This window comes from Streptomyces sp. NPDC088350 (assembly GCF_044753545.1).
In the GTDB taxonomy this organism is placed as follows: Bacteria; Actinomycetota; Actinomycetes; order Streptomycetales; family Streptomycetaceae; genus Streptomyces.
On the sequence record NZ_JBIVNL010000001.1, the window covers coordinates 383,233 to 439,988 of the forward strand.

Sequence of the window (56,756 nt, forward strand, 5' to 3'; positions counted from 1 at the left end):
GTCGGTGTGAACGGCACGGGGGCGAACGCGGAGGCGACGGTCGACTTCGGGGAGCCGAAGCCGAAGCGGCTGCTGCTGCGGTACGCGCCGGTGGAGAAGCTGTAGGGCTTCTTTTGAGTGCTACGTCGGGTCGAGCCCGTGGCTGCGAAGCCACGGGAGCGGGTCGATCGCCGCGCCGCCCGCGGGCCGCACCTCGAAGTGCAGGTGCGGGCCGGTGGAGTTGCCGGAGTTCCCGGAGTACGCGATCGGGTCGCCGGCCTTCACCGTCGTCCCTGAGGGGACGCGGTAGCTGGAGAGGTGGCAGTACCAGGTCTGCGTGCCGTCCTTCTCCGTGAGGATCAGCATGTTGCCGTAGGCGCTGTTCCACTTCGTGCTGACGACGCCGTCCGTCGCGGCCATCACCGTCGTGCCGTACGAGACGGGGAAGTCGATGCCCGTGTGCACGGACATCCAGTTGACGCCGGCCTGGCCGAAGTAGGCGCTGAGGCCCCGCTGGGTCACCGGCAGCACGTACTTGGGGCGCAGCCGCTCCTTGCGGGCCGCCTCCGCCGCCGCCTTCTTCTTCTCGGCCTCCTGCTGGGCCTTGAGGTCGATACGTTCCTGCGTACGGCTGGCCCGGTCGGCGAAGTCGTCGGCACCGGCCGACAGGCTCTTGATCTGGGCGTCGAGCTTGTTGTTCGCGGTGGACGGCTTCACCGAGGTCGCGTCGGACGCGGAGGCCGTCGTGTCGCTGCCACCGGTCAGCGTGCCGATGGACGCGGCGGCGATCCCGGCGACACCCATCACACACGCGGACGGTACGGCGATGGTCATCAACGCGGAGCGCTTCGGGGGCGTACGGCGCCGGGACCGGCTCCCGTTGCGGGACGCGGCACGCGAGGCGGCGGCCGGGGCCGGGGTGAACTCCTCCTGGTCTTCCAGGAGTTCGGGGTGCGGCCGGGACCCGTCCGGTTCCGGCTCGGCCTCGTCGAGGGCGGGCATCTCGCCGGTGGTGGTCAACTCGCCGTCTTCCGGGGCGGGTTCGTCGTACGTACCCTCGCGCGTCACGTCGTACGACGCCTGCTCGAAGGTCGTGGTCGTCTCGGCGGGGCTGCCGTCGGCGTTCCACTGCGTGGCGTCGTAGGCGCCCGTGTCGAAGGCCTGCGTGCCCCATTGCCAGTGCTGGGTCTGGTCGGCGGGGGCGGAACCGGTGGACTGGTCCGGCTGGAGCCAGGCGTTCGCGTCCCTCCCCCAGAGGGGGGACCCCCAGCCGCTGATGTCGGGGGCGGCACTCTGCGGCGGGATGGCGGACAGCTGCTGGTAGTCGGCCGACCAGGCGGTGGTCTCGTAGGCGCCCGTGTCGTAGGCGGCGTGGTGCTGGGCCGCGTACGGGTCGTAGTTCAGGGTGTGTTGGGCACCCGTGGACCAGGCCGAGGAGTCGTAGGCGCCGGTGGCCTGCGAGGCGGTGGTGTGCGAGCCGTCGTGGCCGTGGCCCGGCATGTCGCCGAAGAGGGGGTCGGTGGCGAAGCTCGCGGTGGCCTGGCCGCCGTCCGGGCCCGGATGAAAACCCGTGGCGGTGTGGTCGCCGTACGTGGTGAAGTCGCCGTACTGGGCGTCCTGGCCGCCGTACGACGCGTAGTGCGCCGAGGTGGCATCGGAAGCCGGGGCCGGGGTGGTCATGGTCCCCGACGGGTGACGGTCGTTCACCAACTTCTCTTTCGCCTCGACAACAGGGGCTGGCAGAGCAGTGCGGTGACTGTACCCGGCAGTATGCGGGCGCGACAATCTTCGTCAGGTTTCGTGCCCGCCGGAAAAGGGCATTCGGCCGTGTTTCGGGGGACGGCGGGCACGGGTTTGGCCTTGCGTTCGAATAGCGTGCGATATCCAGGGGGCTGTGTGCCCACTGTCGGTGTCCGGTCAGGCCACAGTCAGACCGCCTGTGTGGGTGGTGGCGCGGGTCGCGGTGCGGGTGGCCGCCGGGGCTTCCGTCCACGGTGTGTCGAGGGCCTGGCGGATACCGGTCGCGACGGCGGGGTGGACCGGCAGGGCGAGGTGGCCGATGCCGCTGACCTGCACGTTCTGTGCGATCAGGTCGGGGTGGTCGACGCAGGCCGTCTCCAGCGGCTCCATCAGGTGGTCCAGATCGCTCCAGAAGCTGACGAAGCGCGTACGGCAGCCGGGCGCCGGGCGGGTCAGTTCCTCGATCACCGGCGAGTCGGGCCGCATCTGGCGGACGATCGGGTGGGCGTTGGCCAGCGGGGCGACGGCGGTGCCGGAGTGCGGGGTGCCGAGCGTCACGAGCGTGCGGACCCGCAGGTCGCCGCCGAGCCGCTGCACGTAATACCGCGCGATCAGCCCGCCGAGGCTGTGCCCGACGATGTCCACCTCCTTGCTGCCCGTGCGCTCGCAGATCTCCTCGATGTGCCGGCCCAGCAGCTCCGCCGCCGTGCGGATGTCGCAGGTCAGCGGCGAATAGTTGAGGGACTCGACCTGCCGGCGGCCGTGCTCGGCCAGGGAACGGCGCAGCAGCACGAAGACCGAGCGGTTGTCGATGAACCCGTGCAGCAGCACCACCGGGGGTTTCGCCTCGGTCGGCAGCGGCGCCGCGTCCTCCGGGGAGGGGGCCGGAGGAAGCGGCGCCCGGCGTTCCTGGGCCATGCCGGACGGATAGAGGAGAAGGTGACCCGCGAGGATCACGATCTCCAGGGCGGTCGCTTTGAGGAGGGTCATGGAGAGGCCCGCCAGCCTGCTGGGCAGCAGGCGCTGGCAGAGGGGGAGAAAGGGCAGCGCAGCCCTGGTGACCTTCATGGCCGACCTCCTGTCGGCACACGGAACGACAGCTCCGTCCCCCGTGTGCCCTCGTGGGAGGCCACGGCGAGGGTCACCGACGGTGCGCGAGGGGTACGCGCGGCGTGCCCTTCGTGCGTGTGCCGATGCGCCGCACCACCTCGTCGCGCGGCCTGCGGCGCGGTGGTGCGGCGACCTCGTTGCGGCTCCCGTTGCGCTTGTTCTCGCTGGAACGCTGCGCGGTGAACGTGTCCCATCGTGTGATTTCCCCCTCGGTATCCACCGCGAAACTGCCGGTTGCGGGATGCTGGAGATAACGTTCGTTCACTTCTCGCGCTGACGCGGGTACCGCGGTACCCGTCGGTAGGGATGGGCGCAGTCGCTTCATGGAGGCAGTGATGGGTGTGGCAGCCGGTCCGATCCGCGTGGTGGTGGCCAAGCCGGGGCTCGACGGCCATGATCGCGGGGCCAAGGTGATCGCGCGGGCGCTGCGCGACGCCGGTATGGAGGTCATCTACACCGGCCTCCACCAGACCCCCGAGCAGATCGTCGACACCGCGATCCAGGAGGACGCCGACGCGATCGGCCTCTCCATCCTCTCCGGCGCCCACAACACCCTCTTCGCCGCCGTGATCGACCTCCTCAAGCAGCGCGAGGCGGAGGACATCCTCGTCTTCGGCGGCGGGATCATCCCCGAGGCGGACATCGCCCCCCTGAAGGAGAAGGGCGTCGCGGCGATCTTCACCCCCGGGGCGACGACGCAGGCGATCGTGGACTGGGTGCGGGAGAACGTACGACAGCCTGCGGGGGCGTAGGTTCGCTTTCCCGCGGGGGTGATTGTCCAGCCCGTCCGGCGTTTGAGGACGAGGCCGTCCAGGCCGAAGGGGGGTTTGGGGGCACAGCCCCCAAGCTTTTACGGCGCCTCCAACTCCCGCAGCTTCTACACCGCCCCCAGCTCCTCCGCCATCGCCGCGCGCAACCGCAACGTCGTCACCAGCCGCTGAAACGCCTCCGCCCAATAACCCCCCGCCCCCGGCGCCGCGTCCTCCGACTCGTCCGGCACCGCCAGCAACCCGTCGAGCCGGCTCGCCTCGGCCGGGTCGAGACACCGCTCGGCCAGCCCCATCACCCCACTGAAACTCCATGGATAACTCCCCGCGTCCCGCGCGATGTTGAGCGCGTCCACGACAGCCCGCCCCAGCGGCGCGGCCCACGGCACCGCACACACCCCGAGCAGCTGAAACGCCTCGGACAGCCCCTGCGCCGCGATGAACCCGGCCACCCACTGGGCCCGTTCACCCCCGCCGAGCGTGCCCAGCAGCTTGGCGCCTTCGGCCAGGGACACCGCCCCCGGCCCGCCCGCCTCGGGCGCGGACGGCGTCCCGAGCAGTACCCGCGCCCACTCGGCGTTCCGCTGCCGCACCGCCGCCCGGCACCACGCGGCGTGCAACTCGCTCCGCCAGTCGTCCGCCACCGGAAGCGCCACGATCTCCCCGGGCGTACGCCCGCCCAGCCGCCGCTCCCAGGTCCCGAGCGGGGTCGCCTCCACCAACTGGCCGAACCACCACGAGCGTTCACCTCGTCCCGTCGGAGCCTTGGCGACCACCCCGTCCCGCTCCATGCCCGAGTCGCACTCGTGCGGCGCCTCGACGACCAGCCCCGGTTCCTCCCGCGTACGGTCGACGGCCACGCAGGCCGACGCCCGGACCGCCATCCGCGCGGCGAGCGCCGAGCCGGGCAGCGCCGACAGCAACTCCGCCGCCGTGGCACGGACGTTGCGGCTCCGGTCGGCCAACGCCTGTTCCAGGAACGGCTCGTCCTCGGCCGCGAGCCCCATCCGCAGCGAGTCGAGGAACATCAGCCGGTCCTCCGCCCGCTCCGTCCCCCAGGTCGTGACGAGCAACTCGCGCGCGGTGGAAGGTCGTTGCGCGCGTATCGCCGCGAGCAGGGCGACGCGCTCGGCGAACAGCCCCTCCTGCCACAGCTGTTGGACCTGGTCGGGGTCGTCGAGGTCCGGCAGGGCCGCGCCGCCGCCCGGTGTCGCGCGCAGGGCGAACCGCCAGTCCGGGTTCAGCCGGGCCAGCCACAGCGCGCGCGGGCCCGCGAACTCCAGCGCCGCCGGCCGCAGATCCGTACGCCCCCGGGCCGCGTCCAGCAGCGCGGGCAGCGTCTGGACGGGTGCGGCGAACCCGCGCGCGTTCGCCGCCGTGAGCCACTGGGGCAGCAACTCCATGAGATCCGGCGAGGTGCCCCTACGGCCCCCGCCGCCCGTACCGGGACGGTCGGCCAGCAGCATCGCCAGCCTGCGGGCCGCCGCGACGGGCAGCGCCGGACGCCCGTCCGGCGCGGCCGGCTCCGGACGCTCCGCCGCCCGCGCCGCACACAGCCCCGCCCGCCGCCGTACGGTCTCCACGGCCGCCGCGTCCAGCAGGGTCACGGGCGCGTCCTGGCCCGGCGCGCACCCAGGAGGCGTACGGCGGTCCGTGCCGAGCAGCGCCGTGGTGACGAGTTCCTCCCAGTCGCCCGCAGCGGGCGCCGGAGCGGAGGTGCTGTTCATACGGTGCCTTTCCGTCGGGTCGGTGAGGGGGCTCAGCACAGGGACACCGGCTCTCCCGCCCCCTCCGGCCACGCCGTGAGCGGGGTGAAGCCGCGGTGGCCCAGTTCGCCGAAGACCTTGACCGGGGCGCCGCCGGAGAGCGCGACGAGCCGCCACAGGCCGGAGCGGGAACGGGCGGCCGGGGTGAGGGGGAGCGCCAAGTCCGCCTCGGCGTCCGCGAGTTGCCAGGAGTCGCCGTCCGGGGTCGGTACGACCCGCTCCAGTGTCACCGGGACCGCGTCCAGCCACGGGTCGTGCCGCAGCGCCTCCCCGTAACGGGCGGCGGCCTGCGCCGTCGTCACCCCGCGCGGCCGGGCCGTCGTAGGGGAGGGCGGTGTGAACTGTTCGCCCAGGGCCGCCCGGAGCTGCCCCGCGCCCGGGAACGCGGACAGCTCAGCCTCCAGGGCCAGTCCCATGGGCAGCGCCAACTCGGGGGCGCGGCCCGCGGCGCCGTAGGCGAGGAGCAGGCTCGTGCGGCCGGATTCCGCGCCGTGCAGCCATATTCTTCGGGTCGTCAGTTTCGGGTCGGTCGTGTCGTACTGGGCGAGGACCAGCCAGTGGTCGCGCAGCGGTGGGCCGTCGGCCGAGCCGGGCAGGCCGACGCGGGAGCGGACTGTCGCCGCCAGGTCGTCGGGCAGGCGCTCGCGGCGCAGCCAGGCCCGGTCGAGGAGGTGGAGCAGCGCGCACTCCTCCAGCAGGCGTACGGGCCAGCCTGGTCCCGAGGACGGGATCGTCCCCAACTCCCTTGCGCGGGCGGCCAGTCCGGGGGCCTGCGCGTCGACCATGCGGGCCGCGGTCTCCTCCCACAGTCCGTACCCCGACTGCTCCGCCGAGGCCAGGCCGGTGCGCAGCAGGTCCGTCAGCCGCTGCTCCAACTCCGCCGCGCCCGCGGTGATCCGCTCGGCCCGGCGCTCCGCCCTGCGCCGCGCCGCCTCCGGATCAGCGGTGGCCGGGGAACCGGACGCGTCCGCCGCCCGTTTCTCCTCCGTCCGCTTCCGCCGTCCCGCCAGCCACTGCTCCGCCCAGTCCGGCGCCTGCCCCGACGGCACCGCACCGTCCCCGCCCGCCCACAACAGCAGCAGCCCCAGCGCGTGTTTGCACGGGAACTTCCGGCTCGGGCAACTGCACTTGTACGCCGGTCCCGCCGTGTCCGCGATGTCGACGACCGTCTGATACGGCTTGCTGCCACTGCCCTTGCACAGCCCCCACACCGTCCCCTCGTCAGAACTGCCCGCCTCGGACCACGGCCCCGCCGCCCCGAGCTTGCTTCCCGCCTTGCGTGACGCTGCGTCAGGCGCCAGTGCCAGCACCTGGTCAGCCGTCCAGCGCACCCCCTGCTGAGTCATGACATCGAAGGTAGATCCCGGCACTGACAATCGGTCCGCGAGCGGTCCGGCCGGTGGCTCCGCGAGCATGTTTCCGCAGGTCAGATCGGATTGTCAGTGGCGTGGTGCACGGTGGACACCAGATCCGAACCGGCCGAGCTGGAGGGGGCCTCAGCCATGACTGTGTCCGCAGAACCCACACCGTCCACGTCCGCGGTGGCGAGTGAGAAGCCGTCGAGCGAGGCGTTGCGGCCGCACGCCGAGGACGCCTTCGCCGACGAACTCGCCGCGCTGGCCGCGCAGGACGACCGCCCGCGCCCGGTCCGCTGGAAGATGTCGCCGTGGGCGGTCGCCACCTATCTGCTCGGCGGCACACTGCCGGACGGCACGGTGATCACACCGAAGTACGTCGGCCCGCGCCGCATCGTCGAGGTCGCCGTCACCACCCTCGCCACCGACCGCGCCCTGCTCCTGCTCGGCGTGCCCGGCACCGCCAAGACCTGGGTGTCCGAACACCTCGCGGCGGCGGTCAGCGGCGACTCCACCCTGCTCGTGCAGGGCACCGCCGGCACCCCCGAGGAGGCGATCCGCTACGGCTGGAACTACGCGCAGCTGCTCGCCAACGGCCCGAGCCGCGACGCCCTCGTGCCCAGTCCCGTCATGCGGGCCATGGCGGAGGGGATGACGGCGAGGGTCGAGGAGCTGACCCGGATCCCGGCCGACGTGCAGGACTCGCTGATCACGATCCTGTCCGAGAAGACGCTGCCGATACCGGAGTTGGGGCAGGAGGTGCAGGCCGTCCGCGGCTTCAACCTGATCGCCACGGCCAACGACCGCGACCGAGGGGTCAACGACCTCTCCAGCGCCCTGCGCCGCCGTTTCAACACGGTGGTGCTGCCGCTGCCGGAGAGCGCCGACGCCGAGGTCGAGATCGTCGCGCGCCGCGTCGACCAGATCGGCCGCTCCCTCGACCTGCCTGCGGTGCCCGAGGGCGTCGACGAGATCCGCCGGGTGGTGACCGTCTTCCGCGAGCTGCGCGACGGGATCACGGCGGACGGGCGGACGAAGCTGAAGTCGCCCAGCGGCACGCTGTCGACGGCCGAGGCGATCTCCGTCGTCACCAACGGCCTCGCCCTGGCAGCCCACTTCGGTGACGGACTGCTGCGGCCGAGCGATGTCGCCGCGGGCATCCTCGGCGCCGTCGTCCGCGACCCGGCGGCCGACCGGGTCATCTGGCAGGAGTACCTGGAGGCGGTCGTCCGCGAGCGCGACGGCTGGAAGGACTTCTACCGCGCCTGCCGGGAGGTGAGCGCGTGAGCGACCGCAGGGGGTTGGTCGATGACGACTCCAGTGCCTCTCGGGAGGTGAGGGCGTGAGCGACTGCGGTGGGTTGGTCGACGACGAGTCGACTTGGAGCTGGATCCGGAGGGGAGGGGGACGAAGTGGCGGGAACTGAGGGGAACGGGGGGCCGGGCGGCGGGCCGCTGCTGCTCGGGGTGCGGCATCACGGGCCCGGTTCGGCGCGGGCCGTGCGGGCGGCGTTGGCGGCGGCCCGGCCGCGGGTCGTACTGATCGAGGGGCCGCCGGAGGCCGACGCGCTGATCCCGCTCGCCGCCGACGAGGCCATGCGCCCGCCGGTCGCGCTCCTCGCCCACGCCGTGGACGAGCCCGGCCGCTCCGCGTTCTGGCCGTTGGCCGAGTTCTCCCCGGAATGGGTCGCGATCCGCTGGGCCCTGGAGCACGAGGTCCCGGCCCGCTTCATCGACCTCCCGGCCACGCACACCCTGGCATGGGGGAGGGACACGGAGGGCCAGGACGAGCCGGCGACTGCTGAGGAGCAGCAGCCGGTCCCTGATACTCCCTCCTCTCCGGACCTCCGCGTCGATCCCCTCGCCGTGCTCGCCGAGGCCGCCGGGTACGACGATCCCGAGCGCTGGTGGGAGGACGTCGTCGAGCACCGGGGTGCGGGGGAGCGGGACGCGTTCGCGCCGTTCACCGCGCTGGAGGAGGCGATGGGGGCGCTGCGCGAGACGTACGGGGTCGGCGGGCACGACCGGGATCTCGTGCGGGAGGCGTACATGCGACTCCAAGTGCGCGCGGCACAGCGGGAGTTCGAGGACGACGTGGCCGTGGTGTGCGGGGCCTGGCACGTGCCCGCGCTGCGGCAGCGGACCGCCGTCGCGGCGGACCGCGCGCTGCTGAAGGGGCTGCCCAAGGTCAAGGCCGATCTGACCTGGGTGCCGTGGACACATCGCCGGCTGTCCCGGGCCAGCGGGTACGGCGCGGGCATCGACTCGCCGGGCTGGTACGGCCATCTGTTCGGCGCGCGGGACCGGCCGATCGAGCGGTGGATGACCAAGGTCGCGGGACTGTTCCGGGAGGAGGACCGGATCGTCTCCCCGGCCCATGTCATCGAAGCCGTACGGCTGGCGGAGACGCTCGCGGTGATGCGGGGCCGCCCGTTGCCGGGGCTCGGGGAGACCACCGACGCCGTGCGCGCCGTGATGTGCGAGGGCTCGGACGTCCCGCTGTCGCTGGTGCAGGACCGGCTCGTGGTGGGCGATGTGCTGGGCGAGGTGCCGCCGGGTGCGCCCGCCGTGCCGTTGCAGCGCGACCTGGACCGGTCACAGCGCAGGCTGCGGCTCAAACCGGAGGCGCTGGAGCGGGAGTTGGAGCTCGACCTGCGCAAGGAGACCGACGCCGGACGCAGCACGCTTCTGCACCGGCTGCGGCTGCTCGGTGTCGAGTGGGGCGAGCCGGCCGTGTCGCGGGGGAGCACGGGGACGTTCCGGGAGACGTGGCGGCTGCGCTGGGAACCGGAGTTGGCGGTGCGGGTCGCCGAGGCCGGGGTCTGGGGCACCACCGTGCTCGCCGCGGCGACCGCCAAGGCGGAGGCGGACGCGACAGGGGCGCAGAGCCTCGCCGACGTCACCGCCCTCGCCGAGCGCTGCCTGCTGGCCGAACTGCCGGACGCGCTCCCGGTGGTGATGAAGGTCCTCGCCGACCGCGCGGCCCTCGACACGGACGTCGGCCATCTCGCCCAGGCACTGCCCGCGTTGGTCCGTTCGCTGCGCTACGGCGACGTACGCGGCACCGACACCCACGCGCTGACGGAGGTCGCCGCGGGCCTCGCCGAGCGCGTCTTCGTCGGCCTGCCCCCGGCCTGCGCGGCCCTCGACACGGATGCCGCGGAGGAGATGCGGCGGCATGTGGACGCGGTGCACGGGGCGGTGGCGCTGCTGGGTGGGGCCTCGGCGTCGGGAGGTGACGTGACTTCTGGAGCCGGTACCGCCTCCGATACCGATACCGATACCGATACCGATAGCGGAACCGGAACCGGAACCGGCCACAGTGCCCTCCGCAGCCGCAGCCGCTGGCGCGCAGTGCTTCGGGCTCTCTCCGTGCGGGACACGGTGGCGGGTGTCATCCGGGGGCGTGCCGTGCGACTCCTGCTGGACGAAGGGGAGTTGGGGGCGGACGAGGCGGCTCGGCTGATGGGGCTGGTGCTCTCGCCGGGGACACCGCCGGCGGACGCGGCCTCGTGGATCGAGGGCTTCGTCGGCGGTGGGGGCGGGCTGCTCCTCGTGCACGACGAGAGGCTGCTCGCGTTGGTGGACGAGTGGCTGACCGGGGTGCCGGCGGAGGCGTTCACCGACGTACTGCCGCTGCTGCGGCGCACGTTCTCGTCGTACGAGCCGGGGGTGCGCAGAACGCTCGGCGAGCTGGTGGGGCGTGGGCCGGGGAAGCGGGTGGGCGTCGCGGCGACGGGCGCCGGGATATCCGGGTTCGGGGCGGACTTGGACGCGGGGCGGGCGGACGCGGTGGTGCCGGTGCTGCGGCTGCTGTTGGGGCTGGACGACGTGGTGAACGGCGGCGACGTGGTGAACAACGGGGACAACGACCTTGTGGGGGTGGCGGGATGACGGGCAACAGCAGGCAGGGCACCAGAAGGCAGGGAATGAGGGGGCCGGGGGAGAGGGCTCAACTGGCGGTGGGTGCCGCTGAGGGTGGGGACCGGCCGGCGACGGCCGTGCGGGTCGTGCCGTTGTGGGAAGGGCTGAGCAAAGGGGTGCGCGGATGACGACCGGGGCGGTCGGTGTCGGCGGGGTCGCGGAGGCGGGGCAGGAGCGGTTGCGGCGGTGGCGGCTGGTGCTCGGGGGTGACGCGGCCGACGGCACCGGGTGCGAGCTGTCCGGGCGGGACGCCGCGATGGACGGGGCGCTCGCCGCGCTGTACGGGAGGGAGGACAAGGGGCGGGCGGGGAAGGACCGTTCGGCGGGGCTCGGGGCGTCGGCGCCGTCCGTCGCGCGCTGGCTCGGGGACATCCGGACGTACTTCCCGTCCTCCGTCGTCCAGGTCATGCAGCGCGACGCCATCGACCGGCTCGGGCTGTCCGCGCTGCTCCTCGAACCGGAGATGCTGGAGGCGGTCGAGGCCGACGTGCACCTCGTCGGCACGCTGCTCTCTCTCAACAAGGCGATGCCGGAGACCACGAAGGAGACGGCGCGGGCGGTGGTGCGCAAGGTGGTCGAGGACCTGGAGAAGCGGCTCGCCACCCGCACCCGGGCCACTCTCACCGGCGCTCTCGACCGCAGCGCCCGTATCAACCGGCCGCGCCACCACGACATCGACTGGAACCGCACGATCGCGGCCAACCTCAAGAACTACCTGCCCGAGTACCGGACGATCGTGCCGGAGCGGCTGATCGGATACGGGCGCGCGTCCCAGTCCGTGAAGAAGGAGGTCGTCCTCTGCATCGACCAGTCCGGGTCGATGGCGGCGTCCGTCGTCTACGCCTCCGTGTTCGGGGCGGTGCTGGCGTCCATGCGGTCGATCAACACCCGGCTCGTCGTCTTCGACACGGCGGTCGTCGACCTCACCGACCAGCTGGACGACCCGGTGGACGTGCTCTTCGGGACGCAGCTCGGTGGCGGTACGGACATCAACAGGGCGCTCGCGTACTGCCAGTCGCAGATCACCCGGCCCGCCGAGACGGTGGTCGTGCTGATCAGCGACCTCTACGAAGGGGGCATACGGAACGAGATGCTCAAGCGGGTCGCGGCGATGAAGGCGTCGGGGGTGCAGTTCGTGACGCTGCTCGCGCTGTCCGACGAGGGCGCACCCGCCTACGACCGCGAACACGCCGCCGCGCTCGCCGCGTTGGGGGCACCGGCGTTCGCCTGTACGCCCGACCTGTTCCCGGAGGTGATGGCGGCGGCGATCGAGAAGCGGCCGTTGCCGATACCGGACACCGCGTGACGAACGGGCATCGGTGGTGACGAACAGGCATGGGGCGCAGGGGGCTTGCGGGTCCTCATGAGGCCCGTGCGAGGATCGACGCCTCATGATCTGGCCAGCCGCCCCGCCCGGTGCCGCCCTGCGCGTGATGCGTACGGCGGTTGGGCGGCGTGCGCTTCAAGTGGCCCTGTTGGTGGGCGGGTTGTTCGCCCTCGCGTTCTTGTGCGGCGGACAGGCGCAGGCGGCGGAGGGGGTTCCGGGGCAGCGGCCGGGGATGTCGGTGGTGGCTTCGGTGGTGAAGCCGGTTCGGGTTCCGGTGCCGGCCCCGGTCTCGGACACCGCGGAGCGGGTCGTGCGGCCCGTCACCGACGCGGTGAAGAAGACGGTGACCGAGGTGTTGGCCAAGGCGCAGGTGCCACCGCTCTCGTCGTTGCCCGCTCTACCTACGCCGCCCTCCTTGCCCTCCTTGCCTTCCTTGCCCTCCCTGCCCTCGCTCCCGAGTGCGCCGACTCCGCCCAGCCAGTCGGCTCCTCCAGTGCGGACGCTTCCCGCGCACGCGGTGTCGGTGTCGGTCCGGTCGGCGCCGCGGCCCTCGGGCGCCGGGCATGGTGCGCGTGCGGGTTCCGCCGACGTGGCGGTAGGCGTCACGTACGCGCCCCACTCCGCCGTCGCCGATGCGGCTGTCGCCGTAACCCCCTCCGGCGCCGCACCTCGCACAGGGCCCGCACCCGCCCACCAGGCACCCAACGACGACCCCGACGGCGCGCCGCACACCCAGTCGGTCGTGGACAACGGCACCTCGCGGCACTGTGACGCGCACGCCGTGACGTCGGACCACCGGGTGCCCGTGCGGTTAGTGCCCGGTGTCGCCGCCCGTGCGGATGTCGCCGAGACGGGGGACAGGTACCGGGACGTTCCGGTTTTCCCGGGCTAGGCGGGCCCTTCCGGCAGTTGAGCTGCCTGGAATGTCGCCATGCTCCCCTTTTTTCGCGATGCCTGAGGAACCGACGCACGCATGAGCACACGTATGAACCAGAACACCGACATCACCCCGGCCGAACTCCGGCGACGTCTCGTCAATGCCGTGGTCTCCGTCCCCAGCGGGTCGAGGGTCAGGGCCGCCGCCGCCATTCAGGGTGCCCGGGCCGCACGCACTGTCCGCGCCCGGACCGGCGGTGCGGCGGAAGTGCGACGCACCGCCCGGCACTGGGGGTGACCGACTCCGTGAGGCAGTGACCCCGGACGGCCGAATGCCGTCGGTCCGTCCGGGGCGCGTCTCGCGGTAGGGGGTCCCGCCGGGCCAGCCCCAACCCGGCGGGACCCCGCCCGAACGACCCGCCCGAAACAACCCGCCGGAGTGACCACCCGTAAGCCCCGCTCGCGGCACTCCGTGTCACGAATCCCGGCATCATGTGACAGGTATCACCGCTCAGGTGTGACCCTCGATTTAGGGGCCCCCTGCAAGCAGCGATAACCTGCGAGACGGACATGCCGCGCGCTCGGTCACCGTGTGCGCCTCCCTTGTGACAGCGGACGTCACGTTGCCCTTCGCGGCACGCCCACGCATCCAACGAACCGCGATATCACTGAGGACGGAAGCGCGTGGACCTGTTCGAGTATCAGGCGAGGGACCTCTTCGCCAAGCACGATGTACCGGTGCTGGCCGGTGAAGTCATCGACACGCCTGAGGCGGCCCGCGCAGCCACCGAGCGGCTCGGTGGCAAGTCCGTCGTCAAGGCCCAGGTGAAGGTCGGCGGCCGTGGCAAGGCCGGTGGCGTGAAGCTCGCCGCCACCCCGGACGAGGCCGTCGCGCGTGCGACGGACATCCTCGGCATGGACATCAAGGGCCACACGGTCCACAAGGTGATGATCGCCGAGACCGCGCCCGAGATCGTGGAGGAGTACTACGTCTCCTTCCTCCTCGACCGCACCAACCGCACCTTCCTCGCCATGGCGTCCGTCCAGGGCGGCGTGGAGATCGAGGTCGTCGCGGAGGAGAACCCCGAGGCGCTCGCGAAGGTCCCGGTCAACGCCAACGAAGGCGTCTCCATCGAGAAGGCCCGCGAGATCGTCGCGCAGGCGAAGTTCCCGGCCGACGTGGCCGAGCAGGTCGCCGAGATCCTGGTGACGCTGTGGGACACCTTCGTCAAGGAGGACGCCCTCCTCGTCGAGGTCAACCCCCTCGCGAAGGTCGCCGACGGCCGTGTCATCGCCCTCGACGGCAAGGTCTCGCTGGACGAGAACGCCGAGTTCCGCCAGCCGGAGCACGAGGCGCTGATCGACCACGACTCCGCCAACCCGCTTGAGGCCGCCGCCAAGGCGAAGAACCTCAACTACGTCAAGCTCGACGGCGAGGTCGGCATCATCGGCAACGGCGCGGGTCTCGTCATGAGCACCCTGGACGTCGTCGCGTACGCCGGTGAGAACCACGGCGGCGTGAAGCCGGCCAACTTCCTCGACATCGGCGGCGGCGCGTCCGCGGCCGTGATGGCGAACGGCCTGGAGATCATCCTGGGCGACCCCGACGTCAAGTCGGTCTTCGTCAACGTCTTCGGCGGCATCACCGCGTGCGACGAGGTCGCCAACGGCATCGTGCAGGCGCTGCAGCTGCTCGCGGACAAGGGCGAGGAAGTCACCAAGCCCCTCGTCGTCCGCCTCGACGGCAACAACGCCGAGCTGGGTCGCAAGATCCTCTCCGACGCCAACCACCCGCTGGTCCAGCGCGTGGACACCATGGACGGCGCGGCCGACAAGGCCGCCGAGCTCGCGGCTGCGAAGTAAGGGACGAGGGACAAAACAGCCATGGCTATCTTCCTCACCAAGGACAGCAAGGTCATCGTCCAGGGCATGACCGGCTCCACGGGCATGAAGCACACCAAGCTCATGCTGGCGGACGGCACCAACATCGTCGGTGGCGTCAACCCCCGTAAGGCCGGCACGTCCGTCGACGTCGACGGCACCGAGATCCCGGTCTTCGGCACGGTCGCCGAGGCGATCGAGAAGACGGGCGCGAACGTATCCGTCCTCTTCGTACCGCCGGCCTTCTCCAAGGCCGCCGTCGTCGAGGCGATCGACGCCGAGATCCCGCTCGCGGTCGTCATCACCGAGGGCATCGCCGTCCACGACTCGGCCGCGTTCTACGCGTACGCGGTCGCGAAGGGCAACAAGACGCGCATCATCGGTCCGAACTGCCCGGGTCTGATCACCCCCGGTCAGTCGAACGCCGGCATCATCCCGGGCGACATCACCAAGCCGGGCCGTATCGGCCTGGTCTCGAAGTCCGGCACGCTGACGTACCAGATGATGTACGAGCTGCGTGACATCGGCTTCTCGTCCGCCGTCGGCATCGGTGGCGACCCGGTCATCGGCACCACGCACATCGACGCGCTCGCCGCGTTCGAGGCCGACCCCGACACCGACCTGATCGTCATGATCGGTGAGATCGGCGGCGACGCGGAGGAGCGGGCCGCGGACTTCATCGCGAAGAACGTGACGAAGCCGGTCGTCGGTTACGTCGCGGGCTTCACCGCGCCCGAGGGCAAGACCATGGGCCACGCCGGTGCCATCGTCTCCGGTTCCTCCGGCACGGCCGCGGCGAAGAAGGAGGCCCTTGAGGCCGCCGGCGTCAAGGTCGGCAAGACGCCGACCGAGACGGCGAAGCTGGCGCGGGAGATCCTCGCCGGCTGATCGATACCTAGCTGAACGTTGGTGGGCTCGCTCCGTGGGTTGGAGCGGGCCCACCGATGCGTTGTCGGTCGGGTGCGGGTGCGTTGTGGCTGGTCGCGCCCACGCGGCGGTAGCCGCAAATCCAACACAGCCCCGCGCCCCTAAAAACACCGGTCGCCCTGCGTTCTTAAGGGGCGGGGGAGAGCGCCTCCCTTAAAGACGTAGGCCAGCCCATGTCTTTCAGGGGCGCGGGGAACTGCGCGACCAGCCCCCACCGGGCCGCACCTAACGACTCAACGGAAGCAGTCTTTCGGGCCCAGCCGTCATCCCGGTCCGCAAGCGATCCCGGAGCCGCACCTCCTCCTCGGACAAAGAACCCTGCACCACCCGCGCCGGCACCCCCTCCACCCGTTCCCCCAACGGCACCGGCGGCTCGTAATGCGTCGGCGCAACCCTCACCGTGAACGTCGTCGCCCCGATGATCGCCACCGTGAACGCGATCGCCGCCCGGGTCCAGAACACCGTCCGGCGTTCACCCACGAAACGAACCACCGGCGGCTTGGCGGCGTGCAGCCGCCCGGTGGAGGCGAGTTCGGTCATCCGGCGGCGCAACTCGGCCGGGTCGGACAGGTCGGGCAACCGCGCGGCAAGCGCCTCGCGCGCGTGCAGCAGCCGGTTCGCCGCGGCCGGCGTGCTCGCCTCCGTCTCCGCCGCGGTCTCCGCGAGCCCGAGCCCGACCCCGTCGTAGAGGAGGAGCGTGCGGCGGTACGACGGCGGGAGTTTGAGGAGTGCCGTCAGCAGGGCGCGGTCGGCGGAGTCCGGGGGCGGGGGTTCCGGGTGGCGGTGTCTGGGGCGGAAGCGGTGCCAGGGGGAGAGGGCGTGTTCGTACGCCACCGCCCGCACCCAGCCGGCCGGGTCCCGGTCGACCGCCACCTCGGGCCAGCGCTGCCAGGCGACCTGGAAGGCCCGCTCGACGGACTCCCGCGCCAGTTCACGCCGCCCGGTCAGCAGATAGGCCTGCCGTACGAGGGCGGGTGCGCAGAACGCGTAGAGCGCGTCGAAGGCCTGAGCGGGCGTCAGGGGAACGCGAGGCGGTTCCGGTTCCTCGACAGGTAAAGGTACAGGTACCGGCTCGGGTGCGGGGGTGTCGACCACCTCGGCCGGTCGCTCCGGCTGAGGCTCCGTCACCGGGGCTTCCTGGTCCAGGCTGTTGAGCATTTTCGCGTACGCCTCCCTTTTCCGGCCACGTGGTGTCGTACGGCCGGTCTCCCACGCGCGCACCGTCTCGCGGCTGACGCCCATCCGCTCGGCGACCTGAGCCTGCGTCAGCGACGCCGTCTCGCGCAGGCGTCGGCGTTCCTTGGGGGGAGGGAGCGGGGTTGCGGGGTTCTGCGTCACCGGACGCCCCTTCGTACGAAAAAGTACATAAATGTATATTGAGCGACACTTCGGAGGATCGCCTGTTACGACGAGAAAGCGCGTGTCGTTGGGAGCATGGCGGTCGTGATGCCGATGACCCACCGCCGACCGTCGTTGTCGCCCCTGCTCACCCGGATGCGCGACCGATCCCCCGGACTGGCCGCCAGCCTCTTGGGTGGTGCGGTCGCGGCGGGGCTCGGGCTCGGGTCGTTCGCCGTGCTGGTGATGGTGCTGTGGATCAGTTCGCCGTACCCGGACAGCGGGCCCGGCGGCGCCCTGCACACGGCCGCCGTCCTGTGGCTCCTCGCGCACGGCGTCGAACTGGTCCGCTCCGACACGCTCTCCGGAGTCCCCGCCCCCGTGGGTGTCACCCCGCTGCTCCTGCTCGTCCTCCCGGTGTGGCTGCTGCACCGGGCGGCGCGGGACGCGGTGCTGGGCGGGGGAGACGGCGAGGACGACCCCGAGATCCCGCCGGTCCCGGGCCGCACCGCCTGGACCGGCGTCGCCCTCGGCTACCTCGGCGTCGGCACCGCCGCCGCGCTCTACGCCTCCGCCGGTGACCTCGCCCCCTCCTGGAGCTGGACGGCGGTCTGCCTCCCGCTGCTCGCCGCGGGCGCGGCCGGTTCCGGGGTGTGGACGGCGTACGGGCGCCCGCGTGAACCCGTGCTGAGTGTGCTGATCCTGCTGCCGGCCGGGCTACGACGGCTCGTCCTCGGCCCGGAGGCCCGCGAGTCCCGGGCCCGCATCGGCACCGCCGCACGTGCCGCCGGGCTCGGTACGGCCGTGCTCGTCGGGGGTGGTGCCGTGCTGCTCGGCGCGTCCCTGGTCTGGCACGGCGGCGCCGCCCGGACGTCCTTCCTCCAGCTGACGGAGGGGATGTCGGGCCGGTTCGCCGTCCTGCTGCTCTGCCTCGCGCTGATCCCCAACGCGGCGGTGTGGTCCGCCTCCTACGGCCTCGGTCCCGGCTTCGCCCTCGGCGTCAGCCACACCGTCGCCCCGCTCGCCTCGGCACCGGCGCCCCTCCTCCCGCCGTTCCCCCTGCTCGCGGCGGTCCCGGACGCGGGCACCGGAACCCCGCTGAACTGGCTCGCGGGGCTGGTCCCCCTGGCGGCCGGGGTGACGGCGGGCTGGTTCGTGGCGCGGGTCGCGGTGGGCCAACGGGGCGATGGCGGGGGCGAGTTGGCGGAGGAGAGGAAGCGGAGGGCGGTCGGTGCCGGACTCCGTCAACAGTCGACGCCGGCCCCCTGGGCGCCGGGCCGCACCGCCGCCACCGCGCTGCTCGCCGCCGCCCTGTGTGCCGTAGGGCTGGCTCTGCTCGCGGAGTTGTCCGGGGGGCCGCTCGGGGGTGCCGCGCTCGCGCGGTTCGGGCCGGTGTGGTGGCAGACCGGGGGCGCGGCGCTGGCCTGGCTCGCGGTGGTGGCGGTGCCCACGGCGCTGGGGCTGCGGGCGTGGCGGCTGCGGACACCTCGGGTGCCGTCACCGGCGACCGGGACGCCGACTATCGGCACGCCGATTACCGGCACGCCGATTACCGGCACGCCGATTACCGGCACGCCGATTACCGGAACGCCGACCATCGGGAAGCCGCGGGAAGACGTGGTCGCGGGGGCGCCGGTGCCGGAGACTCCTACGGCACGCCGGTTCCGGATGTCGTTCGCGGTCGGCCGGGGCTGGTTCTCCCGCAGGCCGAAGGCGGCGCGGCAGCCCGTCGTCCCGGTCCCGTCGCCCGTCGCCCAGCCGTACATCGCCTACGACCACGACTCGACGTTCGACCCGTACGACTTCCCGCCCGTCGACGTGACGGCGGAGCCCGCGCCGACCCCCTGGTACGACAACGCCTCCCGCGAGGCCCGCTGGGCGGCCTTGAGGGAGGCGTCCACGCCGCCGGAACCAGAGGAATCTCCCGAACCACAGGAATCCCCGGACCCGCCGGAGGTCAAGTGACCCATGAGGCGCGTCAGTTGGCGGTACCCAGCAACCCCCGCAGATCCTTCGGCAGCAGCTGGTTGCAGGACTGCTTGGCCTCGTTGGTGAGGGCGTCGTTGGCGCAGGTGTAGTAGTCGCTGTAGGCCAGCTGCGCGGCGAACATCGCGGCGACCAGGGCGATGGCCAGGGACGCGGTGACCAGGCCGCTCACCGCCGCCGTCGTCTGGGGGCGGGCCTGGGCGTCGGGCACGGCCGGGGTGTTCGGGTCGGCGGGGCGGGACTTGGCGCGCAGGGCGCTGCCGCCCCAGTAGATGGCGAGCGCGCCGAGCAGCAGGGCCACGTACGGCCAGCTGAAGAGGGCGAAGAAGAAGGCCCACATGCCGCTCAGCAAGGAGTAGCGGGCGCGGCGCTGGGCCGGGTCCGTCGGGTCCCAGCGCATGCCGCCCTGGCCGGGACCACCGCCGCCGGGGCCCTCGGGACCGCCCTGTCCGCCAGGGCCGCCGGGCCGCTCGCCGAAGTTGCCGGGGGAACGCCCCGGCTGCTGGTCGCTCCAGTGACTGCCCCACGGCGAACGACCGCCGTCACCCTGCGGGGCGTCGCCGCCTTCGCCGCCCTCCGGGCGTCGCGGCTGCCACGGCCGGTCCGGCGTGCCCTCCGGCGGCGGCGCGAACGGATTGTCGTCCTGCCCCGCACCGCCCTTTCCCTCCGAGGGCGCGTCGGGCGGCGACGAGGGCCGCTCCCGGAGCAGCACGGTGCGGCGCTCTCCTCCCTGCACCGGCTGCGGGGGGAACGTGAGGAGTCGCAGACTGCGGTCCGGCATCAAATGAGCGTCTTCCCCTTGGTGGATACGTTCGATGGATACGTTCGATGGACAGGTTCGATGGACAGGTTCGATGAATACGTCTCTCCGACATGAGCCGTCACTCCGTGAACGCCTCGCACGACAACGGCGTTCCCGAACCCGCTCTCCCCAGACGCTACCTTCCGGCCACGCCCCCGTCCCGTGGGGGCTGTCCGGTGTGCCGGTATCGTTGCTGACGGTCGGCCGCTTCGTAGACTTCCCCGTATCCCGGGGCGCGAAGCATTCGTATGAACGCACGAGTGGACGCACGAGTCGGCCGTAGAACGAGAAGTCGCTCCCCCGAGAAAGGGCCCCGCCGTGGCCGCCAAGCCCGTGGCCAAGCGCCTCGTCGTGCTGGTCTCCGGATCCGGTACGAATCTGCAGGCGCTCCTCGACGCCATCGAGACCGTCGGCAGCGAGGCGTACGGAGCCGAGATCGTGGCCGTCGGCGCGGACCGCGAGGGCATCGAGGGCCTGGCCCGCGCCGAGCGTGCCGGGCTGCCCACCTACGTGTGCAAGGTGAGGGACTTCGCGACCCGCGAGGAGTGGGACGCGGCCCTGGCTGCGGCGACCGCCGCGTACGAGCCCGACCTGATCGTGTCGGCCGGGTTCATGAAGATCGTGGGCAAGGAGTTCCTCGCCCTCTTCGGCGGCCGGGTCGTGAACACGCACCCCGCCCTGCTGCCCAGTTTTCCGGGAGCCCACGGCGTACGGGACGCGCTCGCGTACGGCGCCAGGGTCACCGGCTGCACCGTCCACTTCGTCGACGACGGCGTCGACACCGGACCGATCATCGCTCAGGGCGTGGTGGAGATCCGGGACGAGGACGACGAGAGCGCTCTGCACGAGCGCATCAAGGAAGTCGAGCGAACGCTGCTCGTCGATGTCGTGGGGCGGCTGGCCCGCAACGGCTATCGCATCGAGGGACGAAAGGTAGTTATCCAGTGACCGCCGAGAGCAACAAGCGAGCCATCCGTCGCGCGCTGGTCAGCGTCTACGACAAGACCGGCCTGGAGGAGCTGGCGCGCGGCCTGCACGAGGCCGGCGTGGAGCTGGTCTCCACCGGGTCCACGGCCGCGAGGATCGCCGCCGCCGGTGTCCCCGTCACCAAGGTCGAGGAGCTGACCGGCTTCCCCGAGTGCCTGGACGGCCGGGTCAAGACCCTGCACCCCAAGGTCCACGCGGGCATCCTCGCCGACCTGCGCCTGGAGAGCCACCGTCAGCAGCTCGACGAGCTGGGCGTGGCCCCCTTCGACCTGGTGGTCGTCAACCTCTACCCGTTCCGGGAGACCGTCGCCTCCGGCGCGTCCCCCGACGAGTGCGTCGAGCAGATCGACATCGGCGGCCCGTCGATGGTCCGCGCCGCCGCCAAGAACCACCCGTCGGTCGCCGTGGTCACCAGCCCGGCGCGCTACGCCGACGTCCTGAACGCCGTGCAGACCGGCGGTTTCGACCTCCACACCCGCAAGCGGCTCGCGGCGGAGGCGTTCCAGCACACGGCGTCGTACGACGTGGCGGTGGCGAGCTGGTTCGCGAGCGAGTACGCGCCCGTGGACGACTCCCAGTTCCCCGACTTCCTCGGCGGCACCTGGGAGCGGGAGAACACCCTTCGCTACGGCGAGAACCCGCACCAGCCGGCCGCGCTCTACGTGGACGGCAGCGGCGGTGGCCTGGCCCAGGCCGAGCAGTTGCACGGCAAGGAGATGTCGTACAACAACTACACGGACACGGATGCCGCGCGCCGGGCCGCGTACGACTACGCCGAGCCCTGTGTCGCGATCATCAAGCACGCCAACCCCTGTGGTATCGCGGTCGGTTCGGATGTCGCCGAGGCGCACCGCAAGGCGCACGCGTGCGACCCGCTGTCGGCGTTCGGCGGGGTGATCGCGGTCAACCGGCCGGTGTCCAAGGAGCTGGCCGAGCAGGTCGCCGAGATCTTCACCGAGGTCATCGTCGCGCCGGACTACGAGGAGGGCGCGCTGGAGATCCTCGCCAAGAAGAAGAACATCCGCGTGCTGAAGACCCCGGGTGGCCCGTCGAACGCGGTCGAGCTGAAGCCCATCGACGGTGGCGTGCTGCTCCAGGTCACCGACCGTCTCCAGGCCGACGGCGACGACCCGGCCAACTGGACGCTGGCGACGGGCGAGGCGCTGTCCGCGTCCGACCTGGCCGACCTCGCCTTCGCCTGGAAGGCCTGCCGCGCGGTGAAGTCCAACGCGATCCTGCTCGCCAAGGACGGCGCCTCGGTCGGCGTCGGCATGGGCCAGGTCAACCGGGTGGACTCCGCGAAGCTGGCCGTCGAGCGGGCGGGCGAGGAGCGGGCCCAGGGTTCGTTCGCGGCCTCGGACGCGTTCTTCCCGTTCCCCGACGGCCTGGAGATCCTCACCGAGGCGGGCGTCAAGGCCGTGGTGCAGCCGGGCGGTTCACTCCGTGACGAACTCGTCGTGGAGGCCGCGAAGAAGGCGGGCGTCACGATGTACTTCACGGGGACGCGGCACTTCTTCCACTGAGGTCAGCGGGAATCGAAGCGGGAGTTGGAGCAGGGGCCGGGGCAGGCTCGGACGGCGGTGGCAGTTCGCACCACACCGTCTTGCCCTCCGGCCCCTGTTCCACGCCCCAGCGCACGGCGAGCGCGTCGAGCAGCAGCAGCCCCCGGCCGTTCTCGTCGTCCGGCCCGGCCGCGCGCACGACGAGCCAGGCGTACGGCTCCGGGTCGGTGACGGCGATGCGCGTACGGCCGCCCTCGCAGGTCACCCGCAGGGTCACCGGGGTGCCCTCGCCGAGGTGCCGGATCACGTTGGTCAGTAACTCGCTGACACAGAGCTGGACTTCGGGACACGGGACGCCGAGGTGTTCCCGTACGGCACGGCGGGCCTCCGGTACGGCCTTGGGGACGGCGAGGAGTTCCAGGGCGAGCACAGTCATCGGCCGGCCGCCTTGCGGAGGGCGGCGGTGAGGGCGCGGGCGGTGTCGAGGTTGCAGTTGCCGAGTTCGACGAGGGGGGCGGCGTAGGTCTGGACGAGCGAGGGCAGGTCGACGCCGAGGGACGGCAGGGTGATCCCGTTCGCCGCCAACGCCGCCTGGAGTTCGGCCACTTCGCTGTTGGCCTCGTGGGAGTGGGGACTGATCATTGCCGTGAGCCTTTCGCTGTGTGTTGCCCTGTGCTCTCTGTGACGAATCACTCACACGGTGACGTGAAATCTCGTACCGTGACAGGGGTTTGGGTTGCACCCGGGAACTGGCAAAAGGCGGTGGTGAGTTGTGCCCCCACGCAAGGACACCGACGCGTCGGCGAATGTCCCTTCCTTTTACGGCGCGGAGTTGCGCTTCAAGAGGGAAGCGGCGGGCCTCACGCTCGAACAGTTGGCGGAGGGAAGTTTTTTTGGCATCCCGTTTCTGAGCCTCATCGAGCGGGGTGAGCGACGGATGCCGTTGGATCTCGCCAGGCACGTCGACAAACGGCTCGGTACGGACGGCTTTTTCGAGCGGCGTTGTGAAGACGCGCGGAAGGCGAAGCAGTCGGGGCATGCGGAGTACTTCGCGGATGTGGTCGAGCTGGAGAAGCACGCGGAGTCGATCGAGGACTGGGCGCCGGCGCTGCTTCCAGGGTTGTTGCAGACGGAGGCGTATGCCCTGAAGGTTGTCAGGACCGGTAGTCCGTGGCTCCCGCCCGAGATCGTCGACAAGCAGGTCACGGCTCGCATGGCGCGCGCGAAGCTCTGGGGGCGGGAGGAACGCCCGGCGTTCTGGGCGATCGTGCGCGAGGAGCTGATCCGCAAGGCGTTTCTGCCGAGCGAGGAGATGGCAGCGCAGTTGGAGCACATCTCGGATGTGATCCGCTCCAATCAAGGTGTTTTGCAGATCCTCCCGGAAACGACGGTGGCCTACCCGCTGATGATGGGGATGATCCGGGTCATGACCTTCCCGGACGCGCCGCCTGTGGTGTACACGGAGGGCCTGCACAGTGGCCAACTGATCGACTATCCAGCCCTCCTGAAGGACTACCGCAGGTCGTACGATCTGCTCAGGGCCACGGCACTACCGCCGGAAACGTCCCTGGACATGATCGAGCAAGCGGCGGAGGATCACAGAAATGGCAAGCACAGGGCCTGACTTCAGCACCGCTGTTTGGCGCAAGAGCAGCTACAGCAACAGCAGCGGCGGTGAATGCGTCGAGGTCCGTGACGATCTCCCCGGCGTCGTCCCTGTCCGGGACTCCAAGGTCCCGCACGGTCCGGCGCTCTTCATCGGCGCTCCCGCGTGGGCGCCGTTCGTCGACTGGGCCGGTGTGGCCTAGCCGTCCACCTCGCACGTCGCCTTCGTGGGCGGCGACCGGCGTTGGACGTACGGGGAGTTCGGCGCGCGGAACAGCCGCCTGGGGTACTGGACGCAGCCCGAGGTCACCGCGAAAGCCCTGTGCGGCGGCTGGTTCCACACCGGCCGCACCCGGCACTACACGCGCTGACTGGGCGCTACTCCATTCGAGTCGGTTCTTGAGCGAACCCTGGTCCAACAGGTCGGCTGTGATCAACCATCGAGTATCCGACGGTTGCTCAAAGGGGGCCATATGGCGACATCCTCCGGGGAACAGATCGCTGTCGACTGGGCGTACGTCCGCGACACCATCCACGTCAACGACGCGCTGCTGGGCGAGATCCGGGCGGAGGTCGGGTTCCGCGGGTTGGCGGCGGGGGCCGTACTGGCGCTGGTGGCCCGGGAGATCGTGCACGACCCGGGGTATGTCCTCACCGGTCTGACCGGGCACCCGCTGGTGCTGGTCGCCGAGAACTACCGAGGCAACGGCGGCGGGGTGGACGCCAGTGGAGTCCCGGGCAACAGGGGAGGGCCGGGCGCGACCGGTGCGGACGGTCAGGGGCAGCAAGGACAGACCGGCGGTGCCGGCGGCCTCGGCGGGAACGGGCAGCCGGGTGGCGCGGCTTCGCAGGTCTGGGTGCTCGCGGCGACGCTCACCGATCTGCGGATCACCGCCCGGGGTGGCCACGGCGGAGCGGGCGGCCCGGGCGGCACCGGCGGGCACGGCTACGACGCAGCCGAACCTCCGCACAAGCCGGACCACGATCCGCCGGAGCCGGGCAATGGCGGCCCGGGAGGCCAAGGCGGCGTCGGCGCGGTCGGCGGGCCCGGCGCACTGATCCTGATCGACACGGTGACCCCGTCAGGGCTGAGCACCGACGGTTCGGGCGGCGACGCGGGAGGCGCGGGCCGGCCCGGTGAGGGAGGCCGCGGCGGGAAGGTCGGCGGCGGCCCGACCCCGCTCGGCGACCCTGGCCCGGCGGGGCCGCCGGGTACCCCCGGCCCCGGTCCTGGCCCCTCCGTGCAACCCGTCATCGTGACGCACCCCGTCGACGACTGGTGGGCGCTGATCCGGCTGAGGCTCGGGATGCGCGCCCACGACTGGGCGGACTACCGCACCAGCGTGGGCGAGTACCTCTTCCGCGCGTACGCGCCGGGGAAGCCCGACCGCCGCGGCTACCGCGACGCCGCCGCGCACGAGTTCGACCGCGCCCTGACCCTGTTCCAGGACCAGGCGCGCGCCGCCGAGATGCTGCGCTACATCGCGAGCAACCTGGCTCCGATCGGGCAGCCGTACAACCTTGAGATCCTGCCGGACTTCCCGCGCTTCGAGAGCGTCGTCACCGACTACGACGCCGTGGTCAAGAGCATGTACGACAACGCGCTGAACCTGCTGCTGAGCGTCGTCGACGCCGGGCAGAAGAGCGCCCGGCTGGCGGCCGACATGGCCCACATCAGCGACATGGCCGGGGTGCTGGCGCTGGAGGAGAAAGCCGCGAAGCTGGCCCTGGAGGGCGCCAAGGGCAAAGCGGACGTCATCGACCAGCAGTTGGAGGAAACCCGGACCCAGATCTCCGCGGTGCGCGAGGAGATCGCCGTCAAGCGCCTCGAATGGCCGCCCGGCAACGATCTCGGTCCGCTCCTCGGCGCGGCCATCGCGGTGGCCGCCGCAGCCGCCGCGATCAGCGCGTTCGCCACGGGCGGGGCCACCATCGTGGCGTTCCTCGCCGCCGCCAACGTCGTGATGACCGGCGTCGGAGCCGTGGAGGGCTTCGACGTGAACACCGGCAAGGACGCCGATGGCGACCAGCTGATCAGCTGGTGGGACTGGAGCGACCCGGGCAAGCCCAAGCTGAAGCCCGACGACGCCGACAAGGTCGGCGGACTCGCCGAACTGGTCAACAAGAGCAAGAAGTTCATCGACGCCGGCCGCGCCATCTCCGAACTCACGCAGGCCAAGGTCGACGGCAAGCTGGAGAGCCGGGAACGCGACCTGATCGCCCGCCAGCTCGACCTGACGCGGCAGCGCGGGCTGCAACTGCTGGAGGTCAACCAGAAGGCGCTGCTCGCCGTGGCGGCCGACGCCAAGATCGCGGTGAACAAGGCGGATCTGGAGAACCTGCACCACCTCCAGGTCGACTGGGCCTCCGACATCGGCGCGCTGAGCCAGATCTCCCGCAGACTGATCGCCCAGACCCAGGCCTATGTGGACGTCCTCATCAGGTTCGGGTTCTACGCGCACCGCGCCCTCGACCTGTACACGCTCAGCAGCAACACCTCGCCCCAATTCAGCTTCGACATCGGCTACCTGCACCCGGACGACGTCGAGAACACCTACCAGCCGCTGGCCCGCGGCGACGACAGCCGCGTGATCCCGCTGCTGGGGGAGTACCTGGACTCCTGGGCACGGATGCCCGAATTGGTCACCCTGCGCGCGTTCTACGACGACTACCAGCGCTCGCTCCAGTACGCGCCGCAGTTCGTGACCATCAGCACGCCCGAGGTGCTGGCGGCGCTGCGCACCAACGGTTCGGCTTCGTTCACCGTGCCGCTGGAGAACTTCCCGGCTGCCTGGTCCGAGTTGAAGGTGGAGCGCGTCAGCGTGGCGTTCGTGGGCGCCACCTGCGACAACCCGGCCGTGGTCGCCTACGTGGAACACGAGGGCGCGGCCGTCAACCGGCTGCGCGACGGCACCGTGCGCACGGTCGACGGCTGGCCGCTCTCCGCGGTCGTCGAGGCGACGTTCGACAAGCGGGACCCGGGCACACCCGCGCCCGCCGACGCCCGGCAGTCCTTCTGGGGCCGAAGCCCGGCGACCACCTGGCGGGTCAGCATCGAACCGCTGTCCGCCAAGCAGGGCAATCTCAACCTGGACGGCCTGACCGCTTTGTACGTCACGATCCGGTACGCCTTCTACGCGCCGCCGTCCACGGCGGGCCAGGCCGTCCCGGCCATGCCGGTCGCCGCCGACTACGACGGTGACCAGCGGCCCGACAACGCGACCTGGAACTCGGCGGACGGGACCTGGCACATCGAGCCGTCGTCGGGCGGCCCCGCCCGCGTCGTGCCGTGGGGGCAGGCCGGCGACATCCCGGTGCCCGCGGACTACGACCGCGACGGCAGGGCCGAACTCGCGGTGTTCCGGCCCTCCGACGGCACCCTGCTCACCCGGCCGCTGGAGAGTGGACCCACCACGGTCTACCTGTGGCGTACCGCGGACTACCTGCCGAGTCCCGCGGACCATCCGGGCATGGACACCCTCGCGAACGGCTTCCGGGTGCGCGCCGCGGACCTGTCGGGCATCGGCCGACAGGACGAGGCCGTCGCCGTGCAGACCCAGGCCCGCGACGCGTACCGGCAACTCGCCGAGGCGTCCGAGGCATACCGCGCCGATCTCGCCCAGACGATGGTGATGCTCGGGATCTATCTGTCCCGGGCGGGCCGCGACGACGAGGCGATCGCGGCCGTTCAGGAGGGCATTGCCAAGTACCGGGAGATCGGGGACGCCGCGCAGGAGGCGTGGGCGTCGGGCAACCTCGCGGCGCTCTACCGCGCCGCGGGGCGACCCGCCGACGCGGTGGACGCGCAACAGGACACGGTGGACGACTACCGCGCGCTGGCGGCCGGGGACCCCGCCTACCGGACCGCGTTGGCGATGTCCTTGGTGTTCCTGGGCCTCTATCTGGAGCAGGCCGGGCGCCACGACGAGTCGGTGGCACCGGCGCGCGAGGCGGTGGAGACGTACCGGCAGCTCGCTGACGAGCCCGACGTGGCGTGGGCGCTGGGCAACCTCGGCGCCCGGCTGCAGGCCGACGACCGACCCGGCGACGCGGCGGACGCGTGGCGGGAAGCGCGCGACATCTACCAGAAGCTCGCCGCCGCCGACCCCGTCTACCGTCCGCTCCTCGCGCAAAGCGCGTACCGACTGGCGGTGGTCCTGGTGGCGGCCGACCGCCGCGCCGACGCCCTGGCGGCCGCCCAGCAGGCCGTCACCGTGTACCAGGAACTGAACACGCAGAACCCGGGCGTCTACGCGTCGGAGACCGACACGGCGGTCAAGCTGCGCGACTCGTTGGCCCAGTAGCGGAGCGCAAACGCCCCGGGGCCGTGTCACCAGGTGGTGACACGGCCCCGGCGGAAGTCCCGCGACGGTGAGTTACTGGGTGCGGATCACGATCGAACCGCACACCTTGTCCGCGAACGTCTGCCGCTTCGCGTCCCACGCCGGCCACAGCCAGCCGATGTAGCAGGCGAGGGAGTCGAGGATGTGGGCGAGGCGGCGGACGAACGCCATGCCGACGCCGAGGGGCTGGCCGTCGCTCTCGCGTACCAGGCGGATGCCCAGCGCCTTCTTGCCGACGGTCTGGCCGGTGCGGCCTTCCTGGATCAGCTGCCAGATGGCGAGGCCGATCAGAGCGAGACCCCCGATGGCCAGCAGCAGTCCGTTGCCGCGGCCGACGATGACGATGATGTACGGCACCAGGAAGACGAGTCCGTCGACCAGCGTGCCGAGGAAGCGCTGGCCCCAGTTCGCGTACGGCGGGGTCGCTCCGTAGCCGGCCTGCGGGTAACCGGGGTAACCCGGCTGCTGCGGGTAGCCGTAGCCCTGCTGCGGCGGGACGCCCTGGGGGGCGCCCTGCGGGTAGCCGTAGCCCGGCTGGCCCTGGGGCTGGCCGTAGCCCGGCTGGGGGTTCTGCGGTGGCTGCTGCCCGTAGGGGTTGTTCGGGTCGTAACTCATGGCGGATATTCCTCCGTCGGCAATGCGGGGACGATGCGGATCGCGCGGAGGTATGTCACAAGACGAGCGGTTTGCCCCCCAACACCTACCGCAGTACTGCGGCGTTCATCGTTCTAGCCGCGGCTGGTTTTTGTCCAGCGGCATTCCATAGGTGTTGTGTAAGTGCAACATCAGTGATCATGGTGTTACACCCGGAGTGCACCCGGATTGGAACGATGAGGGCGTCATCCGCGAGGATGGGGTCATGACCGCCCAGATTCTCGATGGCAAGGCCACCGCAGCCGCGATCAAGTCCGACCTGACCGCCCGCGTGGCGGCGCTGAAGGAGAAGGGCGTCACGCCCGGCCTCGGCACGATCCTGGTCGGGGACGACCCCGGCAGCCAGAAGTACGTCGCCGGCAAGCACCGGGACTGCGCGCAGGTGGGCATCGCGTCCATCCAGCGCCAACTGCCCGCCACCGCCTCCCAGGAGGAGATCGAGGCGGTCGTACGGGAACTCAACGAGGACCCGGCGTGCACCGGCTACATCGTCCAACTGCCGCTCCCCAAGGGCATCGACGAGAACCGCATCCTGGAACTGATGGACCCGGACAAGGACGCCGACGGCCTGCACCCGATGAACCTCGGCCGTCTCGTCCTCAACGAGCCCGCCCCGCTGCCCTGCACCCCCAACGGTGTGCTGACCCTCCTCCGCCGCTACGGCGTGGAGATCAAGGGCGCGGAGGTCGTGGTCGTCGGACGCGGGGTCACCATCGGCCGCCCGATGCCCCTCCTCCTCACCCGGCGCAGCGAGAACGCGACCGTGACCCAGTGCCACACGGGTACCCGCGACCTCTCCTCGCACCTCAAGCGCGCGGACATCATCGTCGCCGCCGCCGGTTCCGCCCACCTGATCAGGCCCGAGGACGTGAAGCCCGGCGCCGCCGTCCTCGACGTCGGCGTCTCGCGGAACGCCGACGGCAAGATCGTGGGCGACGTCCACCCGGGCGTCGCCGAGGTCGCCGGCTGGATCTCCCCGAACCCCGGCGGAGTCGGCCCGATGACCCGCGCCCAGCTGCTCGTCAACGTGGTCGAGGCGGCGGAGCGTAGTGTCGACTGAACGCCCTGGGAGCCCTGAGAGCAAGGCCCGTGGTGAGGGTGTGGACGACATCGAGGTCACGGACCCGGTCAGCGCGCCCGACGCCGAGGGGGTACCGCGCCGCACCACGCGCCGCTTCCCCCTCTTCACCCGGGACACCGCCCGTCCCGAGGGCGGCGGCCGGGCCGCGTCCGGCGCCGCCCCGGCCCCGGCCCGCCAGTGGCCGATCCTCGCCGTCCTGTGCACGGTCGGCCTCGGCCTCCTCCTGACCGCCTTCGACGTCTTCCGCTACGGCACCCTGCTCATCGGCGCCGCCCTGCTGGCCGGCGCGGTGCTGCGCTGGGTGGTCCCGGACGTCGGCATGCTCGCCGTCCGCTCCCGCTTCACCGACATCGTCACCTACGCCGTGCTCGGCCTCGCGATCGTCCTGCTGGCGATGATGGCGCAGCCGAAGCCGTGGCTGACGATCCCGTACCTGAAGGACACGCTGCACTACACGGTCAACAGCAACTAGCCTCCCGCGCCCCGCGGTTCGTGACGCACGACGGCGGCCCGTCCCCTCCCCCGAGCAAGGACGCGCCGCCGTCTGTGGTCAGCCTGCCGCGCTGTGAGCCCGCCGTTCAACGGCTGTCGGCGCGCTGTGGCAGGGGAGTGACCGTTTCGCTACGCGGCGCGCACCACATCACGATGACGGAACCGTTCCCCTTCCGGCGTCGTCATTTCGCTCGGAACGGGCACGTGGGGCGGGCGAGTGAGCGGACGGGCGGTGGAGGGGCGATGGGCGGCTGGCAGCCGCTGCCGGACGATCTGCCGGCGGAGGTACGGAACTTCGTGGAGCAACTGCGTCTCCTCAAGGACCGCACCGGGCTGAGCCTGGTCGCCCTCGGCGCGCGCACCGCGTACAGCAAGTCCTCCTGGCACCGTTATCTCAACGCCACCCAGCCCCCGCCCCGGCAGGCCGTCGTCGCCCTGTGCCGGGTCGCGGGCGTCGACCCCGAACGCATCGGTGTGCGCTGGGAGTTGGCGGTCCAGGCCTGGCCCCGCCCGGCGACGGTCCCGGACCGGGTGGAGGGCGGGGAGGAGTACCGGGACGATCCGACCCTGCCCTGGTGGGACACACCGCCGGAGGAGGCGGGGCGCGGACCCGGGCCCGGTGGACGGCTGCTCCGGTACGCGTTGGTGCTGTTGCTTCTCCTGCTCTTCACGGTTGTCGTGGGAGTCGTGGCCCTTGCGTCGATGTATTGACAAGTTTGCGGATAAGCAACGAAGACGACCAACAGCGGCGTTAGCGTGGGCAATTCAGGGCACAGGGCACCAAGGGGTACGAGGGAGCAGGGCGCGGGGGAGCAGTCAGTACGCAGCAGGGGGAATGAGGGGGGAAGCAATGCCTCGTTGGAGGGCCTTGCCGGATGAACTCGATCCGCAGGTCAGGGAGTTCGCGAGCCAGCTGCGCCGGCTGGTGGACCGCAGCGGCCTGAGCATCGCGGCGGTGGCCGACCGCACCGGCTACAGCAAGACGTCCTGGGACCGTTATCTCAACGGCCGGCTCCTCGCACCGAAGGGCGCGATCGTCGCCCTGGCCGAGGTCACCGGCGCCAATCCCGTTCATCTGACCACGATGTGGGAGCTCGCCGAGCGTTCATGGAGCCGGTCGGAGATGCGGCATGACATGACCATGGAGGCGATCCGGATCTCCCAGGCGCGTGCCGCGCTGGGGGAGTTCGGGGCGCCCCCGGCGAGCGCGCCGAGCACGCCGAGCGGCAAGGTTCAGGGCGGCAAGGCGGCCCGCACGGGTGGCAGCGCCACCGCGGCCCCGGGGATCGCGGGTCCGGCGGGAGTGTCTCCCACGGTGCCGCCGCAGCCGGCGGCGCCCGACAGTGACGTACGCGAAGGTGTCTCGAAGGTCGGCAACTCGTGGGGGATGGCCGGGTACATGGGCCCCGCGCAGTCCGGCGGTGGGGGCGGCGCGGGCGGCTCCGCGGCGGAGCAGGCGCAGTCCGGCCGGCCGGGTCGTATACCGGAGGCGTCCGGAGCGGCTGGATCGTTCGGCGCGTCCGGACTCTCCGGCTCCGCGTCCGGATCGTTCGGGGAACCGATGCCGGTGTCCCGGCCGGGGGCGTCCGGCGGGGCGGGTGGTGCCAGGCGGCGGGTGCTGATGTTCGGGGCCGGGGTCGTCGGGGTGCTGGTGGTGATCGCGGCCGTGTTCCTGTTCACCCACCACGGCTTCACCCTGCACGGCGGCGGGGACAAGAAGACCGGCGCCACGCACACCTCGGCCTCGCCGTCCGTCAGCACGAACCCCGATCTGCCGGCCGGGGTGAAGTGCGTCGGCGCGGGCTGCACCGGCAAGGACGCGGAGGCCATGGGCTGCACCTCGGACGCGGGCGCGGTGACGACGGCCAGGACGGCCACCGTCGGCACGACCGTCGTCGAGGTCCGCTACAGCAAGACCTGCGGGGCCGCCTGGGGCCGTATCACCGCGGGTGTGCGGGGGGACTCCGTGCAGGTGAGCGCGGGCACGGTCAAGGAGACCGACAGCATCACGGCGACCGGCGACAACATCGCCTACACGCCGATGGTGGCCGTGAAGGACGCGGGCGGGGCGAAGGCCTGCGTGACGCTGGCGACGGGGAAGAAGGGGTGCACGGCCTAGGCCCTGTGTGTGGGGATTCTGTGAACGGGGGAATGCCCGCTCCCGAGCGGGGAAGGCGGTGCTCACCCCCACGGGAGTCCGGCTGACCCGGTACCCCCACGGCGGCCGTCCGGTGCTCCTCTCCCGACCGGACGGCCGCCTTTTCCGTGCACCGGTCCTGACCCTGTTCCGCGCACCGGTCCGACCCTGTTCCGTGCTCTGTGGGGCGGGCCACACGGACCCGGCAGCCGGGGATCCCGGATGCGCGATAGCCTGACCGGTGGATCTCTTGATGCCAAGAGATCGATCATTTGTACGTCTCGCACCCCGGGGCAGTGCCGCCCCACCGCCAGCTGTCATAACGGAGAACGCCATGACCCGCACTCCCGTGAACGTCACCGTCACCGGCGCGGCCGGCCAGATCGGTTACGCCCTGCTCTTCCGCATCGCCTCCGGCCAGCTGCTCGGCGCGGACGTGCCGGTCAAGCTGCGTCTCCTGGAGATCACCCCGGCCCTCAAGGCCGCCGAGGGCACGGCGATGGAGCTCGACGACTGCGCCTTCCCGCTCCTTCAGGGCATCGACATCACGGACGACCCGAACGTCGCCTTCGCCGGCACGAACGTCGCCCTCCTCGTCGGCGCCCGCCCCCGCACCAAGGGCATGGAGCGCGGCGACCTGCTCTCCGCGAACGGCGGCATCTTCAAGCCGCAGGGCAAGGCCATCAACGACAACGCCGCGGACGACATCAAGGTCCTCGTCGTCGGCAACCCGGCCAACACCAACGCGCTCATCGCGCAGGCCGCCGCCCCGGACGTACCGGCCGACCGCTTCACCGCGATGACCCGCCTGGACCACAACCGCGCGCTGACCCAGCTCGCGAAGAAGACGGGCACCACGGTCGCCGACATCAAGCGCCTGACCATCTGGGGCAACCACTCCGCCACCCAGTACCCCGACATCTTCCAGGCCACGGTCGCCGGCAAGAACGCCGCCGAGACCGTGAACGACGAGAAGTGGCTGGCCGAGGAGTTCATTCCGACCGTCGCCAAGCGCGGCGCCGCGATCATCGAGGCCCGCGGCGCGTCCTCCGCGGCCTCCGCAGCGAACGCCGCCATCGACCACGTCCACACCTGGGTCAACGGCACGGCGGACGGCGACTGGACCTCCATGGGCATCCCGTCCGACGGCTCCTACGGCGTCCCGGAGGGCCTCATCTCCTCCTTCCCGGTCACCACGAAGGACGGCGTCTACGAGATCGTCCAGGGCCTGGACATCAACGAGTTCTCCCGCGCCCGCATCGACGCGTCGGTGAAGGAGCTGGAGGAGGAGCGCGAGGCGGTCCGCTCGCTCGGCCTCATCTGAGCACCTCCTACGGGTAGTTGAGGGCTCGGTCACGAGCTTTCACGGGCCCCGCTCCGGTTTCCGACCGGAGCGGGGCCCTGTTCCATACCCCGCCTCATTCCATGCCCCGCTTCCCCGGCGCCCAGAACGGCTTCGTGAGGACGGACCGCCGGTCCCAGTCCAACTCCCGTACGAGGACCTGCCGGACCTGCTGCACGGTACGGGCCTCCCCGGCGACGTACGCGATGCCGCCCGGCGCCGGGGCGAGCCGCCGTATCGCGTCCGGGAGCGAAGTCCCGCCCCTGGTCAGCCAGTCGAGGCGGGCGGAGTGCGCCACCGGGAGGCGGTCCTCGTCCTTCTCCGTCTCCACGCAGCCGGAGATCCGCGCCTCCTCGGGCAGCGCGCCCAGCATCGCGCCGAAGGCGACGGAGGCCGTCTCCTCGCCGGCGAAGACGTGATGGGCGGCGTCGGGGCGCAGGGTGAAGGTGCCCTCGGGCTTCCGCAGGCGCACCTGGTCGCCGACGCCGACGCTCCTGCCCCACTGGGCCCCGGGTCCCCCCTCGGAGTGGTCCAGCACGCACAACTCGACGGCGCCGGACGGGTCGTGGCGCCACACGGAGTACGTGCGCAGGGTGAGGCCGCTGACCAGGACACGTACCTGCTGGCCGGGCCGGACGTCGAGCCCGGCGAGCGCGTCGCCCTCGATCCGCAGCCGGCGCATCCGCGCGGTGATCGGCTCGGCGGCGGTGACGACGCCTCGCAGTGTCAGCAGGTCGAGGACGGGGTTCAGGAGGGCGGTCGGCACGGGTGGCTCCTCAACTGGGGTGCGTGTGAGGGGAGTTGGCGATCAGGGGCGCACTGGACGCGATAGTACGCGTTCCTCGGCAGACGCGATAGTACGTGTGGTGTTTGTTCCCCTGTTCAGTGATCCGGCCCACTTCCGGCCAGGGATCGCGCATGCATCCGGACCTCCCGGGCAGGCGCTCGCAGTCCCCGAGAGCGACAGTTAGGTGACGCTGGGGCGCTGAACAGGAACGGAAGGCAGTACCGATCATGGCGGACAGTACGGAACAGCAGGCGCGCAAGACCATTCACGCGGGCGGCGAGTGGCGGGAAGCGGTCTCCGGGGCGACCCGCGAGATCATCGACCCCGCGGACGCGCTGCCGTTCGCCGTGGTCGCGGAGGGCGACGAGAAGGACACGGACATAGCCGTCGCCGCCGCCCGCGCCGCCTTCGACGGCGGAGAGGGCGGAGAGGGCGGCGCTGGTGAGGGTGTTTGGCCGCGCACGCCCGCCGCCGGGCGCGCCGCCCTGCTGCGCCGCGTCGCCGACCTGCTCGTGCGCGACCGCGAGAAGCTCGGCCTGCTGGAGAGCCGGGACGCGGGCAAGACCGTGGAGGAGGGCCGGGTCGACATCGACTGTGTCGCCGACGCCTTCCGCTACTTCGCCGACCTCGTCGCCGCCGAGGCCCCCGGCCGGGTCGTCGACGCGGGCACGCCCGACGTCCACAGCGTCGTCGTCCACGAACCCGTCGGCGTCTGCGCGCTGATCACCCCCTGGAACTACCCGCTGCTCCAGGCGAGTTGGAAGATCGCGCCCGCCCTCGCGGCCGGCAACACCTTCGTCGTCAAGCCCAGCGAGATCACCCCGCTGACGACGATCGCCCTGATCGACCTGCTCGTCGAGGCCGGGCTCCCGGCCGGTGTCGCCAACATCGTCACCGGCCCCGGCCACTCGGTCGGCGCCCGGCTCGCCGAGCACCCCGACGTCGACCTCGTCTCCTTCACCGGCGGCCTGACCAGCGGCACGAAGGTGGCGCAGGCCGCCGCCGTGAGCGTCAAGAAGGTCGCCCTCGAACTCGGCGGCAAGAACCCCAACGTCGTCTTCGCCGACGCCTGCGCCACCGAGGAGGGCTTCGACACCGCCGTCGACCAGGCCCTCAACGCGGCCTTCATCCACAGCGGCCAGGTCTGCTCGGCGGGCTCCCGGCTCATCGTCGAGGAGACCGTCAGGGAACGCTTCGTCGCCGAACTCGCCCGCCGCGCCGCGAAGATCAGGCTCGGCCGCGGCACCGAGGACGGCGTCGAGTGCGGCCCGCTCGTCTCCGAGCAGCAGCGCGCCAGGACCGAGGCGTACGTCGCCGGTGCCCTCGCCGAGGGCGCGGTGCTGCGCTCCGGCGGCAGGCGCCCCGAGCCCGCCGCGGAACGCCCCGCCGGCGGCTACTTCTACGAGCCGACCGTCCTCGACCAGTGCCACCGCGAGATGACCGTCGTACGCGAGGAGGTCTTCGGACCGGTCCTCACCGTCGAGACCTTCCGCGCCGAGGACGAGGCGGTCGCCCTCGCCAACGACACCGAGTACGGCCTCGCGGGCGCCGTCTGGACCGCCGACGCGGGCCGCGCCCGACGCGTCGCGGGACGGCTGCGGCACGGCACCGTCTGGATCAACGACTTCCACCCCTACCTCCCGCAGGCGGAGTGGGGCGGCTTCGGAAAGAGCGGCGTGGGCCGGGAACTGGGCCCCTCCGGCCTCGCCGAGTACCGCGAGGCCAAGCACGTCTACCAGAACCTGGCGCCGAGGCCGGTGCGCTGGTTCGCGGGCTGATTCCGGCCGACTTGCTGATTCCGGCGGCTCGCTGATTCCGGCGACCTACTGACCCCGCCAACCCCAGCCCACCTAGGGGCGCGGGGCTGTGTCGACATGCGGCCCCGCCGCGTGGGCGCGACCAGCCACGACGCACCCGCACCCAACAACACCACCCCCACCCGGAGTTGCTCCCATGCCCGAGAACGATCACACGTACGACTACGTCGTCGTCGGCGGCGGCACCGCAGGCTCCGTCATCGCCTCCCGCCTCACCGAGAACCCCGACGTCACCGTCGCCGTCATCGAGGGCGGCCCCACCGACGTCGGCCGCGAGGACGTACTGACCCTGCGCCGCTGGACGGACCTCCTCGGCGGCGACCTGGACTACGACTACCCCACCACCGAACAGCCGCGCGGCAACTCCCACATCCGGCACAGCCGCGCCCGCGTACTCGGCGGCTGCTCCTCGCACAACACCCTCATCGCCTTCAAGCCGCTGCCGTCCGACTGGGACGAGTGGGAGGCGGCCGGCGCGAAGGGCTGGGGCGCGACGGCGATGGAGGCGTACTACGCCCGCCTCCTCAACAACATCGTCCCCGTCGACGAGAAGGACCGGAACGCCGTCGCCCGCGACTTCGTCGACGCGGCCCGGGAAGCGCTCGGCGTCCCGCGCGTCGAGGGCTTCAACAAGGCGCCGTTCACGGACGGCGTCGGCTTCTTCGACCTCGCCTACCACCCCGAGGACAACAAGCGGTCGAGCGCGTCCGTGGCGTATCTGCACCCGGTGATGGACGAGCGCCCCAACCTGACCATCCTCCTTGAGACCTGGGCACACCGCCTGGAGCTGAACGGCACCCGCGCCGAGGGCGTGCACGTCCGTACCGAGGACGGCGAGGAACTCCTCGTACGCGCTCGCCGCGAGGTCGTCCTGTGCGCCGATGCCGTCGACTCCCCGCGTCTGCTCCTGCATTCGGGCATCGGCCCCCGCGAGGACCTCGAAGCACTCGGCATCCCGGTCGCCGTCGACCTGCCCGGCGTCGGCGAGAACCTGCTCGACCACCCCGAGTCGGTGATCGTCTGGGAGACGAACGGGCCGATCCCGGAGAACTCCGCGATGGACTCCGACGCGGGCCTGTTCGTGCGCCGCGACCCCCAACTCCCGGGCCCCGACCTGATGTTCCACTTCTACCAGGTCCCCTTCACCGACAACCCGGAGCGCCTCGGCTACGAACGCCCCGAGTTCGGCGTCTCCATGACCCCGAACATCCCCAAGCCGAAGAGCCGTGGCCGGCTGTTCCTGACCAGCCCCGACCCGGCGGTCAAACCCGCCCTGGACTTCCGCTACTTCACCGACGAGGACGACTACGACGGCCGCACCCTCGTCGACGGCATCCGTGTCGCCCGCGAGATCGCCGCGACCGAACCACTCGCGGGCTGGCTCAGGCGCGAGGTGTGCCCCGGCCCCGACATCACGGGCGACGAGGAACTGAGCGAGTACGCCCGCAAGGCCGCGCACACCGTGTACCACCCTGCGGGCACCTGCCGCATGGGCGCCGACTCCGACGAACTCGCCGTAGTGAACCCCGAGTTGCGCATCCGCGGCCTGGACGGCATCCGTGTCGCCGACGCCTCCGTCTTCCCGACCATGCCCGCCGTGAACCCGATGATCGGGGTGCTCATGGTCGGCGAACGGGCCGTGGACCTGATCGGGGGTGGTGCGTGATGAGTACCTGCCTGATGACTACCTCCACCGCCCCGGCCGGCCCCGTCTTCTCCGTCGAGGGCCTCTGGAAGGTCTTCGGCCCGAAGGGCGACCGGATCCCGGCCGACCCCGAACTCACCGCCCTCGACGCCGCAGCCCTGCGCACCCGCACCGGCTGCACCGCCGCCGTCCGTGACGTCTCCTTCGACGTGCGCAAGGGCGAGGTCTTCGTGGTGATGGGCCTGTCCGGCTCCGGCAAGTCCACCCTGGTCCGCTGCCTCACCCGGCTCATCGAACCCACCGCCGGCACCATCGCCATCGACGGCGAGGATGTCCGCGCGATGGACAGGTCCCGGCTGCGGGAACTGCGCCGGCACCGCGCCGCGATGGTCTTCCAGCACTTCGGCCTCCTCCCGCACCGCACGGTCCTCGACAACGTCGCCTACGGCCTGGAGATCCAGGGCATCGGCAGGGCCGAGCGCCGCCGCCGGGCCGCCGAGGTCGTCACCAAGGTCGGCCTGGAGGGCATGGAGCAACGGCGCTCCGCCCAGCTCTCCGGCGGCCAGCGGCAACGGGTGGGCCTTGCCCGGGCCTTGGCGGTCGACCCCCAAGTCCTCCTCTTCGACGAGCCGTTCAGCGCGCTCGACCCGCTGATCCGGCGCGACATGCAGGACGAGGTCGTCCGGCTGCACCGCGAGGAGGGCCGCACGATGGTCTTCATCACCCACGACCTGAACGAGGCGCTGAAACTCGGCGACCGCATCGCCCTCATGCGCGACGGCCGCGTCGTCCAACTCGGCACCCCCGAGGAGATCGTGGGCTCCCCGGCCGACGACTACGTCCGCGAGTTCGTACGGGACGTACCGCGCGCGGACGTCATGACGGTCCGTACGGCGATGCGCGCGGCGACGGCGGCCGAGGCACACGGGGCGGGCAGCGGTCCCGCGGTCGCGCCGGGCGCCACCGTCTCCGAGGCCATCGAGGCGGTCGCCCGCGCCGGGGTCCCGGCGAGGGTCGTCGACCAGGGCCGCTGCGTCGGGATGGTGGACTCGGACGCGCTGCTCGGGGTGGTCGCGGGGACGGGGGAGGGGGGTGGTGCGGGGGGCGGTGGCGGCGCAAGTGCCGTCATGGCGACCGGCACGGCGACCGTCATGGCGACCGGCACCGGGGAAGGTGCCAACACCGGTGCTGGCACTGCCACCGGCATGACTACCGCCACGGGCGACGGCAGCGGCACGCATGCCGGCACCGGCACCGCCGACGGCATCGGCACTGGTGCCGCCACGGGCACGGGCACTGGCACTGGCACCGGCACCGGCACCGGCACTGGTGCCGCCACGGGCACGGGCACTGGCACTGGCACCGGCCCCGGCAGTGGTGTCGGCCCCGGCGACGGCGACGGTGTCAGCACCGGCCCCGGAGACGACCCCGGTGACGGTGTCAGCCCCGGTTCCGGAGACGACACCGGCGACAGCCCCAGCCCCGGTACCGGTTCCGGAGACGACCCTGGCGCCGGTGTCAGCCCCGGTTCCGGAGACGACACCGGCGACAGCCCCAGCCCCAGCCCCAGCCTCAGCCTCAGCCCCAGCCCCGGTACCGGCCCCGGAGACGACACCGGCCCCACCCCCGGCGACGCCCCCGCCCCCGCCGTCCGCAAGGACCCCGCCGACACCGGCAAGGAGGCAGCTTGATGGCCGCGGTCACCGCACCCGCCCCCCGCCTCGCCCTCCCCGCCGTCCTCCGGCACCGGGCCGCCCGCAAACTCCTCCTCCTCGCGCTCGCCGCGGCGGTCCTCGTGCCGCTCGCCAACGCGCACTGGTCCAGCGGGAGTTGGCCGCACGCGCTCACCGTCGACCTGTCCGGTCCGCTGGGACGGGCCAACGACTGGATCATCGACAACCGCGACAGCCACCCGCTGTTCCTCTACTTCTTCGGCTACATCAGCAACGCCGTCGTCCTGTCCGTACGCGCCGTGTACGTGGTGCTGCTCGCCGCGGGCTGGGCCGGTGTCACCGTGTTCGGCGCGCTCGTCGCCTGGCGGGTCGCGGGCGCACGGCTCGCGGTCGGGACCGGCGTCGCGTTCCTCGCCTGCGGGCTGCTCGGCATGTGGGTACCGACCATGCAGACGCTCGCGCTGATGACGGTCGCGGTGCTCACGTCGGTCGTCGTGGGCGCGCTGCTCGGCCTCGCCGGCGGCCTCTCCGCGCGGGCCGACCGCGCGCTGCGCCCGGTCCTGGACACCATGCAGGTGCTCCCGGCCTTCGCCTACCTCCTCCCCGTCGTCCTCGTCTTCGGCATCGGCGTCCCCGCGGCCGTCCTCGCCACCGTCGTCTACGCCGCCCCGCCCATGGCCCGCCTCACCGCGCTGGGCCTGCGCGACGCCGACCCGGAGGTCCTGGAGGCCGTCGAGTCCCTCGGCGCCACCGGACGCCAACGCCTGCTGACCGCCCGTATCCCGCTGGCCCGCGGGCAACTCCTCCTCGGCCTCAACCAGACGATCATGATGGCCCTCTCCATGGCGGTCATCGCCTCCGTCATCGGCGCCGGAGGCCTCGGCGACCGCGTCTACCAGGCCCTCGCGTCCGTGGACGTGGGCGCGGCCCTGGCCGCCGGCATCCCGATCGTGCTCCTGGCCGTCGTACTGGACCGGGTCACGGCGGCGGCGGGTGAGCGGACCGACGAGCCCTCGGGGGAGCAGGGCACCGGTCTCCGCCCGTGGCTGTACGCGCTCGGCGCCACCGTCGCCGCAGCGGTGGCCGTCCGTCTCGGCGGCGCCCTGGGCTGGCCCGCCGGCTGGACCCTTGGCATCGCCGAACCGGTCAACCGCGTCGTCGACTGGATGACCGCGCACCTCTACTCCGGCGTCCCCTACCTCGGCGGCACCGCCGACTGGGCAGGCCACTTCACCACCTGGGTCCTGGACCCCGTACGCGACGGCCTGCAATGGCTGCCCTGGTGGGCGCTGCTCCTGATCGTCGCCGCCCTCGCCTGGGTGATCGGCACCTGGCGGACCGCGCTCACCGCCGTCCTCGCCATGGCCGCGATCGGTGTCCTCGGCGTGTGGAAACCGTCGCTCGACACGCTGTCGCAGGTGCTGGCCGCCGTGGCCGTCACCCTCGCCCTCGGCTTCGCGACCGGTATCGCCGCGGCCCGCAGCGACCGCTTCGAACGCGCCCTGCGCCCCGTCCTCGACGTCTGCCAGACGATGCCGCAGTTCGTGTACCTGATCCCGGTCGTCGCCCTCTTCGGCGTCGGCCGCGCCCCCGCCGTAGCCGCTGCCGTCGTCTACGCCCTCCCCGCCGTCGTCCGCATCACCGCACAGGGGCTGCGCCAAGTCGACCCGGCCGCCCTGGAGTCGGCCCGCTCGCTCGGCGCGACCAGCGCCCAGCAGCTCCGCCAGATCCAACTCCCGCTCGCCCGACCGGCGTTGCTCCTCGCCGTCAACCAGGGTGTGGTGCTCGTCCTCGCCGTCGTCATCATCGGCGGCCTGGTCGGCGGTGGCGCGCTCGGCTACGACGCCGTGTTCGGCCTGGCCCAGGGCGACTTGGCGACCGGCCTGGTCTCGGGCGCGGCGATCGTCTGCCTCGGCCTGATGCTCGACCGGGTGACCCAGCCGACGGAACGCCGCACCAAGAAGGGAGCCTGACATGCGAGTTCGTACGACCGCTGCCGTGGCGTCGCTGGTGCTGCTCACCGGCTGCGGTGCCGCCGACATGACCAAGCAGGCCTCGCCCTTCGCCAACGCGCAGGGCGCGAAGACCGTGACCCTCTCCGTCCAGTCCTGGGTGGGCGCGCAGGCCAACGTGGCTGTCGCGCAGTACCTGTTGGAGCACAGGCTCGGCTACCGCGTCGACACCGTCCAGGTCGACGAGGTCCCCGCGTGGGACGCGCTCAGCCAGGGCCGGGTCGACGCGATCCTGGAGGACTGGGGCCACCCCGACCAGGAGAGGCGCTACGTCGACGACAAGAAGACGATCACGCGCGCGGGCGGCCTCGGGGTGACCGGGCACATCGGCTGGTACGTCCCGACGTACCTGGTCAGGCAGCACCCGGACATCACGAACTGGAAGAACCTCGACAAGTACGCGTCCCTGTTCCGCACCGCCGAGAGCGGCGACAAGGGCCAGTTGATGGACGGTTCGCCCTCCTACGTCACCAACGACAAGGCCCTGGTGACCAACCTGAAGCTCAACTACCAAGTGGTGTTCGCCGGTTCGGAGGCCGCGCAGATCACCCAGATGAAGCAGTTCGCCAAGGAGAAGAAGCCCTTCCTGACCTACTGGTACGCACCCCAGTGGCTGTTCGAGAAGGTGCCGATGACGGAGGTGGAACTCCCCGCCTACAAGGAGGGTTGTGACGCCGACGCGGCCAAGGTCGCCTGCGCCTACCCTCGCACCCCGCTGCAGAAATACCTCAACACGGACTTCGCGGAGAAGGGCGGCGAGGCGGCGGCCTTCCTGAAGAAGTTCAGGTGGACGACCGAGGACCAGAACGAGGTCTCCCTGATGATCGCCGACCAGAAGCTGTCCCCGGCGGACGCGGCGAAGAAGTGGGTGGACAACCACCCCGCCACCTGGAAGGCATGGCTGTCCTGACCCCGCTCACCGCTTCAGCTGCCCGGCCATCCCGCCCAGGGCGAGTGCCGCCCACTCCTGGAGCCCCGCCCCGAACGTGACGCGAGTGGCCCCGAGTTCACCGAGTTCGGTGGGCGAGGGGCCCTTGCCGTCCAGCCGGCCGAACACGTTCACGGGCCCCTGGACACCGGACCGCAACAACGGCAGCACCTCGGCCGGAGCCGAGATCGGATACACGCAGTCGGCACCCGCCGCGACGTACAACGCGGCCCGCTCGATGGCCCGTTCGGGGTCGCCGTCGCCGTACACGAAGGTGTCGACGCGCGCGTTGACGAACAGCCGGTCCGCCGCCGCCGACCGCACCTCGGCGAGCCAGTCCGCGTGCCGCCGCGGGTCCTTGAGGACGTCCCCGTCGGAGTCCTCAAGGTTGCACCCCACCGCCCCCGCCTCCAGCAGCCGCTCCACCAACTCCTTCGGCGCGAGCCCGTACCCGCCCTCGACATCCGCCGACACCGGCACGTCCACGGCCCGCACGATCCGCGCGACCGCCGCGAACATCTCGTCGACGGGCGTGGCCCCGTCCTCGTACCCCAACGAGGCGGCGACCCCGGCACTGGGCGTGGCGAGCGCGGGAAACCCGGCGTCCACGAACACCCGCGCACTCACCGCGTCCCAGGGTCCGGGCAGCACGAGCGGATCACCGGGCAGCCGCCGCCGATGCAGACTCCGGAACAGCTCGACCTTGCTCACGGCTGGAAACCCCCGTGCTCGATACGGCGGTTGACCCTCACCCGGCTCCGGCTGCGGTCCAACAACCGCGTCCGCACCGTCACTTGCGCTGCCCCGCCGCGTAGTGCCCCGGCACCATCCGCGTGCTCACGGCGAACCGGTTCCACGCGTTGATGACCGTGATGGCGGCGATCAGCTGTGCCAGCTCGGCCTCCTCGAACTGCTTGGCGGCCCGCTCGTAGACCTCGTCCGGTACGAAGCCGTCCGTCAGGACCGTGACCGCCTCGGTCAGTTCGATGGCCGCCAGTTCCTTCTCGGTGTAGAAGTGCCGGGACTCCTCCCACGCGCCGAGCTGGATGATCCGCTCGACGCTCTCGCCCGCCGCGAGGGCGTCCTTGGTGTGCATGTCGAGGCAGAACGCGCAGTGGTTGAGCTGCGAGGCGCGGATCTTCACCAGTTCGAGCAGCGTCGGGTCGAGGCCCTGGCGGCTGGCGGCGTCGAGGCGGGCCATCGCCTTGTAGACCTCGGGGGCGAGCTGGGCCCAGTCCAGGCGGGGGCTGTGTTCGGGGGCGTATCGGGGGGTCTCCTCAGTGGTCATGCCTCGACCCTAGGTGTCGGGCGACCCAGGAGCATGGGCCAATTCGAGGGCGTGACCGTGGGCCAATTCGGGCGGGTGTGTCCCGGAGCGGGCCGTGGTGCACCGAAGGGCCGTCGCGGAAATCATGCTGTTTCCCATTCCCGAATACGGTGCCATGGATAGAGTCTGGGTATGAGCAACAGTGATTCGATAACCCGTGTGGGCCTGAAGAAAATCACCCCCGACGTATCCGCCGCGATGGGCGCCCTGCACGCCGCCGCCGTGACCGCCGCCCAGGACGCCAAGGTCGAACCGGAAATCCTGGAACTGATGAGGATCCGCGCCTCGCAGCTCAACGGCTGCGCCTTCTGCCTCGACATGCACACCAAGGACGCGCGCGCCGCCGGCGAGACCGAGCAGCGCCTCTACGCCCTGAACGCCTGGCGGGAGACCCCCTTCTTCACCGAACGCGAGCGCGCCGCACTGGCGTTGGCCGAGGCTGTGACCCTGGTCCACGACGGGCACGTACCGGACGCGGTCTACGCCGAGGCCGCGGAGGTCTTCGCCGAGGCGCAGATCGCGGCACTGATCTGGGCGGCCACCGTCATCAACGCGTACAACCGGATCGCGATCGCGACACGGATGGCGCCGGGCGGTTATCAGCCGGCCAAATGAATGGCCCGCAGTGAATGGTCGGCGGTGAACAGCGTGCGGTGAATGGCACGCCGAATACGGGCATCGGCAGGAATTGCCGATGCCCGCTTCTTTTCCGCCCGCCGCGGTTCGCTATTTCTCCGGCAGTGGCTCCGCCGTGTTCTCCAGCCACCTCTGCCATTCCGGCGCCCGCTCGGCCGGTGCCGTCCGCAGCAGCCCGCCCATCCAGGCCGTGACCGGTCGGATGCCGTGCAGCGCGTTCACCAGCCACACCTCGCGGCCGTCCAGGTCGGCCACGGTCCGCTCGCGGTGGGCGACGCGGACGCCGGTGCGCAGGGCCCGTTCCTGGATCAGGGCGGCGGTCACTCCGGGCAGGACCGGCAGCCGGGGCGAGGGCAGGCACAGGGTGTCGTCCTCCCACCACAGCACGCTCGCGGTGGCCGCCTCCAGCACGACGCCGGAGGGCGTGACGAGCACCGCCTCCTCGGCGCCCTCCTCCGAGGCGCGCTTGCGGACTCCGGCGAGGGTGTCCAGGTCGGGGCCCTTGCGGCGGGGGACGATCCGGGGATCGCACTGGCCCGCCGCCCAGACCCGCACGCCGGACCCGAGCGGTGGCGCGGGCCGGAGGAGGAGCCGCAACTCCCCTGATTCGGCGGCGAGTTCGACCCGCGGAAACCAGTCGCCGGTGCGTGGCAGCGCGTCGGTCATATCCCGCCAGAACTGCAGCAGCCGGCTCAGCGGCGGCCCGCCGGCCTCGCCGCAGGAGTGCAGGAACCGCTCCTGGTGCCGTTCCAGGTCACGCACCCTGCCGTCCCGCACCAGCCAGGAGTCCGCGACGAGCAGCCGCCCTCCGGAGGTGCCGGCCGGGGTCAGCCCCCGACCCGGCGACCACGCCGACAGGCCCTCCACGACGACCGGTTGAACTGATTGAGTCACCACTGCCCCTTTTCGTTCAGTACTTGCGGCCCGCGACGGCCAGCGCCCCGTGGCGGGGCCCGTACGGCGCGTGTTCCAGCCAGGATCCGCACCACGGCAGCACGGGCGCGAGCGCAGCCGCCGTGCGCTGCTTGACGCGGACGATTCGGCGCCGGGGCCGCAGCTGGTCCAGCGCGGCTCCGGCCGCCGCGCTGTTGAACAGCGCCGCGGCCCGCCGTACTTCGGCGAACGGCTCTACCGCGCCGGTGGCGATCGCCTCGGCTGCCGCCGCCGCGTCCGCGATCCCGCTGTTCATCCCCCGCGCCCCGAACGGCGGGAAGAGATGGGCCGCCTCGCCGACGAGCAGCACCCGCCGGTGCGGGTCGGTGAACGTGGCGGCCACCTTGCGCAGGAAACGGTAGGTCGACACCCACAGGACACGCTCGGCGTACCCGTCACCGACGACCGCCGGCAGCCACCTCCGTACGGCCTCCTCGGTCCCGAACTCCTCCTGCGCGTCGTCGTTTCGGCACTGGAGGTCGACCTGGAAGCCGCCGGTGAAGGGCACCCGCATCACACTGCGTCCGCCGACGCCCGGATGCTCGTAGTGGAAGACCCGCTCCAACGGCAGTTCGGCGCCCGGGACATCGGCCACGTCGACGACCACGTGGAAGCCCTCGCCGCTGCTGCCCTCCATGGCGATGCCCAGCGCCTCCCGGACGGCGGAGTGGGCGCCGTCCGCGGCGATCGTGTACCGGCAGTCCAGCTGCCGTCCGTCCGCGCAGCGCAGTGAGACGCCCGTCGGTGTCGTCCGGACGTCCGTCACGCGCGCGTCCCACGCGAACTCCACCCCGGCCCGCTCGCACGCGGCGCGCAGGAAGCGCTCGGTGTCCACCTGGCGCAGGCTGGTGAAGGGCGGCGGGCCGGACGGGGGCGGGAAGGTGCGGGAGTACACCTCGCGGCCCCGGTACAGGGTCCGTCTCGTGTGCCAGGTCCGCCCGTAGGAGCTGATCTCGGCGGCGAGGCCCGGCAGCATCCCGTCCAGCAGTGCGAGGGTCTCCCGGTGCACGAACAGGGCGCGGCTGCCCGGCCGTTCGCGGTCCTCGGGGTCGGCCTCCAGCAGGACGACCGGCAGTCCGCGCGCCCGCAGTGCGAGCGCGGCCGAGAGGCCCACGGGCCCGGCGCCGACCACCGCGACCGGATTCACGCGCGGACGCCCGCCGCCAGCATCCGGGTGATCTCCACCCGTTTCACCTTCCAGGTCGCCGTCATCGGCAGCTCCTCGAACCGCCACTGCTGGGGCTCGGCCATCGCGGGCAGGTCGGCCGTCGCCTCTCGCCAGCGCTCCGGATCCAGCGCCCGTTCGCCGCGTACGCACACCACCGGCACGGGCTCCCGGTCCGCGCCGGGCACGATGACCACCTCGCGCAGCTCCTCCAGCCGGTCCATCAGCACGTCCTCGACCTCCAGGTTGCTGTGCACGGAGTCGATCTGGTCGATCTCGCGGTCGATCAGGTACAGCGCGCCCAGCCGGCTGCGGTAGCCCATGTCGCCCATCTCCCACCAGCCGTCGTGGAGTTGACGGTCGTAGCGGTCCTGCATGCCGAGGTAGGTGAGGATCCGGCCCCGGGTGCGGGCCTCGATCCGGCCGGGTGTCCCGGGCGCCGTGGGCCGGCCGTCGGGGCCGGTGACCCGGACGCGGGTGAAGCCGGGCAGCCCGATGCCGACCCGTCGCCCGTCGGCCCGCGCGGCGCTGCGCCGGGTGAACCACTGGAAGGCGACGGGGCCGGTCTCGCTCTGCCCGTAGAGCTGGAGCAGCCAGGGCGCACGCCGGGTGGAGGCATCGAGCAGCCGTCGTACCGTGCGCGGGTGGATCGCGTCGAACGTCGAGCCGTACGACCGCACCCGCGACAGCGGTGCGCCGGGCGCGTCGGCCAACTCCTCCCACAGGACGAAGGTGTTGGGGTGGGTCTCGACGATGCCGGGCCGGTGCCGGACCAGCAGCGGTGCCACCGCCGCCGGGTCGGGGTCGGTGATCAGGACCAGCGGGCTGCCGAAGCGCAGCAGGACGCCGAGCAGGTGGTAGAAGCGCGAGTGCACGAACGACATGTGCAGGGCCGCCGTCTCGCCGCGCGTGGGCCAGCCCATCGCCTGCTGCGGGATGAGCCGGTTCCACATGGTGTTCGGGCAGTGCACGGCGAGCTTGGGCAGGCCGGTGGTGCCCGAACTGTGCGTGATCAGGGCGGGCTCGCGCGGGTGCAGGCGCACGGCGGCGGGACGTTCGGCACCGGCGTACTTCGTGAGGGGTTCGGCCCCGGGCGCCTCGTCCACCGACAGGACCGCCCGCACCGGGAGGTCCGACTCCTTGAGCGGACCGTCCAGTTTGGCCCGGTCGGTGACCAGCCACGGTCGGCGCAGCCGGCCCACCAGTTCCGCGACGACCGGTCCGGCCAGCGCGGGGGAGAGCAGCGCCGGTACCGCGCCGATGCGGGAGATCGCGCAGGTCAGCAGGACGATGTCGACGTTGTCCGTCTTGTGCACGACCACCCGCTCCGAGGGCCGTACCCCCGCCTGCCACAGCCGGCCGGACAGCTCCTCCACGACGTCGGCGAGAGCCGCGTAGGTGAGGTCGACGCCGAGGTCGGGATGGGTGTCCAGCGGCCGGTCCAGGGTGACGTGGACGGCTCCGTGGCGCTCCGCCGCCCGCCGGAAGAGCGGGCCCAGGTAGAACCCGCGATCGGTGAGCGGGAGGTGCTGCTCTCGCATCTGGCCGTTCCTTTCTGTCGTGGTCACCAGGCGCCCCTGCGGACCAGGTGGCGGCGGAGTTTGCCGGTGGGGGTGCGGGGGAGGGACGGGACGAGGCTCACGCTCCGGGGCACCTTGAAGGCGGCCAGCCGCTCGCGGGCCAGCCGCAGCAGGTCGTCCTGGAGGCCTTCCGGGGCCCGGGTGACGGGGACGACGAAGGCGCGCAGCCTGCTCGCGCCGGTCCCGTCGGTGACGGCCGCGACCGCGACCTCCTTCACCGCCGGGTGGGTCCGCAGTACGGCCTCCACCTCCAGCGGAGAGACGGTGATGCCGCCGACCATCTCCATGTCGTCGGCGCGGCCCAGATGCCGGAAGGCGCCGTCCGGCTCGCGGACCGCCCGGTCGTGGGTGGCCAACCAGCCGCCGACCAGGGTGCGTTCGCTCTCCTCGGGCCGGTTCAGATAGCCCGGGGTCACGGTCGGGCCGCGTACCCACAGCTCACCCTCGGTGCCGTCCGGCACCGGGCGGCCCGCGCGGTCGCGCAGCTCCACCTCGAAGCCGGGCACCGGGCGGCCGACGGTACCCGGGTGGTTGTGCCCGAAGCCGTTGGCGCAGAACGCGTGACCGGCCTCGGTGGAACCGATCTGCTCCAGCACCGGCGCGCCGAGCAACTCGGTTATCTGCCGGCCCAGTTGTTCGGGCAGTCCCTCGCCGGCAGACACCGCGGCCCGTACCGAGGCGAAGCAGGTCCGGTGCCCGCTGCCCCGGTCGGCGACCAGCGCGGCGTACGCGGACGGCACGGAGTAGAGCAGCGTCACCCGGTGCCGGGCCACCAGCTCGTCCACGGCGGCCGGGGTCGGCCGCCGGTCCACGAGGACGGCGGAGGAGCCGGAGAAGAGCGGGAAGACGAGGGCGTTGCCGAAGCCGTAGGCGAAGTACAGCTTGGACACCGACAGGGTGACGTCGTCCCCGGTGATCCGCAGCAGCCGCCGCCCGATGAGGTCGTGGTACGCCTTCGGGTCGCCGTGCGTGTGCACGGCACCCTTGGGACGGCCCGTGGTGCCGGAGGTGTACTGGACGTACAGCGGCGCGTGCCCGTCGACCGGGTGGGCCAGGGTCGGTCCGGCGCCGGCGGTGAGGGCGAGCAGCTGGTCGGCGCCGAGGCGGGGCCGATCGGTGAAACGTTCCTCCAGGCCGGGTCCCGTGACACACAGCACGGCCTCGGTGTCCGCGGCCATGAACGCGTGGTCGGCCGCCGGGAGTTCGGGATTGACCAGCACCGCGACGGCCCCGAGCCGCGCGGTCGCGAGGAACGCCGTCACCCAGGCGATGCCGTCGGGCAGCGCCAGCACCACCCGGTCGCCGGGCCGTACCCCGTGACCGGCGAGCACGGTGGCGGCGCGGGCCGCGAGCGCGTGCACCTCGCCGTGGGTCCAGGTCCGGTGCCCCTGGTGGAAGGCGGCCCGCCCGGACCACCCGCGCCGCTCGGCCAGCCCGGCGAGCTGGGCGGCGAGATTGCCGGGGGCGGCGGCGTCGGACGGCGTGAGCACCGTCTGCGGAGTCGTCATCGCACGGGCTCCTCGGTGGCGGTGTGCTCGCCCCGGACGCGCTGCGCGCGGAGGGCGGCGCCGGTCGCCGTGTGCTCCCGCTGCTCGCGGATCCGGTCCCCGGTGTACTGGTGCAGGGCCCGCATCTGGGCCGCCGTCTTCAGCAGCATCTCGTCGTACTCGCCGACCGGATCGGAGTCGAGGACGATCGCGCCCCCGGCGCCCAGCTGCATCAGCCCGTCCGCGAGGACGGCCGTACGGATGACGATGTTGAGATCCGCGCCGCCGCTGCACCCCAGGTAGCCGAGGGCACCGGAGTACACACCGCGGGCCTCGGTCTCCAGCCGGTCGATGATCTCCAGCGTGCGCAGCTTCGGTGCCCCGGTCATCGAGCCGCCGGGAAAACAGGCCCGCACGCACTCCACCGCGTCCGTGCCCTCCCGCAGCCGGCCCTCGACGGTGGAGACCAGCTGATGCACGGTCGCGTACGTCTCGGTCGCCATGAGCCGGGTCACCCGCACCGACCCGGTCCGGCAGACCTGGCCCAGGTCGTTGCGGAGCAGATCGACGATCATCAGGTTCTCGGCCCGCGTCTTGGCGTCCGAGGCGAGCGCCTCCCGCAACCGGGCGTCCTCTGCCGGATCGTTTCCGCGTGGCGCGGTGCCCTTGATGGGGCGCGCCTCGGCGATCCCGTCACGGGTGATCCGCAGGAACCGCTCCGGGGACGAACCGGCCACGTCGACGTCGCCCAGCCGCAGGAAGGCCGCGTACGGGGCCGGGTTGGTCCGGCGCAGCACCCGGTAGAAGGCGAAGGGGTCCGGCGGTGCGGGTAAACGGGCCGCGTTCGTCAGACAGATCTCGTAGCTGGTGCCCGCCCGCAACTCCCGCCGGCAGGACTCGATGTCCGCGAGATACGTCTCCCGGTCCCGCACCAGCCACGGCTCGGCGGCGCCGAGATCGGGCCCGACCGGGGCGGGCGCAGGCGGCCGTTGGGCCTCGGTGGTGACGCAGCTCAGCTGGGCCAGCGCGCTCTCCAGCCAGTCGGCGGCCTCCCAGGTGGCGTGCGGGGTGTCCTCGGCGAGACAGACCGCGTAGGTGAACCCCTTCAGATGGTCCACCGCGATCAGCCGGTCCGCGAACAGCCAGCAGGCGTCCGGGACGTCGGAGGAGTGCCGGTTCGGCGAACCGCAGTCGGCCTTCGTCTCGTAGCCGAAGTAGCCGACGTACCCCCCGGTGAAGTCGAAGGGCAGGTCTCCCGCGTCGACATGACGGGTCGCCAACTGCCGTCTCAGATAGTCGAAGACGCTCGCCGTGACCTTGCGCGTCGGGCGTCCCGACCGCTCGACCTCACAGGTGCCGGCCTCGACGTCGTAGCGCACGAACTCCCCGAGCGGACCGCTGTCGTCGCCGAAGAACGAGAACCGCGACAGGCCCTCCTCGACCAGGGCGCTGTCCAGCCAGAACGCCCGCCGCGACGCCCCGTACATCCGGGTGAAGGCGGCCTCCGTGTCGACCGCGCCGGCGATGCGCCGGGTGTGCAGCCGGTAGGCAGGACGGGCCACGCGCCGGGGACGGGGTATCGCCGCGGCGGCCGGGGTGACGGCGGTGTTCTTCGTACGGGCTCGGCCGGCCCGTTCCGCCGTGAGATTGCGGAAGTTGACGAGCATGCGGTGGCCGTACTCGGTCAGCACGGACTCCGGGTGGAACTGCACGCCCCACAGCGGCCGGCTGCGGTGCCGCAGCGCCATCAGGACACCGTCCTCGGCCCAGGCGGTGGCCTCCAGGGTGTCCGGCAGCGGCTCGGGCACGGCCAGCGAGTGGTAGCGGACGGCGGTGAAGTCCTGCGGCAGTCCGCGGAACAGGCCGTGTCCGTCGTGCCGGACTCTGGAGAGATGCCCGTGCCGGGGCTGCGGCGCGGCCGTCACCCGGGCGCCCTCGCCGAGCGCGATGCCCTGGTGGCCCAGGCAGACGCCGAGCACGGGGAGCGGGGACTCGGCGAGCAGGGCGGACGCGATGCCGAAGTCGCGCGGTTCGGCCGGATGCCCGGGCCCCGGCGACACCACGACATTGTCGAATTCCGCGAGATCCGGGATCCCGCCCGGGGCGTCATTACGGATCACCACCGGTTCCTCGCCGTTGACCTCGGCGATCAGCTGGAACAGGTTGTACGTGTACGAGTCGTAATTGTCGATGAGCAGGGTCTTCACCCGCCCACCTCCCTTGCTTCGCTCCGGACCTATGCGGTCCGCCTTTTATGTCGTCCGCGGAATGCCTGGAGCGGCGGATACAGCCATTTCTTGAGGAAACGCTGGAGCCGCGGCATGAGAATCCAGGTGACGAGAGCCGTCACACACAGGCACAAAAGAAACGTGCGGACGAGTGGATTGAGGCCGCCGAGATAAGGAAGAATGATCAGATTGAACAGGAGCACCGGCGGAAACACCGCGCTCATGTTCACGAACCACAGTTTCCATTTCGCCGGCGGAGTGGGGGTCTTCGGCGTGGCGGTCTGTGAGTCGAACCACACCTTGGAGCCCCGCACGCTCCGGCGCCCGGTCTGCCGGGCGAAGTCCGCGGCCTGTACGTCCCATTGGGCCCGTGCGGTGGAGTCCTCCCAGGCCCGGACGGTTCCCTCACTGGCGAAGCGATAGACGACATGCCACTCCGCCTCTCCGTCGACGAGTACGCCGCCTCCCAGGAAGCCTGGTTGCTGGGCACTCGCGTTCAACATCGCCCACGCCCACGGTTGGAAGTCGGGCCCGCGGCCCGGCACCACTTGAAAGGCCATGGTGACGGTGACGTGATTACTGGTCACACGGACAGGTACGCAGAACCTTCACAGCACGTTCAAATCTTCAATGAAGTTTTTTCGGTTGACCGGCGATTGCCCGTATCGTGCCCCTTTATCAGCCTTTTGCCCGCCTTCGCGCACTCTGTCGAACCGTACTCGCGGTAACTTTCCCCGAATTCCCGGAAGCACTTGCAGGCCGGTCTTCAATGGCTGCACGATCGCTCTCCCGACCGAAGGAGAATCATGTCCAGGTACGACTGGGATATGCGGCACGAGGGAATCGACAGGGCTCGTACGGTGATCGAATCCGCGCGCAAAGAAGTGACCGCGCACCCGATTTACCAGCGCATCGACAGCCGCGAGAACATGGCGACGTTCATGGCCCACCATGTCTTCGCGGTATGGGACTTCATGTCCTTGCTGAAGTCCCTGCAACGCGAACTCACCTGTGTCGACGTCCCCTGGGTACCGCGCGGCTCGGAGGTCAGCCGACGGCTCATCAACGACATCGTGCTGGTCGAGGAGAGCGACGAACTCAACGGCGGTTTCACGAGTCACTTCGAGCTGTACCGCGCCGGCATGACCGAGGCCGGGGCCGACACCACCCGGATCGACGCGTTCCTCGCCCTGCTGACCGAGGGCCACGGTGTGCCGGCGGCCCTGCGCGGCGCCCAAGTCCCCACCCCCGCCTCCGAGTTCGTCCGCACCACCTTCGGCATCATCGAGGACCGCCCCCTGCACTGCCGCGCCGCCGCCTTCGCCTTCTCCCGCGAGGACCTCATCCCCGACATGTTCGACCAGGTGATCAAGAAGGAGGGCACGGACCGCTTCCCCCTGTTCTGCGACTACCTCGCCCGCCACATCGAGGTCGACGGCGAGGAACACACCCCCATGGCCATGCAGATGGTCGCCGACCTCTGCGGCACGGACGACGCCCGCTGGGAGGAGGCGGTGGAGACGGCGACACTGGCACTGGAGGCGAGGTCACGCCTGTGGGACGGGATCGTGGAGGCCATGGGCTGAGAAGAGGGGGGCGGCGGGGCTCCGGCCTGTGGCGAAGAGGGGCTGACGACTCGGGCGCAGGCCGGCATCATCCAGCCTGTCCGGCGTTTGAGGACGAGGCCCCTTCAGGGCCGAAGCGGGGGCCTGGGGGCGCAGCCCCCAGAGACGGTCACCCCGACTCACCCGCACCATCACCCGCTCCACCGCCGGAGGCCGGCGCCTCCCCGAACCGCGCCAACGCCAACGCCCCCACCACCGCCACCACAAACCCCAACACCGCCAGCCACTCCAACCCGCCCCGCGTACGGTCCCCGAGCCACACCACCCCCACCGCCGCCGGCCCGATCGTCTCCCCGATCACCAACCCCGCCGTGGCCGTCGTCACAGACCCCCGCTGCAAGGCCGTCGTCAGCAACAAAAACGCCGCACCCCCACCAACAAGCAGCGCGTACGTCGCCGGATTGCTGACCAGCGTCGAGGGGGAGAGCGAGTCGATCAACCGCACCGCCACCTCGACCACCCCGAACCCGAACCCCGCCCCCAGCCCCAGCGTCAACGCCCGCCCCCGCTCCGGCAGTCGCCCACCCACCAGCCCGAGCAGCAACACCACCGCGGCCGTCCCCAACATCGCCCACTTCAAAGCCGTGGACCCGACCCGGTCCCCTTCCGCGCCCGACGCCAGCCCCAGCATCGCCAGCCCCGCGCACACCACCCCGACGGCCGCCCACTCCGTCCCGCTGAGCCGAACCCCCAGCAGCCGCGCGGCCACCACCGCCGTCACCGCGAGGCTCGACGCGAGGGCAGCGCCGACCGCGTAGATGGGAAGCGACCGCAGTGCCGCGATCTGGAACACGAAGCCCAGCCCGTCCAGCCCGAGCCCCGCCAGATACCGCCACTGCCGCAGCGCCCGCAGCAACAGCGCCGCGTCCCCGCCCCCACCCGTCGTGGCCGCCCGCGCGGCGACCGCCTGAAGCACCGTCGCCGTACCGAAGCAGACCGCCGCGCCGAGCGCGCACACCATTCCAAAGAGCACAAAGGGACTCTAGGGGAGGGGAGATCGCCACGGAGCCCCGCGCGGGGACTCTCACCGAACTCCAGATGCTGGACGCACGAGCCGCCCCGTCCGACCCGCCCGGTAGGCTGACCGGCGGGCCGTGACTGGCGCGCTGGGATGGGACCGACCATCGGGGAGCGGCCCGAGCTGCAATGTGTGCCGTGCGCCTGGGCCGTACCGTGAACGCCGAACGCCACGTCCGGAGGTCCCCATGCCCGACAATTCCGCGCCCCTCTCCCGCGAGTCCACCGCCTTCCGCGCCGCCCTCGACGTGATCCACGCCGTCGAGCCGCGCGTCGCCGACGCCATCGGCCAGGAAGTCGCCGACCAGCGCGAGATGCTCAAGCTGATCGCCTCCGAGAACTACGCCTCCCCGGCCACGCTGCTCGCGATGGGCAACTGGTTCAGCGACAAGTACGCCGAGGGCACCGTCGGCCGCCGCTTCTACGCCGGCTGCCGCAACGTCGACACCGTCGAGTCCCTCGCCGCCGAGCACGCCCGCGAACTCTTCGGCGCCCGCCACGCCTACGTCCAGCCGCACTCCGGCATCGACGCCAACCTCGTCGCCTTCTGGTCGGTCCTCGCCGACCGCGTCGAGGTCCCCGCCCTCGCGAAGGCGGGCGTCCGCCAGGTCAACGACCTCTCCGACGCCGACTGGGCCGAACTCCGCCACGCCTTCGGCAACCAGCGCATGCTCGGCATGTCCCTGGACGCCGGCGGCCACCTCACCCACGGCTTCCGCCCGAACATCTCCGGAAAGATGTTCGACCAGCGCTCCTACGGCACCGACCCCGCGACCGGCCTCATCGACTACGACGCCCTGCGCGCGTCGGCCCGCGACTTCAAGCCGCTGATCATCGTCGCCGGCTACTCCGCCTACCCCCGCCTGGTGAACTTCCGCCTGATGCGCGAGATCGCCGACGAGGTCGGGGCGACCCTCATGGTCGACATGGCGCACTTCGCCGGCCTGGTCGCGGGCAAGGTCCTGACCGGCGACTTCGACCCGGTCCCGCACGCCCAGATCGTCACCACGACCACGCACAAGTCCCTGCGCGGCCCGCGCGGCGGCATGGTCCTGTGCGACGACTCCCTCAAGGACCAGGTCGACCGGGGCTGCCCGATGGTGCTGGGCGGCCCGCTCCCGCACGTCATGGCCGCCAAGGCCGTCGCCCTCGCCGAGGCCAGGCAGCCCTCCTTCCAGGACTACGCCCAGCGCATCGTCGACAACTCCCGCGCGCTGGCCGACGGCCTGATGCGCCGTGGCGCCACCCTCGTCACCGGCGGCACCGACAACCACCTCAACCTGATCGACGTGGAGACGTCCTACGGCCTCACCGGCCGCCAGGCCGAGACCGCCCTCCTGGACTCCGGCATCGTCACCAACCGCAACGCCATCCCCGCCGACCCGAACGGCGCCTGGTACACCTCCGGCATCCGCATCGGCACCCCCGCCCTCACCACCCGTGGTCTGGGCACGGCGGAGATGGACGAGGTCGCGTCCTTGATCGACCGAGTCCTCACGGCGACCGAGCCGGGCACGACGAAGTCGGGCGCCCCGAGCAAGGCGAGCCACGTCCTGGACGAGAAGGTGTCGCAGGAGATCGCCCAGCGGGCAACGGACCTGGTAGCAGGCTTCCCGTTGTACCCGGAGATCGACCTCGGCTGATCACCCCATGAGGGCAGCCAACCAAGGGGCGCGGGGCCGCATTCATTTGCGGCTCCGCCGCGGGGCGCGACCGGCCCCCACCGGCCCGCAGTCCCCCACGCTCCGAAACCACCCCCCACCCACCGGGCCAACCACCCCCTTCCCCTCTGCGAGAATGGGGGCATGGCCTCAGACCGACCCCGCGTGCTCTCCGGAATCCAGCCCACCGCAGGCTCGTTCCACCTCGGCAACTACCTCGGCGCCGTCCGCCAGTGGGTAGCCCTCCAGGAGTCCCACGACGCGTTCTACATGGTCGTGGACCTGCACGCGATCACGGTCCCGCAGGACCCGGCG

Annotated in this window: 49 protein-coding genes, 1 pseudogene and 1 riboswitch (2 of these 51 only partly in view); of the genes and pseudogenes, 29 read left to right on the top strand and 21 right to left on the bottom strand. The window is 71.7% G+C overall.

Annotated features, from left to right (window positions below; all coding sequences use genetic code 11):
- On the top strand, positions 1-105 hold the end of the coding sequence (gene pcrA / locus ACIQBL_RS01770) for a DNA helicase PcrA (protein ID WP_401935665.1). The gene continues 2,397 nt to the left of window position 1, outside the view; only the last 105 of its 2,502 coding nucleotides appear in the window; the start codon falls outside the window, past its left edge; its stop codon occupies positions 103-105.
- A gap of 15 nt (positions 106-120) precedes the next feature.
- Here the strand turns inward: pcrA and ACIQBL_RS01775 are convergent, their stop codons facing one another.
- From ACIQBL_RS01775 to ACIQBL_RS01785, 3 genes are all read right to left on the bottom strand, one after another.
- Complete coding sequence (locus ACIQBL_RS01775; protein ID WP_401935666.1) at positions 121-1,686, bottom strand: M23 family metallopeptidase; 1,566 nt, start codon at positions 1,684-1,686, stop codon at positions 121-123.
- Positions 1,687-1,896: 210 nt separating this feature from the next.
- Entirely contained in the window at positions 1,897-2,787 is an 891-nt protein-coding gene (locus ACIQBL_RS01780; RefSeq protein ID WP_401935667.1) for an esterase/lipase family protein, read from the bottom strand.
- Positions 2,788-2,860: 73 nt separating this feature from the next.
- Positions 2,861-3,094 carry a hypothetical protein gene (locus ACIQBL_RS01785; RefSeq protein ID WP_401935668.1) on the bottom strand — a complete coding sequence of 78 codons (234 nt, stop codon included), beginning with the start codon at positions 3,092-3,094 and terminating at the stop codon, positions 2,861-2,863.
- Between the two features lie 70 nt (positions 3,095-3,164).
- Here ACIQBL_RS01785 and ACIQBL_RS01790 point away from each other — a divergent pair, with 70 nt between their 5' ends.
- Positions 3,165-3,581 (top strand): cobalamin B12-binding domain-containing protein, encoded by a 417-nt coding sequence (locus ACIQBL_RS01790; RefSeq protein ID WP_401935669.1) that lies wholly within the window; start codon positions 3,165-3,167, stop codon positions 3,579-3,581.
- Positions 3,582-3,706: 125 nt separating this feature from the next.
- Here ACIQBL_RS01790 and ACIQBL_RS01795 read toward each other — a convergent pair whose 3' ends face one another.
- Positions 3,707-5,323: a DUF5691 domain-containing protein gene (locus ACIQBL_RS01795; RefSeq protein ID WP_401935670.1), complete on the bottom strand. Its 1,617-nt coding sequence runs from the start codon at positions 5,321-5,323 to the stop codon at positions 3,707-3,709.
- Between the two features lie 32 nt (positions 5,324-5,355).
- Complete coding sequence (locus tag ACIQBL_RS01800; RefSeq protein WP_401935671.1) at positions 5,356-6,708, bottom strand: SWIM zinc finger family protein; 1,353 nt, start codon at positions 6,706-6,708, stop codon at positions 5,356-5,358.
- A gap of 156 nt (positions 6,709-6,864) precedes the next feature.
- Between ACIQBL_RS01800 and ACIQBL_RS01805 the strand changes: the two genes are divergently transcribed.
- From ACIQBL_RS01805 to ACIQBL_RS01815, 3 genes are all read left to right on the top strand, one after another.
- The gene (locus ACIQBL_RS01805; protein WP_401935673.1) at positions 6,865-8,004 is read left to right on the top strand and encodes an AAA family ATPase; all 1,140 of its coding nucleotides are present in this window, start codon (positions 6,865-6,867) and stop codon (positions 8,002-8,004) included.
- Positions 8,005-8,129: 125 nt separating this feature from the next.
- On the top strand, positions 8,130-10,610 hold the full coding sequence (locus ACIQBL_RS01810) for a DUF5682 family protein (protein ID WP_401935674.1): 2,481 nt from the start codon (positions 8,130-8,132) through the stop codon (positions 10,608-10,610).
- Positions 10,611-10,764: 154 nt separating this feature from the next.
- The gene (locus ACIQBL_RS01815) at positions 10,765-11,946 is read left to right on the top strand and encodes a VWA domain-containing protein (RefSeq protein ID WP_401935675.1); all 1,182 of its coding nucleotides are present in this window, start codon (positions 10,765-10,767) and stop codon (positions 11,944-11,946) included.
- Between the two features lie 156 nt (positions 11,947-12,102).
- Here the strand turns inward: ACIQBL_RS01815 and ACIQBL_RS01820 are convergent, their stop codons facing one another.
- A complete protein-coding gene (locus tag ACIQBL_RS01820) occupies positions 12,103-12,573 on the bottom strand; it encodes a hypothetical protein (RefSeq protein WP_401935677.1) in 471 nt (156 codons plus the stop codon).
- A 367-nt stretch (positions 12,574-12,940) separates the two neighbouring features.
- Between ACIQBL_RS01820 and ACIQBL_RS01825 the strand changes: the two genes are divergently transcribed.
- The 3 genes from ACIQBL_RS01825 to sucD all read left to right on the top strand — a co-directional run bounded on the left by ACIQBL_RS01825 (position 12,941) and on the right by sucD (position 15,612).
- The gene (locus tag ACIQBL_RS01825; RefSeq protein WP_401935678.1) at positions 12,941-13,141 is read left to right on the top strand and encodes a hypothetical protein; all 201 of its coding nucleotides are present in this window, start codon (positions 12,941-12,943) and stop codon (positions 13,139-13,141) included.
- Positions 13,142-13,527: 386 nt separating this feature from the next.
- Entirely contained in the window at positions 13,528-14,706 is a 1,179-nt protein-coding gene (sucC, locus tag ACIQBL_RS01830; RefSeq protein WP_366316380.1) for an ADP-forming succinate--CoA ligase subunit beta, read from the top strand.
- A gap of 21 nt (positions 14,707-14,727) precedes the next feature.
- Positions 14,728-15,612 carry a succinate--CoA ligase subunit alpha gene (gene sucD, locus ACIQBL_RS01835; protein ID WP_019066811.1) on the top strand — a complete coding sequence of 295 codons (885 nt, stop codon included), beginning with the start codon at positions 14,728-14,730 and terminating at the stop codon, positions 15,610-15,612.
- Positions 15,613-15,876: 264 nt separating this feature from the next.
- Here sucD and ACIQBL_RS01840 read toward each other — a convergent pair whose 3' ends face one another.
- Positions 15,877-16,989, bottom strand: coding sequence for a sigma factor-like helix-turn-helix DNA-binding protein (locus ACIQBL_RS01840; protein WP_401935679.1), 1,113 nt, complete (start codon positions 16,987-16,989; stop codon positions 15,877-15,879).
- Between the two features lie 96 nt (positions 16,990-17,085).
- Between ACIQBL_RS01840 and ACIQBL_RS01845 the strand changes: the two genes are divergently transcribed.
- Complete coding sequence (locus ACIQBL_RS01845) at positions 17,086-18,954, top strand: DUF6350 family protein (protein ID WP_401935680.1); 1,869 nt, start codon at positions 17,086-17,088, stop codon at positions 18,952-18,954.
- A 13-nt stretch (positions 18,955-18,967) separates the two neighbouring features.
- Here the strand turns inward: ACIQBL_RS01845 and ACIQBL_RS01850 are convergent, their stop codons facing one another.
- On the bottom strand, positions 18,968-19,756 hold the full coding sequence (locus ACIQBL_RS01850) for a hypothetical protein (protein WP_401935682.1): 789 nt from the start codon (positions 19,754-19,756) through the stop codon (positions 18,968-18,970).
- 339 nt (positions 19,757-20,095) lie between these two features.
- On the opposite strand from ACIQBL_RS01850, the gene purN reads away from it, so the two are divergent.
- Both purN and purH read left to right on the top strand, forming a co-directional pair.
- Entirely contained in the window at positions 20,096-20,725 is a 630-nt protein-coding gene (gene purN, locus ACIQBL_RS01855; protein WP_043677052.1) for a phosphoribosylglycinamide formyltransferase, read from the top strand.
- Positions 20,722-22,287 (top strand): bifunctional phosphoribosylaminoimidazolecarboxamide formyltransferase/IMP cyclohydrolase, encoded by a 1,566-nt coding sequence (purH, locus tag ACIQBL_RS01860; RefSeq protein WP_401935683.1) that lies wholly within the window; start codon positions 20,722-20,724, stop codon positions 22,285-22,287. Before purN ends, purH begins: the two co-directional genes overlap by 4 nt.
- On the opposite strand, the gene ACIQBL_RS01865 is transcribed toward purH, so the two are convergent.
- Both ACIQBL_RS01865 and ACIQBL_RS01870 read right to left on the bottom strand, forming a co-directional pair.
- Complete coding sequence (locus tag ACIQBL_RS01865) at positions 22,259-22,702, bottom strand: ATP-binding protein (protein WP_401935684.1); 444 nt, start codon at positions 22,700-22,702, stop codon at positions 22,259-22,261. The genes purH and ACIQBL_RS01865 overlap by 29 nt on opposite strands.
- On the bottom strand, positions 22,699-22,908 hold the full coding sequence (locus tag ACIQBL_RS01870) for a hypothetical protein (protein ID WP_401935686.1): 210 nt from the start codon (positions 22,906-22,908) through the stop codon (positions 22,699-22,701). The genes ACIQBL_RS01865 and ACIQBL_RS01870 overlap by 4 nt, the downstream gene beginning before the upstream one ends.
- 130 nt (positions 22,909-23,038) lie before the next feature.
- Here ACIQBL_RS01870 and ACIQBL_RS01875 point away from each other — a divergent pair, with 130 nt between their 5' ends.
- The 4 genes from ACIQBL_RS01875 (at position 23,039) to ACIQBL_RS01890 (ending at position 28,175) form a co-directional block, all read left to right on the top strand.
- A complete protein-coding gene (locus tag ACIQBL_RS01875; RefSeq protein ID WP_401935687.1) occupies positions 23,039-23,890 on the top strand; it encodes a Scr1 family TA system antitoxin-like transcriptional regulator in 852 nt (283 codons plus the stop codon).
- Positions 23,871-24,074, top strand: a complete 204-nt coding sequence (locus ACIQBL_RS01880) for a DUF397 domain-containing protein (protein ID WP_401935688.1) — start codon at positions 23,871-23,873, stop codon at positions 24,072-24,074. Before ACIQBL_RS01875 ends, ACIQBL_RS01880 begins: the two co-directional genes overlap by 20 nt.
- A 24-nt stretch (positions 24,075-24,098) precedes the next feature.
- Positions 24,099-24,242 (top strand): hypothetical protein, encoded by a 144-nt coding sequence (locus tag ACIQBL_RS01885; protein ID WP_401935690.1) that lies wholly within the window; start codon positions 24,099-24,101, stop codon positions 24,240-24,242.
- Between the two features lie 102 nt (positions 24,243-24,344).
- Entirely contained in the window at positions 24,345-28,175 is a 3,831-nt protein-coding gene (locus ACIQBL_RS01890) for a tetratricopeptide repeat protein (RefSeq protein ID WP_401935691.1), read from the top strand.
- A 72-nt stretch (positions 28,176-28,247) separates the two neighbouring features.
- Here ACIQBL_RS01890 and ACIQBL_RS01895 read toward each other — a convergent pair whose 3' ends face one another.
- The gene (locus ACIQBL_RS01895; RefSeq protein WP_401935692.1) at positions 28,248-28,829 is read right to left on the bottom strand and encodes an RDD family protein; all 582 of its coding nucleotides are present in this window, start codon (positions 28,827-28,829) and stop codon (positions 28,248-28,250) included.
- Positions 28,830-29,073: 244 nt separating this feature from the next.
- Here ACIQBL_RS01895 and ACIQBL_RS01900 point away from each other — a divergent pair, with 244 nt between their 5' ends.
- The 5 genes from ACIQBL_RS01900 to ACIQBL_RS01920 all read left to right on the top strand — a co-directional run bounded on the left by ACIQBL_RS01900 (position 29,074) and on the right by ACIQBL_RS01920 (position 33,902).
- Positions 29,074-29,928, top strand: a complete 855-nt coding sequence (locus ACIQBL_RS01900; RefSeq protein ID WP_401935693.1) for a bifunctional methylenetetrahydrofolate dehydrogenase/methenyltetrahydrofolate cyclohydrolase — start codon at positions 29,074-29,076, stop codon at positions 29,926-29,928.
- Positions 29,929-29,968: 40 nt separating this feature from the next.
- Complete coding sequence (locus ACIQBL_RS01905; protein WP_401935695.1) at positions 29,969-30,421, top strand: DUF3017 domain-containing protein; 453 nt, start codon at positions 29,969-29,971, stop codon at positions 30,419-30,421.
- Positions 30,422-30,684: 263 nt separating this feature from the next.
- Complete coding sequence (locus ACIQBL_RS01910; RefSeq protein WP_401935696.1) at positions 30,685-31,152, top strand: helix-turn-helix domain-containing protein; 468 nt, start codon at positions 30,685-30,687, stop codon at positions 31,150-31,152.
- A 157-nt stretch (positions 31,153-31,309) separates the two neighbouring features.
- Complete coding sequence (locus ACIQBL_RS01915; protein ID WP_401935698.1) at positions 31,310-32,560, top strand: DUF2690 domain-containing protein; 1,251 nt, start codon at positions 31,310-31,312, stop codon at positions 32,558-32,560.
- A gap of 352 nt (positions 32,561-32,912) precedes the next feature.
- Positions 32,913-33,902: a malate dehydrogenase gene (locus ACIQBL_RS01920; protein ID WP_401935700.1), complete on the top strand. Its 990-nt coding sequence runs from the start codon at positions 32,913-32,915 to the stop codon at positions 33,900-33,902.
- Positions 33,903-33,996: 94 nt separating this feature from the next.
- Here ACIQBL_RS01920 and ACIQBL_RS01925 read toward each other — a convergent pair whose 3' ends face one another.
- A complete protein-coding gene (locus tag ACIQBL_RS01925; protein ID WP_401935701.1) occupies positions 33,997-34,686 on the bottom strand; it encodes a siderophore-interacting protein in 690 nt (229 codons plus the stop codon).
- A 248-nt stretch (positions 34,687-34,934) separates the two neighbouring features.
- Between ACIQBL_RS01925 and ACIQBL_RS01930 the strand changes: the two genes are divergently transcribed.
- From ACIQBL_RS01930 to ACIQBL_RS01950, 5 genes and pseudogenes are all read left to right on the top strand, one after another.
- The gene (locus tag ACIQBL_RS01930; RefSeq protein ID WP_401935703.1) at positions 34,935-36,485 is read left to right on the top strand and encodes an aldehyde dehydrogenase family protein; all 1,551 of its coding nucleotides are present in this window, start codon (positions 34,935-34,937) and stop codon (positions 36,483-36,485) included.
- Positions 36,486-36,660: 175 nt separating this feature from the next.
- On the top strand, positions 36,661-38,190 hold the full coding sequence (locus tag ACIQBL_RS01935) for a GMC family oxidoreductase (RefSeq protein ID WP_401935704.1): 1,530 nt from the start codon (positions 36,661-36,663) through the stop codon (positions 38,188-38,190).
- Positions 38,190-39,261 (top strand): annotated as a pseudogene (locus ACIQBL_RS01940) (glycine betaine/L-proline ABC transporter ATP-binding protein); the annotation flags it as partial. The gene ACIQBL_RS01935 and the pseudogene ACIQBL_RS01940, both read left to right, overlap by 1 nt.
- 598 nt (positions 39,262-39,859) lie before the next feature.
- On the top strand, positions 39,860-41,815 hold the full coding sequence (locus ACIQBL_RS01945) for an ABC transporter permease (RefSeq protein WP_401935706.1): 1,956 nt from the start codon (positions 39,860-39,862) through the stop codon (positions 41,813-41,815).
- A 1-nt stretch (position 41,816) separates the two neighbouring features.
- Entirely contained in the window at positions 41,817-42,764 is a 948-nt protein-coding gene (locus ACIQBL_RS01950; RefSeq protein WP_401935707.1) for an ABC transporter substrate-binding protein, read from the top strand.
- 6 nt (positions 42,765-42,770) lie between these two features.
- On the opposite strand, the gene ACIQBL_RS01955 is transcribed toward ACIQBL_RS01950, so the two are convergent.
- Positions 42,771-43,493 (bottom strand): isocitrate lyase/phosphoenolpyruvate mutase family protein, encoded by a 723-nt coding sequence (locus ACIQBL_RS01955; RefSeq protein ID WP_401935709.1) that lies wholly within the window; start codon positions 43,491-43,493, stop codon positions 42,771-42,773.
- Between the two features lie 79 nt (positions 43,494-43,572).
- Complete coding sequence (locus ACIQBL_RS01960; RefSeq protein ID WP_401935710.1) at positions 43,573-44,070, bottom strand: carboxymuconolactone decarboxylase family protein; 498 nt, start codon at positions 44,068-44,070, stop codon at positions 43,573-43,575.
- A gap of 171 nt (positions 44,071-44,241) precedes the next feature.
- Here ACIQBL_RS01960 and ACIQBL_RS01965 point away from each other — a divergent pair, with 171 nt between their 5' ends.
- On the top strand, positions 44,242-44,724 hold the full coding sequence (locus ACIQBL_RS01965; protein WP_401935711.1) for a carboxymuconolactone decarboxylase family protein: 483 nt from the start codon (positions 44,242-44,244) through the stop codon (positions 44,722-44,724).
- Positions 44,725-44,835: 111 nt separating this feature from the next.
- Here ACIQBL_RS01965 and ACIQBL_RS01970 read toward each other — a convergent pair whose 3' ends face one another.
- The 6 genes from ACIQBL_RS01970 to ACIQBL_RS01995 are packed head-to-tail and all read right to left on the bottom strand — an operon-like array spanning position 44,836 to position 52,698.
- Positions 44,836-45,639, bottom strand: coding sequence for an aminotransferase class IV (locus ACIQBL_RS01970; RefSeq protein WP_401935713.1), 804 nt, complete (start codon positions 45,637-45,639; stop codon positions 44,836-44,838).
- A 16-nt stretch (positions 45,640-45,655) separates the two neighbouring features.
- Entirely contained in the window at positions 45,656-46,825 is a 1,170-nt protein-coding gene (locus ACIQBL_RS01975; protein WP_401935715.1) for an FAD-dependent oxidoreductase, read from the bottom strand.
- Positions 46,822-48,384 carry a class I adenylate-forming enzyme family protein gene (locus tag ACIQBL_RS01980; protein ID WP_401935717.1) on the bottom strand — a complete coding sequence of 521 codons (1,563 nt, stop codon included), beginning with the start codon at positions 48,382-48,384 and terminating at the stop codon, positions 46,822-46,824. Before ACIQBL_RS01980 ends, ACIQBL_RS01975 begins: the two co-directional genes overlap by 4 nt.
- A 23-nt stretch (positions 48,385-48,407) precedes the next feature.
- Positions 48,408-49,931 (bottom strand): benzoate-CoA ligase family protein, encoded by a 1,524-nt coding sequence (locus ACIQBL_RS01985; RefSeq protein WP_401935718.1) that lies wholly within the window; start codon positions 49,929-49,931, stop codon positions 48,408-48,410.
- Positions 49,928-52,117, bottom strand: a complete 2,190-nt coding sequence (pabB, locus tag ACIQBL_RS01990) for an aminodeoxychorismate synthase component I (RefSeq protein WP_401935720.1) — start codon at positions 52,115-52,117, stop codon at positions 49,928-49,930. Before pabB ends, ACIQBL_RS01985 begins: the two co-directional genes overlap by 4 nt.
- Before the next feature lie 29 nt (positions 52,118-52,146).
- Entirely contained in the window at positions 52,147-52,698 is a 552-nt protein-coding gene (locus ACIQBL_RS01995; protein WP_234477859.1) for a hypothetical protein, read from the bottom strand.
- A 246-nt stretch (positions 52,699-52,944) separates the two neighbouring features.
- On the opposite strand from ACIQBL_RS01995, the gene ACIQBL_RS02000 reads away from it, so the two are divergent.
- The gene (locus ACIQBL_RS02000) at positions 52,945-53,724 is read left to right on the top strand and encodes a DUF3050 domain-containing protein (RefSeq protein ID WP_401935721.1); all 780 of its coding nucleotides are present in this window, start codon (positions 52,945-52,947) and stop codon (positions 53,722-53,724) included.
- Between the two features lie 148 nt (positions 53,725-53,872).
- On the opposite strand, the gene ACIQBL_RS02005 is transcribed toward ACIQBL_RS02000, so the two are convergent.
- Complete coding sequence (locus tag ACIQBL_RS02005) at positions 53,873-54,724, bottom strand: hypothetical protein (protein ID WP_401936989.1); 852 nt, start codon at positions 54,722-54,724, stop codon at positions 53,873-53,875.
- 123 nt (positions 54,725-54,847) lie between these two features.
- Positions 54,848-54,937, top strand: a riboswitch (ZMP/ZTP riboswitch).
- Between the two features lie 31 nt (positions 54,938-54,968).
- Between ACIQBL_RS02005 and ACIQBL_RS02010 the strand changes: the two genes are divergently transcribed.
- Positions 54,969-56,423, top strand: coding sequence for a glycine hydroxymethyltransferase (locus tag ACIQBL_RS02010; protein ID WP_401935723.1), 1,455 nt, complete (start codon positions 54,969-54,971; stop codon positions 56,421-56,423).
- 162 nt (positions 56,424-56,585) lie between these two features.
- A protein-coding gene (trpS, locus tag ACIQBL_RS02015; RefSeq protein ID WP_401935725.1) for a tryptophan--tRNA ligase crosses the window boundary here: on the top strand, positions 56,586-56,756 show its 5' portion. 843 nt of this gene lie beyond the right edge of the window; only the first 171 of its 1,014 coding nucleotides appear in the window; its start codon is at positions 56,586-56,588; its stop codon lies off the right edge, out of view.

Excerpts from the sequence above, each read along its gene's own strand:
- ACIQBL_RS01790 (WP_401935669.1), top strand. The coding sequence starts at position 3,165 with ATGGGTGTGGCAGCCGGTCCGATCCGCGTGGTGGTGGCCAAGCCGGGG.
- ACIQBL_RS01850 (WP_401935682.1), bottom strand. The coding sequence starts at position 19,756 with ATGCCGGACCGCAGTCTGCGACTCCTCACGTTCCCCCCGCAGCCGGTG.
- ACIQBL_RS02010 (WP_401935723.1), top strand. The coding sequence starts at position 54,969 with ATGCCCGACAATTCCGCGCCCCTCTCCCGCGAGTCCACCGCCTTCCGC.
- ACIQBL_RS01895 (WP_401935692.1), bottom strand. The coding sequence starts at position 28,829 with ATGAGTTACGACCCGAACAACCCCTACGGGCAGCAGCCACCGCAGAAC.
- ACIQBL_RS01805 (WP_401935673.1), top strand. The coding sequence starts at position 6,865 with ATGACTGTGTCCGCAGAACCCACACCGTCCACGTCCGCGGTGGCGAGT.
- ACIQBL_RS01980 (WP_401935717.1), bottom strand. The coding sequence starts at position 48,384 with ATGCGAGAGCAGCACCTCCCGCTCACCGATCGCGGGTTCTACCTGGGC.
- ACIQBL_RS01930 (WP_401935703.1), top strand. The coding sequence starts at position 34,935 with ATGGCGGACAGTACGGAACAGCAGGCGCGCAAGACCATTCACGCGGGC.
- ACIQBL_RS02005 (WP_401936989.1), bottom strand. The coding sequence starts at position 54,724 with ATGGTGTGCGCGCTCGGCGCGGCGGTCTGCTTCGGTACGGCGACGGTG.
- ACIQBL_RS01985 (WP_401935718.1), bottom strand. The coding sequence starts at position 49,931 with ATGACGACTCCGCAGACGGTGCTCACGCCGTCCGACGCCGCCGCCCCC.
- ACIQBL_RS01960 (WP_401935710.1), bottom strand. The coding sequence starts at position 44,070 with ATGACCACTGAGGAGACCCCCCGATACGCCCCCGAACACAGCCCCCGC.
- ACIQBL_RS01870 (WP_401935686.1), bottom strand. The coding sequence starts at position 22,908 with ATGATCAGTCCCCACTCCCACGAGGCCAACAGCGAAGTGGCCGAACTC.
- ACIQBL_RS01880 (WP_401935688.1), top strand. The coding sequence starts at position 23,871 with ATGGCAAGCACAGGGCCTGACTTCAGCACCGCTGTTTGGCGCAAGAGC.
- ACIQBL_RS01900 (WP_401935693.1), top strand. The coding sequence starts at position 29,074 with ATGACCGCCCAGATTCTCGATGGCAAGGCCACCGCAGCCGCGATCAAG.
- ACIQBL_RS01800 (WP_401935671.1), bottom strand. The coding sequence starts at position 6,708 with ATGACTCAGCAGGGGGTGCGCTGGACGGCTGACCAGGTGCTGGCACTG.
- ACIQBL_RS01845 (WP_401935680.1), top strand. The coding sequence starts at position 17,086 with ATGGCGGTCGTGATGCCGATGACCCACCGCCGACCGTCGTTGTCGCCC.
- ACIQBL_RS02000 (WP_401935721.1), top strand. The coding sequence starts at position 52,945 with ATGTCCAGGTACGACTGGGATATGCGGCACGAGGGAATCGACAGGGCT.
- ACIQBL_RS01865 (WP_401935684.1), bottom strand. The coding sequence starts at position 22,702 with ATGACTGTGCTCGCCCTGGAACTCCTCGCCGTCCCCAAGGCCGTACCG.
- ACIQBL_RS01995 (WP_234477859.1), bottom strand. The coding sequence starts at position 52,698 with ATGGCCTTTCAAGTGGTGCCGGGCCGCGGGCCCGACTTCCAACCGTGG.
- ACIQBL_RS01825 (WP_401935678.1), top strand. The coding sequence starts at position 12,941 with ATGAGCACACGTATGAACCAGAACACCGACATCACCCCGGCCGAACTC.
- ACIQBL_RS01780 (WP_401935667.1), bottom strand. The coding sequence starts at position 2,787 with ATGAAGGTCACCAGGGCTGCGCTGCCCTTTCTCCCCCTCTGCCAGCGC.
- ACIQBL_RS01965 (WP_401935711.1), top strand. The coding sequence starts at position 44,242 with ATGAGCAACAGTGATTCGATAACCCGTGTGGGCCTGAAGAAAATCACC.
- ACIQBL_RS01935 (WP_401935704.1), top strand. The coding sequence starts at position 36,661 with ATGCCCGAGAACGATCACACGTACGACTACGTCGTCGTCGGCGGCGGC.
- ACIQBL_RS01945 (WP_401935706.1), top strand. The coding sequence starts at position 39,860 with ATGGCCGCGGTCACCGCACCCGCCCCCCGCCTCGCCCTCCCCGCCGTC.
- ACIQBL_RS01920 (WP_401935700.1), top strand. The coding sequence starts at position 32,913 with ATGACCCGCACTCCCGTGAACGTCACCGTCACCGGCGCGGCCGGCCAG.
- ACIQBL_RS01795 (WP_401935670.1), bottom strand. The coding sequence starts at position 5,323 with ATGAACAGCACCTCCGCTCCGGCGCCCGCTGCGGGCGACTGGGAGGAA.
- sucD (WP_019066811.1), top strand. The coding sequence starts at position 14,728 with ATGGCTATCTTCCTCACCAAGGACAGCAAGGTCATCGTCCAGGGCATG.
- ACIQBL_RS01950 (WP_401935707.1), top strand. The coding sequence starts at position 41,817 with ATGCGAGTTCGTACGACCGCTGCCGTGGCGTCGCTGGTGCTGCTCACC.
- ACIQBL_RS01910 (WP_401935696.1), top strand. The coding sequence starts at position 30,685 with ATGGGCGGCTGGCAGCCGCTGCCGGACGATCTGCCGGCGGAGGTACGG.
- ACIQBL_RS01890 (WP_401935691.1), top strand. The coding sequence starts at position 24,345 with ATGGCGACATCCTCCGGGGAACAGATCGCTGTCGACTGGGCGTACGTC.
- ACIQBL_RS01815 (WP_401935675.1), top strand. The coding sequence starts at position 10,765 with ATGACGACCGGGGCGGTCGGTGTCGGCGGGGTCGCGGAGGCGGGGCAG.